Origin of the sequence: Halomonas sp. B23F22_20 (assembly GCF_043496985.1) — a bacterium.
In the GTDB taxonomy this organism is placed as follows: domain Bacteria; phylum Pseudomonadota; class Gammaproteobacteria; order Pseudomonadales; family Halomonadaceae; genus Halomonas.
This window is the reverse complement of sequence record NZ_JBIEKH010000027.1, coordinates 1-43,525: the sequence shown is the minus strand read 5'-3', so window position 1 is coordinate 43,525 and position 43,525 is coordinate 1. Positions and strand designations below refer to the sequence as shown.

The following is a 43,525-nucleotide window of genomic DNA, read 5'->3' as shown; positions in this document are numbered from 1 at the left end:
GGAACACGTGCTTCGCCAGGTCGATACCCACAATGCTAATGTGATTCATGGATGGACCCTCTCTTCGAGATGCCGTGGGTGCCCCATGCACCCGTCAGATGGCGTATACACACTCATCTTGGCACGTAGGGGGACGGGTCCATCCCATTTCCCACGAGACCCTGAGCGGTGGCTAAAACTCGCTGAGTGGGGCGCTTTTTGCCCACAACCTCGCGCAGCAAAGCTGCGCTCCCACGAAAACCTGTCCGATGGCTCCGACTTGCTGAATGGGGGTCTTCGTGGGAGCGCTGCTCCGCGGCGCGATCCGCCGCGCAGCGGCGGCGATAACGGCGCCGCTATGGGATCTCCCCCGGGCGCCTATCGGCGCCATTCGCGCAGAAGATCCGGAACGCCGGACCGTGCGCTCCCACGAAAACCTGTCCGATGGCTCCGACACGCTGAGTGGGGCTCTTCGTGGGAGCGCTGCTCCGCAGCGCGATCCGCCGCGCAGCGGCGGCGATAACGGCACCGCTGCAGGATCTTCCCCGGGCGCCTGGCGGCGCCATTCGCCCAATGAATTGGCCTCCCACGAAGACCTGTACGGTGGCTCCGACTCGCTGAGGGAGCGCTTTTTTCCCACAACCTCGCGCAGCAAAGCTGCGCTCCGCAGGCAGACATCCGTGCTTGTCTCCCCTGCCGGCTGCTTTCACGTCGCAGGGCGTGTGGCCATTGGCCTTGGCTGTCTCGATCAGGCTGTAGATTTCCAAACTGGCCCGACCACCGCTCGGCGTGTGGCTACCAAGGCGGCTTTGCGCTTCGCCAGCCTTTCACCATCGCCCTGCCTACTGATGTGCCAAATGAGTAGCCATTGTCTTACATGCCCATATCTCATTTCTTAAATAAAAAGCGATAAAATCCCCTATTAGAAATCCAGACATCTGACTAGCAAACCACTTAACAAACTACTTTCATAGTCAATATCCTACAGAGAAAGAATCTATTTTCTTAATTTTCTACTTCTAACACACCACTAGCTTTAAGTAGCGTGACACATGAGAAAACGCTGATTGGCAAAGACTCCGAGAGACTTGCTGAGTCTCCGAGACTGACTCTTGCGTCGCGCCTGCTAATCCACAGGGAAGGTAAGGGGGATGTAGAATGGCCGTTCTAAACATCGAACTTGCTGATGGTGAAACTCGTACCATTACCGAATCAGACACAGGTGGAGACGCCGACAATACCATCAATATCAATGGACTAGGAAATTCTGAGCTCATCGTCGATGGCACCTCCGCCACACTCGGCAGCATCCTTGACGTCCAGGCGGGCGCATCACCAACGTTCACCGCTACGAACGGCGGCAGCCTGACAGTTGATCAGGGCCTTTTGAATGTCAGCGCACTGGATAGTTTCTCTTTCGGCATCGAGGGTAACAGCGATATCACGCTGGATGCCTCCAGCATCAGTACTCTGAGCGGCTTGAGTGATTACAACGTCGACTTTTCTGGAGCAGAGAGTGGATCATTCACCTTCAACAAACCGGATGTCGGCCTGCTCGATAGCTACAGCTTCAATGTCACCGGCATGGAAGCCGGCGACGGCCTGAACCTTGGCGGTGGCGACTGGAGCCTGGATGAAGGCGCCCTCGGTACCCAGGACGCCTACCGTGATGGTGCCCTGCATATCACCCAGGGAAGCGCCCTCGCCGGAACGCAGGTCAATGCCAGCATCGAAATGTCGTCTGAACAATACGCGGAGTTCGAACAGGACCCGGAGGCGTTCCTCTCCGGTGGCAGCTTTACCCAGGTCTGCTTCGCGGCCGGCACCATGATCGCGACGCCCGAAGGTGAAAAAGCCGTAGAAACCCTGAAGACGGGCGACATGGTACTCACCGCCAGCGGTGCCCAGGTGCCGGTCAAGTGGATCGGGCTGCAGACCATGTCCCGCATGAAGGCCGGCAACCAGGCGCCGGTGCGCATTAGGGAGGGCGCCCTGGAAGCCGATAACCCCACGCAGGATCTCATCGTGACGCCCAGCCACGGCATGATCATCGATGGCCTGGTCATCAATGCTGGCGCGCTGGTCAACGGCGACACCATCGACTACGTGCCGCACAACGAACTGCCCGACACCGTGACCTACTACCACGTGGAAACCGACAGCCACGAGGTCATCATGGCAAACGGCAGCGCCACCGAAACCTACGTCGACTACATCACCCGCCAGGCATTCGATAATTACGCAGAGTACGTAGCTCTCTACGGCATCGAAACACGTGTCACCGAGATGCCGCGCCCGCGGATCTCATCCCGCCGCCTACTGCCCCTGGCCTTGCGACATCGCCTGGGAATCCAGGACACCTTCAAGACCGCCTGACCCGGCGACAAACAGAAGCTCCGCGACAGATCGGTCAGGCACTGCCTGGCCGATTTTTTTACGTCTATCCCCCGGATTCCAGTGCTGGATCAGGAGCGTCAACGCCATGAACATGATGAATGACACCGTGAAAGACCGGCCCGGCCCCCAGCAAGACACCGTCAATGAAACTCCCGATCCCCTCCAGCAGGCGCAGCAGGCGATGGCTGAAGCCGACCTGGAGCGCGCCGAAACACTGATCGATGAAGCCTTGCGCCAGCCATCCCGGCAGGCAAGGCGGCTATGGGTACGTGTCGCCTTACAGCAAGACCAACTCGAAACCGCTCAGTCTCGCGTCGCAATAGCGCAGGAGGCCGATCCCAGCGATTCTATGCTTCATGTCTTGGAAGCGCAGATACTACGACGGGCGGGACACCCTCGCCAGGCACTCCAGAGTATCAATCAGGCCATCCCGAAATGGCCCAAGAATATTCAGCTCAAGCTGCTTAAATTCAGGTTGCTGCAAGATCTTGGGAGGCTCCCGCCAGCCTTGGCGCTAGTGCGTAGGCTACGTCGCCGCTGGCCGGATCACCCGGGGGTGCTGATGGCGGTGGCCCAGTTCTATCGCGACCACGGCCACTTCAAGGCAAGTCGCCTCGTCCTCGACCAATTACTGACCCATCATCCGGAACATCGCCGTGGACGATTGCTGAACCGTGACCTGACTCACGCTAAGACAGGTGATGACAAGAATGCACCACTCGCCGATCTCATCCATCGGCTAGCCCAGCGCGACGAGCTATCACAGGCAGACACCGGCGAACTGCTGCACGCCGTAAAACTGTGTCCACTGCAAAAAGAGCTGATAAATGCCTGCCAGGACGGCCTATCCCGGCTGGACAACCAACTCGATATGATGAAAGAGCAAGAGAAGTTTTTGCTATTCAGCCAGGCGGAACGCTTCGGCATGGCCGACATCGCTCACAAGGCGCTCGAGGCACTTCTCGAGACAGGGCCGCGCTCGCCCCAGGTAGCACGTCGCCTGTTCCTGAAGGCTATCGCCTCAGGCGTCAGCGATCATGATGCGCTTATCTCGCGGCTGCTATGTCATATTGTCCCAGACAAGCGGGGGCTTCTGGAAGCGGAGTTCATCCTCCACACGCAAGGGCCGAAGGATGCCTGGGCACGGCTCAGGCAGGTACACCGCCAGCGGCGCTCACGAGTCGAAGTTCAGCAGTTGGCTCCCCTGCTGCGAACGACGCATGACCGCGCCCTCTACCTGCGCTATCTGCGCTTCTGCCGCCGACGCTGGCCCAGAGACGCCGAGCTACGCCTGCAACATGCTAATTCATTGGTCGAAGCAGGCTATCCGAAACGCGCGCTCTCCGTGTTGAACGCCCCCGTTCCTGCCAATAAGCGCCTGCAAAAAGCGCGGCTTCGAGCAAGCTGCCTGCTTGAGACCGGTCAGGTCAATGCCGCCAAGGCCGAGATGGAGAGAGTTGCTCACTATGGCGAAGCCCAAGGAGCACTACACTGCCACCTCGGCATACTACTGATGCTTGGCCTTGAGGAAGGCGCTCAGGCGTTCCTCGAACAGGCTCAACGAGGCAATCAAAACCAAACCGTGACATCGGGGCATTTTTCGATTTCGTCACTCGGTATGCAATTGAACGACCTGAGAATGTTTCACCGCGAACAGGCCTCTCTGACATCTCTCGCATCGCAGTCTCCCGGCAAGCACGACGCCTACCTGGTCGCTCACTACGTCTATCCGGCCAGACAGGTGATTCAGCGCAACGTCAGGTATAAAGTGGCCGCCGGTGAGCGTGGCACACGCCACATTCCCCGCCGAGTGGTGCAGTTCTGGAACGATCGACGACCGCCCCATAGCGTAGCGGAGATCATGCAGTCCTGGTCATCCGTGCCCGACATCGACTACCAGCGTTTCAATACTCTAACGGCACGCGATTTCTTGAGACATCACCTGGGCGCTGACTATGAGCGCGCCTTCCGGCTGGCCAATAACATCGCGGAAAGCGTCGATTTCTTTCGCCTCTGCTATCTGCGACACCACGGCGGCATCTATGCCGATGCCGATGACCGTCTCTCCGGTCGATTCGAGGCCCTGATTCCCCCCGATGTGGGGCTGGTGTGCTTTCGCGAGAACTACGGTGCACTCGCCAATAACGTGATCATCGCCGCTCCAGAGCACCCGGCCATCGTGCTGGCATCGGAAATGGCGCTCGAAGCCCTGCTGACACGCGACAATGAAAACACCTGGAGCAAGACGGGGCCCGGACTGCTGACGCGGGCGGTTGCCAGCTACCTGCTTCGCGGCAAGCCCGAACGTCCCGAACAGCGCGTTGCCATCCTGCCGAGTTACCTGCTCCGCCGCCAGGTTCACATTCACATCCCACTACCTCACAAGAAAACCGGCCAATACTGGAACGCGGCCAACACGACGGGGGTTGATCTTCGCCCCTTCTTTTCGGTTCATCACAAATCAGCGTGAAGCCATTTCAAAGCCAATGAGGCATGGTGAAAGCGCCTTTCGTGGGAGCGCTGCTCCGCAGCGCGATCCGCCGCGCAGCGGCGGCGATAACGGCGCCGCTGCAGGATCTTCCCCGGGCACCTATCGGCGCCATTCGCGCAGCAAGCTGCGCTCCCACGAAAACCTGTCCGATGGCTCCGACTCGCTGAGTGGGACTCTTCGTGGGAGCGCTGCTCCGCAGCGCGATCCGCCGCGCAGCGGCGTCAATATCGGCGCCGCTGCAGAATCTTCCCCGGGCGCCTATCGGCGCCATTCGCCCAATGAATTGCGCTCCCACAAAGACCTGCGCGCTGGCTCTGGTCCGAAGAACCCGCTTTTCACCAAAGGCCTCCCTCTCCCACCAACGTCATGACACGTGAAAAACCCGGGGCCATAACGAAAAAAGCCACCGCTGAACGTTATCTCCAGCCGGGAGGTAACGTTCAGCGGTGGCCGTAGACAATGGCACGACTGTGTCGAAGGCGGATGGCCCTCACGTCATACGGGTCATTCCTCCGCGGCGATCGAGCGTTCCACCCGATGCCAGGATGACTTCTGGCCGTGTGCCGCCGCTCGCACATCCTCGCGCTGACGCATGCGCTGCAACACACGGTATTGCAAGCGATTCAGGGCCTCGAACCCCAAGCCAGGGAAGGGGGTGAACGGGTTCGTGCGGCTCATGCCCCAGATTGCCAGCCGCGAGCTTCCCGGTTCGGCCTGGCCGCGCGCATGCACCCCAAAGGTATTGGCAATCAGCAGGGTGTTGGCCGGCACCGCCATCGCCACCGGCGGGGCGCACCCCAGGCTGGCCGCCTGTTCCGGCGGCACCCTGAATGAACCGCGCGAGGTATATCGATTCTCGTGATCTCGCGCCTGCTGGCTCATGGTGAATTCCCACTTCAGACGCGCCCTTCCCGGGCGATGGGAGCCCGGCACATAGATAAAGGGGCCGTTGATCGCCGAAACATCCTCCAGATACAGCCAGAATTTCATGGTTGGCTGGAAGGTATCGACGTGCAGGTTCTTCTGCGGGTCCACTGCGCCGTCCCGCTCGCCATTGAGCACTTTCTCGACGTGGCAGATGGGCATGCGCAAGTGCCCGGCGCAGTAGCGCAGCAGTCTGCGAAAACGCCGCTCCCGAAACAACGCCGCCGTCTGCGGCATCTCTGCCAGAACCTCCGGGGCGAGCAGCATGCGCCGTGTGCGGGCATCCCCCTGGCAGCATTGGCGCACCTCACCGCGTGCGGCCGTCACCTCTTCTACCAGCGCCGCGAAGGCCTCCGGCGGCAGGAAGTTCTCCTTTTTCACATAGCCCAGGCGCTGGTACTGGTCGCGATCCTCACGCGGGACGCCCCAGGCCAGCATGGCCATTCTCGCCCGCATGACACCATAGGCGCAGGCCACCCGTGCCACATGCAGCCCGCAGCGATTCAGGCGCCTGCTGCCGATCACCGGATTGGCGACGAAGGACTTGCTGCCGGTGAACAGCTCGCCGACCCACAAGGGCCAGCGCCACCACGTCTTGTTCATCGCTCGCTATATCCCTTTCCGGCTCCGCCGACATTCTGATCCTTCATATATCTCTCTCCTATCATGCTTGCCCTGTTCGCCCAGTGACTGCCAGAACGCCGCTGCCCGAGCGGGATCTCCCAGTTGGCGTGCCGTCTCCGCCGCGGCATCGGCCATTTGACGTGCATCCTCCGGGTGATTCAACAGCAGGCTCAGGCAGCGATGCCAGTCGGCGGGATCATCATCGGCCAGCAGACCGTTCACGCCATCTTGCACGATAACGGTATAAGGATAGCGACGGCTATAGATCCCCACCCCGCCCATGGCGGCAATATCCAGAAACTTGATCCAGGACTTGCCGCGATTAAACGGCGTATCCCATAGCGGTGCCAGGCCGATATGCAGCCGCTGGCGACGCTGATAGCGGCGAAATGCAGGCCAGGCCAACGGCGCCGGCGTAGTCACCCGCTCGAAGGAGGCCAAGCGCTCCGGGGCATGCTCTCCCAGCATGATCTCCAGGCAAGCATCGCGGCGCGACTCCATCAGTGTTTCCAGCGCCGGCATCATATGCTCGAGATCCTGCCGGTGCGCCCGGGTGCCGTGAAACCCGATCCACCAGGGCTTGGCTACCGTTGGGCCGGCCCCGAAATGCTCGCGCGACGGCAGTGGCGCAATCAGCGGGGGCGGCAGGACCCGCACCTCGGGCGTCCACCCGGAGAGACGACCGGCCAGCGCCTCGCTGCAGGCCACCGCGTCGTCGGCCAGGTCCAGCAGCCGGGGCTGCAGCGCCACCGCCGCCGCCATCCGCTGTCGATAGGCCTCCGGTAGCGCCTCATCCTCGGCCGCCGCCGCCAGATCGTCATCGATCAGATAGACGATGCGCCCGAAGCGCTCCCGGTGGTTCTCCAGCCACGCCAACCAGCCAGCGGGCAGCGTTCGGCACACCACGAGATTTGCCCCGAAGCGTCGCCTCACCCGCAGGCGAGCCGCGGCGTTGCGCCAGCCACGAACCTCTATACGCTCTACCGCCATGCCGGAATCACGCAAAAAAGGCGCGGCCGACTCGAGGAAGTAGATGTCCTCGGTCGGCCGCGCCCCATCGCTCAGCAGCAGCCATCGATCATGCGTCACGGGCTAACCTGACATCCTTTAACCAATACCATTGCGTCGGCACCTTACTCGCCCATCGTTCGACCACAGCGATCTCTCGCAACAGCCATCGTTCAGCCAAGCTGAACTCTCACCATCCCAGGAACCTTGCGCCCACAGAATGCGCTATTGTGCGTCTCGGATCCACTGCCTCAATACGCGCCCATCACCGGACCCATGAAAATCCGGGAGGTCGCAATAGCGAAGCAAGTAACTAAATACCAGGACGCCCAAGCGATACGGCATGACTTGCTCATCGAGACAGCGCAATGCTTGAAAGTCCCGCCCGGCACGCAGCAGCAGCGCGGCATCGAAGCCTACGGGCAGATAGCCCCAGCGATCCCAGTCGATCAAGGCCAGCTCGCCATTTTCGGGATCGACCAGGACATTCTCCCAGTGCAGATCCCCATGCGACAGAACACGAGGAAGCCGCCCCACGATTCCCATCAGCTTGACCAGAAAAGCCAGCTCGCTGGCACCGGCGCGACGCCGCAATGCCACCAACAAGGCATCACGCAATAATCGACCGCAACCGCTTTTGCGTCGGCCTCGTCGACGCCCTAGCCTACCCCGCTGCCGCTCACCCGCCTGCTGCAGCAGCTGCAGCTGTTCCAGGATCGCTGGCGCCCAAAGCCCCCAGTCAGGACCAAGACGACTCAGCGTTTTTCCCTCTTGGAAGGCATGCACATGAATCCATCGCTCATTGACGGCCAAGCAATCAAGCAGGGCCGGCGCCGCAATGTCACATGGCCCCAGAATCAGATCATGCAGATGCTTCAGATCTTCATGCTCGGCACGACCGACGCCAAGGCGCACCATCAGCGTCGGCTGCCCGGTGCGATATAGCAGCGCACCTGTCACCGACTGGCCATTCTGGCCGAACACGGGGCGGAACTCCTCGAATGGCATGATTTCCAGCAATGACGCCAGCTCAGCGTATTCGGGGTGCTCCCGCACCAACGAAGAAGGCAATGCGATCTGCCCCGTTTCAAGGTACAACCAGGGGCTATGCCCCAACGCCAGGCCCTCTCGGGTACGCACGCGCACGATATCGCCTGGCAACAGATCGAGTCGAACGGCAAATCCCACGCGGCCATCAGGCGACAGCCCCGCCGAGCACACATCTGGCCGAACGTCATCACAGGTCAACGTTGCGCGGTCCCGGCCATTGACCGAAAGCACCACCCGTGAAGCGGTGCTCCAGCCCGCGATGAACCCCGCGGAGACGTCATCCACGAATCCCGTTACGCTCACCGCCAGTTCCTGACCCGCACTCTCACAACGCAACTCTCATGGCGTAATACCCTAGTCTCAATCTCAGCGAAAAATCCCCATGGTTAGCGCCAGACCCGCTTCGACCACAGCAGAGACTCATCCGCGCGGCTCCAGATACATCGGCAACCCACCCGCCGGGCGCAGCGTCAGGCGACATTCGATGCTCACCTCATGCCCCGGCACCACGCGGGGAGTGAAACGCTGTGCCAGCGTGGCCAGACACAGAATGCCCTCATACAGCCCGAAGCGCTTGCCCAGGCACACTCGCGGCCCGACGCTGAATGGCAGATAGGCGAACTTGTCGATGCGTGGCGCCCCTGGCAGGAAGCGCTCCGGCCGAAAGTGATCGGGCGCGTCCCACAGCTTGCGATGACGATGCAGCAGCCACGGCAAAGCCAGCATGATCGTGCCGGGCTTCACCTCACGTTCCTGCACCACATCGGCCGCGCGAGCCTGGCGGCTGAGCAGCGGCACGGGGGGATACAGGCGCATGGCTTCCTCGAATACCGCGCGGGTATACGGCAGGTCGTCCACGTCATCGAAGGTCGGCGTGCGGCCACCCAGCACCTGATCCAGTTCCTGCTGCAAGCGCGCCATGGCCTCGCGATCGTGGTCCAGCAGGTACCAGCTCCAGGCCAGCGAATTGGCCGTGGTCTCGTGGCCGGCCATGAACATCACGATCGCCTCGTTGCGCACCGCCTGTCGCGCGAACGGACAGGCCGCGGCCTCTGCGGCCGAGCCTTCCATCTGCTCCATGAAACTCGCCACCAGACTGAAGCGACGTTCGCCGGAAGGCGCCGCCCGGCGCTCGATGATGCGGTCGATGACCTCATGCACCTGCTGCGCCGAATAGCGCGTGCGCGCCTTGCGCCGCGGATTGCCCAGCAGCTCCAGGAACGGCAGGCCCAGGGTGCTGGCGAGATCGAGCTGGGCCACGTGGCGCTGATACTCGGTGAACCCCGCCACCACCTGCTCGGCTTCGGCGTCGGTGGTGTCATCGCCGAAGATACTGCGCCCGATGATGCGCGCGGTGAGATGCGCCATCTCCTTGAGCATGTCCACGGGCTGCTCGGCCGGCAGCCTCGCCCAGTGCTGGGCGGTCTCCTCCGCCGACGTCGTCATCACCTCGCTGAACGACGGCAGCAGGCGGTTGTGCAGCGCCGGGGCGCATTGCTGGCGGCGTTCTTGCCACAGCTCGCCGTCGCTGACAAAAAGCCCATCGCCCAGCAGCGGCGCCAGGGCCTGGCGCATCTGCGGACTCTTGCGGTCGTAGTTGTCGTGCTCCTTGAGGAACACGCGCCGCACGCTATCCGGCGAATTGCACAGCACGTAATCCTGCTTGCCCAGCGAGAAGCGCAGCGAGCGAACGCCATAGTCACGCTCACGCCACACCGACAGCAAGTTGCGGTTGGCCATGCGGATACGCTGCCAGATACCCTGCTCCGGATCGGCCATGGGCACCGCGACCGGTGCCGGTGATGCCATCACGGCGTCGTCAACCACGTTTTACTCCTATCAAGGGCAGCCAATTCCTGGCCGCTAATGCCAATAACACACAGCCGGCCAGCGGCGCCGCCACATCCAGAACCGAATCCATGTTCCAGTGATACACCAGACCGTAGTACCAGGGCACGGCGTTGCCGCCTCCGCCCTTGGCTTCATGCTGGGCAATCTCGCGTCCCAGGAACACCGCCACCGACATGCCAGCCGCTGCCCAGCGCCCGAACACGGGCCACAGCAACAGCTGGATGCCGATACCGATGGCGAAATGCTCCAGATGGGTCGTATTCAGCTCGAACATGGGAAATACCGCCTACGGTGGCGTGATACCGCAAAGGGATAGCCGCTAGCGTAGGGAGAAATCCTCGTGCACTAGCGTCAGGTTGGGGTTGTAGGCCGGATCCTGATCCAGCGCTTCGCCCCAGGTACGGCGCATATATTCGGCTTCGGCATTCGCCCTGGCACGCTTGGTCGGATCATCATCGGCGCCGCGAGAGATCGACTCGTGATGGTAAAGCTCGGCATAGGGCGTCCACAGATTGCGATATCCGGCTTCGCGCACCTTGAGGCAAAAGTCGACGTCGTTGAAGGCCACCGCCAGGTGCTCCTCATTGAGCCCGCCAACCGCATCGAAGACCTCACGACGCACCAGCAAGCAGGCGCCGGTGACGGCCGATAGCCCATGTGCCAGATGCAAGCGGGTGAAATAGCCCGGCGAGTGTCGGCTGAAATACTTGTGGGCATGCCCGGCCACACCGCCGATGCCCAGGATCACGCCGCCGTGCTGAAGCGTGTCGTTGGGGTAATACAGCTTGGCCCCCACGCAGCCGATCTCGTCACGGCTCACCTGACGCACCATCTCGCAGAGCCAGTCGGCATTGATCGGTTCGATATCGTTGTTGACCAGCCCCAGGATCTCGCCCCGGGCATGCCGCGCACCGAAGTTGTTGATAGCCGAGTAGTTGAAGGGGTGATTCCAGTGCAGCACCTGGACCCGCTCATCCCGCTTGGCGACCTCCTCCATGTAGCCCAGCGTGTCGGCGCACTCGCTCTGGTTATCGAGGATCAGCACCTCGAGGTTCGGGTAGTCGGTGCGTTCGAGGATGGCATCGACGCAGGGCTTGAGGATCTCGACCCGATCCCGAGTCGGCACCAGCAGGCTCACCAGCGGCGCCGGCGACGGCAAGGGCCATTGCACGCGGTAGGTGTTCGCGAAATGGCCATGTCGCACTCGCGCCTCAGGCGCATGCGCTTCCAGGTACGACGCCACCGCCTTAAGGCCGGCCTCGCTGGTGTAATCCTTCTCTCCGCTGGCCAGCGCCGTGGAGCCCTCGCCCGCCCGCCAGTGATACAGCACGTGGGGCACGTGCACGATCTGCTGCGGCTCGAGCCGCGCCGTGCAGCGCAAAGCAAGATCATGATCTTGGCTGCCCTCGAAGCCTTCGCGAAAGCCACCCACCTTACGCATCAGAGAAGTGCGGAACACGCCCAGGTGCGAGAGATAGTTCTGGGCCAACAACAGGTCGGGATTCCACTGCGGCTTGAAGTGAGGATCGATTCGCTTGCCATCATCGGCAATCTTGTCCTCGTCGCTGTAGAGCACGCCAGCATCGGGATGACGATGCAAGGCCTCCACGACGTGGAACAGTGCTGCTTGTGACAGGGAATCGTCGTGATCGAGCAAGGCGGTAAACTCGCCCTCCGCCATCTCCAGCGCCGTATTGCTGGCCGCACAGATATGACCGTTACGCTCGCGGAACGCGACGCGAATGCGTGAATCACGCTCGGCATACTCCGCCAGCACTTTGCCAACGTCCGGGTCGGTGGAGGCATCATCCGCGATGCAAAGCTGCCAATGGGGATAGACCTGATCCAGCACCGAATCAAGACACTCGCGAAGCCATTCGATGCGAGGGTTATACACGGGCACCAGGATCGAAATCAGCGGCTGCCGGGGCAGTTTGTCGATGACACGACGCATCCTGTAGGGCCCCAGCTCACGGCGCGTTTTCAGCCAATGGGTATAGCTGTGCCGAACCGTGCGCCGCTCGAAGGTCGCTTCATACTGCTCGAGCGCCAAGTCACGCCAGTGGCAACCGTCTTTCCGAGCATGATGCTTCAGCGCCGTAATGACATCGTCCTTGGCCACATGCCGCCAGCGAAAGTGCATATTCGCCAGCCGCTGCGCGAGCCGGTCCTGGGCAAACCAGGGGGTCAACCAGGCGATACGCAGATGCTGCAGGGTGAAGCGTCCCTCACTGCCCATGGGATCGAAGCGCAGCGCCTTAAGCCGCTTGGGAACGTAAAACATCCGCTTGGTCACTCGGCCACTCTTGAGCGGCAAGTAGATGCTCTCTTCCTCACTGAAGCCATTGCCGGTGTCGAGGTAGACCTTCACCGCCACGCTGGGCTGATCATGATCCATCGCCACTTCAAGCATTTGCCAACCCGGCAACGGCAGCCGGCGGCGAAGCAGAAACTGCGGATCATCACTGGTCGCCTTCCAGTCATAGCCCGTATCGGACGCATTCTCTCGGCGTAGATCACAGTGAGGAGTGAAGTAACGGGACGGCAAACGCACCAAGGGCGTATCGTCCAATCGATCGGCCAACCAGCGCGAGCCTTGAACCAACCACCAGTGCTTCCAAGGCTTCATTGATCACTCGCTTCAGCAGTACGATCCGTCAAGGCCTTGAGGCCGGCCTCTCTGCTCTGCATTTTTTTCTCGATGCGTGCCTTGATATTCTGAATGCCGAGACCCGTTGGCCGTTTCGACAAGGCACGCTCAATGGCAAACAGCGCATCCTCCAGCAGCTCTTGTCGCTCCAGCAGCACCGCGAGCTCGCGCAGGTAATCCGCCTCACCGGCGTTATCCTTGCTCAGCGTCTTGCGCTGATGCTCGGTAAGCCCTGGGGTCGGTTTCACACCGGCGGGCTCACTGAACTCGATACCCAGAATGTCCAATAACTTGCAGAACGCATATTCCTGCCGTCCCTGATCGCGTAGCTCCACGGCACGCAAGCGGATTTCCTGCACCGCCTTGGGGGCATCCGCCTGCAGCGCCGCCAGCGGTGCTCTCAGGTCCAGCCCGCCAGCACCGGCGGTTCGCGCACCCTCGCGGGGCATCTCGGCAGCAGCCTTGAGTTCGGGGAATCTTTCCACGACAGGGGTCATCTGCTTGAGCAGGTGCTGTTCCAGGCGCTCGCGCATTTCCCTGGTGAGGTCGGCAACCGTATAACCATACTCATCTTGAGCGCGATCAGAGTAGCCCTGGAGGCTCCAGTCAACCTGGTGAGCCAGGCTATCCGGGGCCCCTTCCAGCACGGTGTTGAGCAGTCGCTTGAGCTCCAGCGCCGACTTCACGTAACTGCGGTTGGTGATTCCTTCTGAATGTTCCAGCAGAGAGGAAACATCATCGTCTGAAAGACCCAAGGCTTGCAGGAAACGCCCCTGTACCGTCGCCCCTCCCGCACTCGGCGATTGATAGGCCATGAAACAGCAGTTCTCGTCCCTGAACGCCTCGGCCCATTGAATCAAGGGCAAACCAGCCAAGTGCCCCGCCGGGCGTCCCAGAAACTCAGGCAACAAGGCTCCCAGCCGTCGAGTACTATGATGGCGCTTGATACCCTGATTGTGATTGGCCAGAAGATAATCCACCGGATGTCGCAGAAAGCCTATTACCTTGACACGCAGCCCCTGGCAGATTTCTGCCATTGCCTCGTGCTGCCCATAAAAGGCCTCAGCGGACAGCATAAGCGTCGCTTGGTGCCCGCGCGCTTCATTCAGCCAACGCTGGAAGGTGGCACCAGCCTGTTCCTGTTTACCACTTAACAGGGGACCAGCCACCTGGGTATGCCCCCCCGACACCCCATTGATATCCAGGGTATGCTCGGGGTAGTAATAGCCCAACGCCAGCAGCTTATCACGGTGCGAAACACAGAAACGCTGAATGGCCGAAGAACCACACTTTGGCGCCCCAATATGTAACACCACATCAACTGGGGCGCTGGTCTTTGTGGAAGAACGCAGAGTTCGAATCACACTTTTGATCATGTAGATATTCAACCTGAAAGTATACAGCCAGCACCGTGTACTACATTGCTAATTTCCCGGCTCGGCTATACCAGTCAAATTTTTTAACCCCTTTAACAAAAAAACGGGGGGTGCATTCAAAGACGCACGTTTCACGAAGCAGCCAGAGCCTTCAAATAAGGCGAAACATTCACATCATTGCTTTCAAGAAAGTTAACATAATTACCGGCCAGCTCTCTCCGCCGACCATCATATTGAGACCCATCGAAGTCTACAAAGTCTACCACTTGATCCATAGAGTCAAGCTTTAGCAAATCCCCAGCATCTAAAGAAGGAATAGACATGAAATCACACATTTCTTTTGTTCTGGAGTCATGCGTGACACAAATGGCTGGAACTCCCGCTTGCAAAGCGGCCATAGTACCGTGAATACGGGTTCCAATCACCAAATCATATTCTTTCAGATGATCCATCCAATCCGCAGCATCAAAAAAAGCAACCAGATGCTCACTTGCCCAGCCAACAAACTCTTTATCTGAAAGACCAGGCTTTAAAAACTCTCGGTACATATTTACCTGCTTGGAGTTCAGCTTGGAAAGCTCACCGCAGGCCAACTGCACAAAAGGTTTGGGATGCTGAACAACATAACCACCATTGCTCTCTTCCATTTTCCCAATCAAAAAACTTTCTACATCACGAAGATTTTTTTTGTTAGGATTCCCACCCGAGACTGCAATTCTGCTTATCCTTGAGAAGCGTTTTTCGAGCCCCTTCCCCAAACCACTATCTTCATTTATAAAATGAGAAGGACACCCAAGAACTTCTGCTATCCCCTCGTAGCCGTAATGATCAATAACCTTTTTTGTATAAGGCCCTCTCACCCCAACATTAGGAATGTTTTTATGCTTGGATTTTTCCTTCAGAGCCTGCAAAAAATCTTTATGACCAGCGTCAAGCTCTGGGAAGGAATCAAGGCTGGGACTCTGAGCCCCCAACCCAAGTGCAACTAGACTATTTTTTGTTTTTTCAAGCAAGGCGGCCCGGTTTTTCAAATCCTGCTGAGGACCAAGGAAATTTGCACAAGGTATCACAACGGGCTTGTCATGATCAGTATTTTTATTTCGCCACGGCAGTAGGGGTGCCTCCCATCCTATAGCTTTATGAACGGCATATCTAAAAATGCTGTTTCCAGTATTACCGGTAATAGCAAACAAATCACTCGGCGCGTCCCCTGCTCGAGAAAAAATCCGAGTGGGAGCGCCCAATATAAAAGAATTAGACATCCCTTTCACCTTATCTCATAATTCAGGGAAGCTAGCTCTTCGCCAAGCTCGGAAGCAAAGATTTCTTTCAGCTCTTCACTCATTTCATTCTTCCAACGCTGAACTGAGTCAGAAGCTTTTTTAGATGTCATGTGGTGCTGAAAATTCTGGGAATTCTCCTGAACACTTTCGGCATCAAGCTGAACACCTAACCAGCCGGAAAGTCTCGCACAGGTATTTTTAGCATCTGTGATAGCATCTTCATACCTGACCATGATGCGCCTATCTTCACTTTCCCCCACTCTTGCGATGTTCTGCATAAACTTTTTACGCGACCTACACAGCTTCACAGCAAAAGTTTCATCGGTATCATTTTCTTGCCAACCAAAGCCATTAAAGCCTCTCTTCTTGTTGAAGCTTTTTATGGACAAAAACTCATCACGCGGATCCCTTATCAGGAACAGATTCTTCGCATATACAGACTGATTAACCAGCGTGCAGATATCATGCGCCACTTTTTCAGCATAGAAATAAGAAGCACCTTTTTTAGTGCCATTCAAAGACTTGGAAAACCCATTCCATAGTGAAGAAAAAGAGGCTTTCGGCATGCTTGATTTATCAATAATTGAGACATCATGGTATGGTAGAGGCCCCACCCGCTTGATGTTTTTGTGCATCAAGCGATCATGATTCCAAGCGGTATCATTATCAGGCGACATTCCGGTAAGCATTGCCACCCTCGCCAGATAGGTCAAATATCTATTTTCGAAAGGGTAGGTTCGCTCAAACAAAACATCTTCATGGCTGCCCAGCAGCTGCATCATATAAGTTGAGCCAGAACGACCAAAAGAGCGCAAAAGAATAGGAGTTACCATTTAAGCACCGTATTTTCAATTCTTTGTTTCAAGTTCAGCAAGACGTCTTTCAAGAGAAAAAATCTTTTTCTCTTGACTTACAATCATATGTATAGCCATTGAAAGAAGCTTTTCTTGGTCGACAGAATAATCAAATGACGAATCACTGTCAGTTAATTCCGGCTGCCCTTTCTCAAAAAGCAGCTTGTTAACTATCTTCTTATCTTCTTCCAGGCGTTCCTTTTCCGCCTCTACCACACTGCCTCGGGGAAGAACTTTTTCATTAAACTCAGAAGGTTTTAACACATGGCGACGGAACGGAAAGCTACTGACTTCCTTATCAAACCTTCCTGGCAACACCTCATCTTTGTGACTAAAATTAAAGACAGTTCTAAAGTACAGCTCTTCAGCATCAGGTGTCTTATAGGAATGCACTGATGCATTACTCGGAAAAGTAACACCAAGAATCGCATAAAAATCATCAACGGGGCTTTTAACAGCATCAAAGTTTCTCAGGACAAATCGATCCTCAAAGTCTCTTTGCCATTTATTCAACACCACAGAAAATAGCCTGGCTGGTTTAGCCTGCATCCAGTCTTTAAAAGATGGGACGGCAAAGCCTTTCACAGACTTATGCTTCAAGCCCCACTGAAAATAAGCGGAAACACTCCAATCCTCATGCCGCCTAATATAGGCGACAGGATATACATCAAGCGACAGCATTTCAGGCAACCCTTGAAGCAAGGGCGCCATTGCCATGTGCCGATTAATGAATGACTCGTGACTCCATACGATGGAAGACACATGGCCCACCTTCTCCAGGCTGGCACGCAACACTGCGGCTACCTGCTCCAGCCTTTGCTGATCGCTCAGTTGCCAAAACAGCTCTTTTTTCCTGAAGTCCTGCCATTCATAAATCTTAACGGGGGCCAACTCCATGAATCGACCAAGATAAAGAACGCCACGCTTCAACAACTCATCTCTTCTTTCCTGTAGAGACTTCTGAATTGAAGTGGAGCCAGTTTTACCATTCCCGATGTGAACATAAAGCTTTATTTTTTCCATAACACACCCAACATAGGACAAGCTTTGAAAAGCGCTATTTATAAATTAAAAACTGACTTATATTCATCTGCACACCCTGCATAGTTCAGGGGGGCTTGAATACGCTCATGCATCCTTGTCCATTCTTGGTCATGCATATTAGCGGCTTTGATCAGCACTTGTGCCAAACTAAGGGGGTTACGTGCTTCAAAATGCAGGCCATCCACACCATGTGTCACCTTCTCTTTCATGCCACCAATATCAGACACTATGACAGGGCGGCCGTTAACAAAAGCTTCCTGGATAACCATAGGCGAGTTTTCCCACCATATTGAGGGGATTATCACCCAGTCGACATTCCGCATCCGTTCACGCACCTGGAAGGGCTCGTAGGCACCGACCCAGCGCAGTGAGCCTTCCTCTATTAGCGTATCGGCCATTTCCATCACAGAGTTTTTAAAGTCATCTTCCTGATACTCGAAGTTAGCCCCATGAATCTCCACAACAAACTTGGCGCGCTCTTCCTCATCCATGGAAAGCATGGCTTTCAGCAAGATATCGATTCCCTTGAAGGGATTGATTTGGCCAAAGAACGCCAGGCGGTTGCGCGTCGGTTTGCCGGCTTGTCGTCGGGAATTTTTGCCCGAGGGTTCTTCACGAAGATTCGCTTCTGCGATGTCAACTCTGTCTTTCAGACCCGCTTCGTCGTTGTCGTCGTTCTCGCCCTTGACTTTCAGTGCAGCAGGAAGCGTTCGAGGAGGCAGTTTTTCTTCAGGCGACTGACCATTTTCGATAACGCTAATCTTGTCTTCCTGAATCCCCCACTCGACATAACGCTGTTTCAGAAAGTGTGAGGGCGAAACAAAGTGGTCCACATAATCGAAATGTTGGCCAATAAAACTTCGGCGAAGCCAGAATTGCTCTTTAGAAAACTCCGGGAAACAGCGATGGCAGTCCTCAAGCGATGAGCGGAAGCAAAGCTTGTTAGATCCTCGCTTCACCATCTGCCCCTGCTGGTGGCAAATCGCCATATATTCATGCAATGTGAGCACCACACGAATATCAGGGTCTTCTTCCTTGATCACCCGCAGTAGCTCAATACCCAGATGAAAATAGTGGTGTAGATTGACCACTGTGGGTTTCAGCACGCGAATCAACTGGCGAAAATCATTCCACACGGCATAGCTGTTGGCAGCCTTGAGCAGGAAGGAGTTACCTAGGGACTGTTGCCACAGGTATTCATCCTCGCGACGCAGAGTCAGGGCACCAGTCGGGCCATTGCCACTGTCATGGCGGGCGATGAACCAAGCCTGCTCGACACTCTCATCATCACGCAGCGCCTTGAAAACGTTGTAGGCAGCAAGTTCACCGCCCCCCAAGGAGAAGTCGGGGTGGCCGTGTGCCATCACTAGAACGCGCGATGGTCTACCCTGGGATGTTACTGAATCCATGTGATGTTCGCTCCTTAACCGAATCGCTGCATGACCGACTTGATCTGTTCTCCCCAGCGCTGCGTATGGCGCCAGGCATTGAAGCGAACAACCAACGTACGGAACGACGTATCTCCCAGAGAGGAAAACGACTGGCGCTCCAGGTGCACAAGTTCCACACCGGGCGCATAACCTACCTTGTGACCGCCGGCTATTACCTTCAGGCAGAGATCCGAGTCTTCAAAGTCACCGATCAGATAGCCTTCGTCGAGCCCACCCACGCTGTCGAACAACTCTCGAGACATGATCACGCAAGCCCCCGTGACGGCGGGCTTCTCAGCAACCTCTACGTCGTCGGGGACCATGTCGAACTGCGGGTCCAGGCCAGCAAGTGGATGCTTGTTCAGCCATACCTGCCAGGAGCTCGAATAGAAGAACACCATGCCAGCATGCTGCATGCCTCCCTCAGGATTCAGCAAGCGCGCGCCCAGCATGCCGTATTCTGGATGGGCATCCAGAAGCTGACTGAGCTGATTGGCCCACCCCGGTGTCGTCGGAAATGCATCGCTATTAAGCAGCAGCACCTGCCGACCTCGACTGATGCTCACGCCGAGATTGTTGGCACCGGAAAAGCCCCGGTTACGATGCCCCCATATCAGCTTGAAAGGCACATTGTACAATCGGTGGAGGTTTTCCACTTCATTGCTAATTGCCGTAAGAATCCTCGGATCATCAACAACATAGAGGATCTCGGTGCTCTCGAGAAGCGCAGGATCGCGCGAAAAGGCTAACAGCTGATGCTCCAGAAAATCCCACCGGTTGTACAAGGGGATAATCAGGCTAAGTGTCGGGGTTGAGGGAGGAGTCCCCAGTACCTGTACTTCTGGCTCAGTGCCACTGGCATCGAAGTAGGCCCGCCGCTCCGCCAGCAGCTCCTCGATCAGTGCACCTTCCCACCGGTTCAGCCGCTCATCGAATTTCTCAGCCGGTGTGGGTACCGTGAAGGCCCATCGGGCATATCCTTCGGGATCGCTTGAGACCTCTTCCGGCGTGCCGCGAAACGCCTCGAAGGCCTGCGCCGTCTCAGGGTGATAGGCCACTAGCCTGAGCACCGCTCCCGGCATCAGAGGATAAGGCCAAGGCATGACGAAACCCGCATCCACCGTATGCTGGCCAAATTGGGCGCGAAACAACTCGACGATATCCTCGCGCTGATAGCGCAGGGCTTTATCCATCGACTCGACGTTGCCTTCGCTATCGACCAACCAGAGCTCCCAGCCCGGCTGAGCGACCACCCAACCTGCCAACAGGCCGCTGCGCTGGGGCATGATGCCGAAACGATCCAGGTGTGCGGAAACTTTCAGCGGATCTGGCTCTCGCCAGCGCGCTCGCTGCAGAAAGCCTGAGGGAGAATCAGCATCTTGAGAAGCGACTGTTTGCTCTACTGGCCTAGGGCCAGGCTCATGCACTGAACCCGCTTGGGAAGGCAACGGAGGTGCTGCCATGTCCGGAGCCGGAGCCTGTAAATCAAATAGCCTAGGCTCACGATCATCGGCCAATTGCCACCCAAGGCGCAGCTGTTGCAATGAAACCGAAGGTACGGAAATCTTCAGCAAGAAGCCGTGGCAATTCAGCTGCGAGTTGGCATCTCGCATACTCGCTTCTACATCGCTACGTGGTAGATAGGAGCACGTCACCTCTTGCAGTTTGCCGCCGAGCCAAAGTGTCAGTTTCGTCGCGGCAGTATTGGCTTCCCAGCCTTCAATGAGCAAAGCGCTTTGCGATAAACGGACACTATCAATCTTCAGCGCCGCTTGAGGAGAGCCATCGCGCATAACGACGTAGGGCGAGGCCTCAACATCGTGACCCTTGGCGTCTTTAGGCTGGACGCTTGCCTTGGTTGATTTTCCTAGCTTGAACACGCTGACGTCCTTTCCGTTATGTTTGAACAGCACTTCTTAACAAAAAACAAATTAATCAAACATCGGCGCATTCGTGAATGACTCTCCCTGTGCATCCTTGTCAGACACACGCGGCGGCCGCCCACTCATCAGCGGCCAGTCGATAGCAAGCGTCGGGTCGTCCCAGCGAATGCAGTACTCATCGCCAGGATTATAGTAATCGGTACATTTATACTGAAACTCTGCCTCATCACTGGTGACATAGAAAGCATGAGCGAAGCCGGGCGGCACCCATAGCATCTGCTTGTTTTCAGCACTGAGGGTAGCCCCCACCCATTGGCCGAACGTGGCGCTGGATTGGCGAAGGTCCACTGCCACATCGAACACCTCACCGCGTGTCACTCTTACCAGCTTACCTTGAGGCTTTTGCAACTGATAATGCAGCCCACGCAGGATACCCTGCTTCGATTTGCTGTGGTTATCCTGCACGAATTGATAATTGCCGCAGTATTTTTCAAAATCGCTCTGTCGGAATGACTCCATGAAGAAGCCTCGTTCATCACCGAAGACTTTAGGTGTCATCAGAACGACGTCGGGAATGGCAAGTTTCTCGTAGTCCATAAGAATGCTCAGCTGTAAGAATTAGGCAAGAATGATCGGTGCATGGTCAGGAAAAACCACACCAACAGACCGGATCTGTTCCAAGGCCGCTTATTGAGGAATGAGTCATTCCGTGGCCGTAGAGGTCTGCTGCTGTCGGCTTTTTCGCTTGACCAGCCGTTTCAGATATTTGCCGTAGCCTGTCTTGGCCAGACAGGTCGCCTTCTCGAACAGGTGGTCATCACTGATCCAGCCCTGAATCCAGGCGATCTCTTCCAAACAGGCAATCTTGAGCCCCTGGCGATGCTCGATGGTCTGCACGTACTGAGATGCTTCCATCAGGCTATCGTGTGTACCGGTATCCAGCCAGGCGAAGCCCCGCCCAAGGCGCTCCACATGCAAGTCACCACGCTGCAGGTAAGCGTTGTTGATGCTGGTGATTTCCAGCTCGCCACGGTCCGACGGTTTGACTTGCTTGGCAATTTCCACCACGTCGTTATCGTAGAAATACAGGCCGGTCACGGCATAAGGAGATTTCGGTTCGGTGGGTTTCTCCTCGATGGAGAGGGCCTGGCCTTGTTCGTCGAATTCCACCACCCCAAAGCGCTCGGGGTCCTTGACCAGATAGCCGAACACGGTGGCACCATTCGGCTGAGCAGCGGCACGCTTTAGCTGATCCGAGAAGTGCTGCCCATGGAAGATATTGTCCCCTAATACCAGGCAAACCGGATCATTCCCGATGAACTCTTCACCAATGATAAATGCTTGCGCCAGTCCATCGGGAGACGGCTGCTCAGCGTACTCAAAGTGCACACCAAACTGTTCGCCAGAGCCCAACAACTTCTCGTACTGGGGCAAGTCATCAGGCGTAGAAATAATCAGTATTTCCCGAATTCCCGCCAGCATCAGCACCGAGATCGGGTAATAGATCATCGGCTTATCGTAGATGGGCAGAAGCTGCTTGGACACACCGTGCGTAATCGGATGAAGACGAGTGCCGGAGCCACCGGCCAGGATAATACCTTTACGAGCCATGTTCATATCCTTTTGAAGAGGTGGAATCTGCCAGCGAACGTCACCGGCCTGTTGTACTTTCGAAAACCAGGCCTGAGGCGGGCTGAACTCCGGCAGCAGAAAGCAGCGCTTGTACGGCAACCACTAGCTTTCTTCGACGCTTCCATACCCCCTGCGCAAACCGCTTGTTATTAAAGCAACCAACAGCAACAGCGAAATTCAAAAACAAAGCTGCCAACAATCAGAAACTCATTTCCTTCAACAACTCAATATAGCAAAAAACTAACGACTAATATGTTCTTCCAGCGTCAGGGCCAACTGGGTGTGCCACTCAGGCATCTTAACGCCCAACGCTTGTTCCAGCTTTTCAACCGAGAGGCGTGAGTTCAGCGGCCGCGCCGCTGGCGTGGGATATTCGGCGGTGGGGATACCAGCCACCTGAGTCGGATTGATCATCAGGTGCTCCCCCTGTTGCTGGGCCTGATGAAAGATCTCGGATGCAAATCCATGCCAGCTGGTTTCACCGCGCGGGGCGAGATGATAGATACCGCTATCTAATCGTGCCGCCAGCAGCCGCGGAATGGCAACCGTGCTCACCTGGGCGATCAATCGCGCTGGCGTGGGCGCGCCAATTTGATCATCGACGATCTTCAGCGCATCGCGCTCGCGTCCCAAGCGCAGCATGGTCTTCATGAAATTGTGGCCACGAGCCGCATACACCCAACTGGTGCGAAACACCAGATGGGAGCAACCACTGGCTTGAATGGCGCGATCGCCAGCCAGCTTGCTTGCCCCATAGACCGAAAGCGGCATCGTGGGGCTATCCTCTCTCCAGGCCTCATCACCGTCGCCGGGATAAACGTAGTCCGTTGAGTAATGTACCAGGGCGATATGATGCTGGCTGGCATAGCCCGCGAGCTGTTCGGGCAGCGCAGCATTCAGCTGGTAAGCGCCATCACGGCATTCTTCCGCCTTGTCGACTGCCGTCCAGGCGGCGGCATTGACGATGAGATCCGGCCGGGACTGTTCCAGATACCCCGATACCGCTTGGGCATCTCCGAGATCCAACTGGTGGCGATTCGGCGCATCAACTTCACCGAGCAACACCAGGGTTCTACGCAGCTCGAATCCGACCTGCCCCGAACCACCCAGCAGCAAAATCTTCATGTCAGAACTCCCAGGCGTTCTCCCTTGTAGCTGCCATCCAGCACGCGTTGCCACCATTCCTGATTGGCTAGATACCAGTCGACGGTCTTGCCTAGACCAGATTCGAAGGTTTCGACAGGCGTCCAACCCAGCTCCCGTTCAATCTTGCCGGCGTCAATGGCATAGCGAACGTCATGGCCAGGTCGGTCGCTGACGAAGGTTATCAAGCTGGAAGCTGAAAGCTGAAAGCTGGAAGCGTCAGGTCTACGCTCATCTACCAGCTTGCAGATGGCTTCCACCACCTCCAGATTGGTCTTCTCGTTGTGGCCGCCGATGTTATAGGTCTCGCCGACCTGCCCTTCCGTTGCCACCTTGATCAGGGCACGGGCGTGATCTTCCACATACAGCCAGTCACGAACCTGCTGGCCATCGCCGTACACCGGTAGCGGCTTCCCGGCCAGGGCGTTGAGGATCATCAGCGGAATCAGCTTCTCGGGGAAGTGGTACGGGCCATAGTTGTTGGAGCAGTTGGTGATTAGGGCCGGTAGACCGAAAGTACGCTGCCAGGCACGAACCAGATGATCGGAACTGGCCTTGCTTGCCGAATATGGCGAGCTCGGAGCATATGGCGTCGATTCCGTGAACAGGTCGTCGGTGCCTTCCAGGTCCCCGTATACCTCGTCGGTCGAGATGTGGTGGAAGCAAAATTGCTCGGCCTTCGAGGGATCGCTTTCCTTGAGCGCCAACCAATAACCGCGGGCGGCCTCCAGCAGCACCGTGGTGCCCACCACGTTGGTCTGGATGAATTCGGCCGGCCCGTCGATGGAGCGGTCGACATGGCTTTCCGCGGCCAAGTGCATCACCACATCGGGCTGGAAGCGCCCAAAGGCATCGTGCATCGCCTTGGCATCGCAAATATCCGCCTGCACGAAGTGGTATCGAGGGCTGTGCTCAACGTCTGCCAGCGACTCGAGGTTGCCGGCATAGGTCAGCTTGTCGACGTTGACGACAGTGTGCTCGGTAGAGCGGATCAGCTCACGGACGACAGCGGAACCGATGAAGCCGGCGCCGCCAGTGATCAGGAAAGTCTTGGACATGGGCGATAGATTCGAATGGTGAGTAGTGAGTAGCGAATAGGCACGCTACCGCCGACCAAAGCCTCGATGAGCTTCGGCATGGCGATGTTGGGCGCTATCTTAACCTGCATACATGCCGCGTCACCCCCCTCCCCTTGGAAAGGCATAAATCCTGATATGTCAATGGGATATTGAAGAACAACAGTATCGAAGGCGTTCCCATCGACTGGGGGAAGCCCCACCTGTGGCAAGGCGGCAGCAGGCTACACTTGCCAGCATCGTGGGGGGGCGTGCAAAACGGGATGGACAGGGTCCGCCCGGGGTTGGGACCGAGGCTGAGCCCTCTACTGGGCGGCCAGTACCTGCTGGTACAACTGCCAATAAGCCTCGGCCATCTGGGTAGTACTGATCTGCTCGTCCTGCTGCCAGTGCAAGACGCATTCCGCCGCTCGGCGCCATTCCTGTGGCTGTGACGCCCGTATCAGGGTTTCCGCCGCCGCTTCTGCGTTGAGCGGGCTCACTCGCCAGCCTCCCCCGCTGGCCGCAAGGCGCTCCCCGACGGCACCGATATCGAACCCCAGCACCGGCACCCCTACTGACCACAGCTCCGTCAGCGTGTGGCACCAGGTTTCAGGCCACAAGGAAAGCACTGCGCCCAGATGAGGTCTGATGCTTGCCACATGCGCTGCAAAGGTATCGCGCGCATAGGGGCCGTGAACGATCACATTGGAAGGTAACGGCATGGCTTGGGTCCCTGCCAGGGTGCCCAGTACATGCCATTCCACGTGCGAGAGCGCCGGGTGTTCTGCCAGCTCGAGCAGAACGCCACTACCCTTGGACACCGCGATAAAGCCAGGCACCAGCACGCGCAGTGGGGCATTCGGCTCCGGGCATTCAGCCAGCGTAGCCAGCTCGGTGAAATCCCGACCGTGAGGGATGACCGCGAAGGGCCGCGCAGCCAGCGCGGGAAATATCTCAAGCACCAGATCACGTGCGGCCTCTGTGGTGGTCACGAAACCATCGCACAGCGCCAAGGCCCCGGCGAATTGCTGCTGCCACGGATAAATGCCTTCATGCTTAAGGGCCGGCATCAGTTCGGGCGCCCACAGCTCCTGGGCGCATTCACCACGGGAGGCCGTACAGCGTCCGCCACAGAACTGCAGATTCTCATCCAGCAGTTTCACCGAGGGGCAAATCGCATAGTAGTCGTGGAACGAGCACACGACCGGCAACCCTAGCCGCTCAGCCGTCGCAATGAGCCCCAGCCCCTGCCACGCCAGGTGACGAACATGCACCAGGGTCACTCGATACGCCACCAGCCATCGCTCGACCACACGGTCGTACTCTGCCGACACATGCGGCACTGGTTTCACCGACTCTTGCAGCCGGTGCGTGGCAAGGCGCACATAGATGCCGGAGTGGAAGAGGTAGAGCACCATCTCCTGGCCTGTGCACCTCAGCACCAGGCATTCCGCTCGAGCCTCCACCGCCCGCATCAGATCCTGATTGGTCTGCGGGGTGCCGCCACTCTGAATCGAGAGGACATAGAGAATTCGCTCTCCCTCAACGGGCGGGACGTCAGTGGCAGGCGATTCCTTGTCCAGCCCCACCCAGTCGGGCAATCCGTTTGGCAGCGGTGCTTCCGGCCAGGCCAACGTCCGAGATAAAAGCCGTCCCTCCTGCCTGCCCCACCTCAGGTAGTGCTCCATTGCAGGAAGCTCGGCCGCGCTGACATCGGGGTTGGCCGCCAGATACTCCGCGGGGGAAAAACCAGGGCCAGGGGCCCGCCCTTCCTGCAGGCCGTGCTGCAGGAAGTGCTCCCAAGGAGACAGAGGGCCATCTTCGATATCCGGATAGGTAGTGCGGTACCACTCGGCGTCGAACAGGCCGGATGCTTCCAGAGCGTCGGCTAGCTGCCGATGCATCACGCCCCCTCAAGCGGAGGGAAGATACGCCGCCCTTCCTGGCGGCCATGCAGAAGGTAATGCACCAGGGGGTTCGCGCCGGCCTCGGCCACGTCAGGATACTGCTCAAGGTAATAGCTTGAATCGAACTCCGGGCAAGGCTGGCGGCCTTCGAAGCCGCCGTAGCGCAGGTAGTGCTCGTGCGGCGCCTGGGCAAACTGTTCGGCAGCACCAACATCCGGATAGGTAGCCAGGTACCACTCCGCATCGAACAAGTCGCTGTCGTGCAGCAGTTGGCTATGCTGCTTCAGCGTCTGTTCCTGCTCCTCCACGCTGGGCTGCTCGGATGCCGCCTGGCGAGCCGCTGCCTCAGCCAGCTCCTGACGCAGCTCACTCAGTTGCTGCTCCAATGCCGTTTTCTGCGCCTGCTCCTCTTCCAGGGCTTGCGTCACTCGGGCCACTTCGTCGAAGCGCTGGGCAATGGCAACCTCACGCTCCTGCAGGCTCTGCTCCATCTCACGAATGCGAGTTTCCAACTGCTGCTGGGGCACCTGCCCGCTCTGCTCGTTCACGTCACACAACTCCTTGAAGAACCCTGTCTGGACTATTTATCGTCATCCGTAGCCGTTATGGAGAATGCAGCATCCCCATTTCTGCTGCGAACGACTCAAGGCAACACCGCCTCCGGCGCGGCAAACGGCCGTTGCGCCGGCTCGGCGGGCAGATAAAGGCGCTCGGGCCGCTCAGCTCCAGCACGATGCCAGGCCTGGCTGGCCTGACGATAGTCGGCGCGCACGCCGCTGAACTGGGTGACCAGATGCGTGGCCCCCACAGCCGTGAGAGAATCCGGCGCCGACCGCCCGAAGGCCAGCGGCACCCGAGGCAGTACCTCACCCACCGCATGGTCGCCGTAAGCGGTGCGAATGCGGTAATAGTACTCGGTATCCGCCTCCACTCGCACCCGATCCCAGTAGCCCAAGGCGTCGAATACCTCGCGGCGGAACATCAGCGAGGAGACATTGCGATAGGTCCACCCCTCTTCCATCCGCCAATTGCTGAAGATCAGCTCGGGCGTACAGCGCACCCAGTGCGAACAGCAGGCCATCCATTCGGGATGCGCCTCAAGCCCGGCCAGTTGGGCGGCCAGCTTGTCGGGGTGCGACCAGTCATCGCTGTCGTGCACGGTAATATAGTCGCCGCGCGCCTCGGCTAAACCACGATTACGCGCCGCATAAGCGCCCTGATTGGACGGCTGGCGAAGCACCTTGAAGCGCGCATCTTGCCCGGCGAAGGCCTCAGCCACGCGAGCTGTATGATCGGTGGAAGCGTCGTCGACCACGATCACTTCCAGCATCACCCCGCGCTGTTCGGCGAGACTCTGCAGCGCCGTCGACAAGCCCTTTTCGGCGTTATAGGCCGGCACGATGACGGTCAAAAGCGGTGATCGCGCTTCGCGCTGGTGAGAGGTAAGGCGTGAGGCGTGATGGGAGGGCTGGTGAGCGAGCAGCTGTGCTGCGCGATTGGCGCCGGCAAGCGCCCAGTGGTGTTGCCCTTGTCCAATGCCAACCAGATTATCCAGATTCACTCCAACCATCGGGTCAGCCAGCTCGACTTGCGCCAGGCCATGGCGTTGCCATACGTCATTGATCCATGTCAGGCGCTGCCGCTGCCATTCGCCTTGCCGATCGGCGCCTGCCTCGGGGTAAGCCTCTGCTTGCCAACCCAACAGATTCGCCACCGCCAGCGACGTATCCGCCCGCCCAGGCGCGTGGCGCTGTAGCGACGCCAAGCTTCGCCAGGCTTCGGCCAACTGGCCGCTTCTACCGAAAGCTTCCACCGACAGCAATGCCGGCCCCGCATGCTTGGGCAAGCAGCCTTTACCCTCGGGCCGACGTGCCAAGCAAGATGCCGCCGCCTGCCAGTCGCCCTGCCAGGCATGCCAGCGACCCAGCGCAAAGCCGGCGTAGCTGGCTTCAGGCAGCGAACCATCAGTGAGCAATGCGACCAGTGAACTCAGGCACTCATCCACCTTTCCGTGCTGCCCCCAAAGAGCGCTGTCCAACCGCACAGCCTCGAGAGCACACGGCAACCGCCCTTCCTGCTCACCGTGGGAAATGAAGTGCAGCAGGGGGCTGATATCCGCCTTCGCAAGATCAGGATACTGCGCCAGGTACCAGCGCGGGTCGAAGCTCGGCCCGGGCTGCCAGCCCCTCGGTTCTCCTACGCGCAAATAGTGCGCTTCAGGGCTCAGCCCGGAACGCGCCACATCCGCATAGCGTGTCTGGTACCACTGCGTATCGAACCAGGGAGACTGTACCAACAGATGAAGAGGCATTAAGTTTGAAGTTGCCAGCACAGCCCTTTTATCTGAGGCCAGGACGCTTGAATTATTGATCGACATAGCCATCCGGGTTCAGTCGCTGCCACCTCCAGGCATCCTCAACCATTTTCTCAATACCGAATCTGGCCTGCCAGCCTAGCTCCTTGTATGCTTTTGCCGGATCTGCCCAGCATTCGGCGATATCGCCTTCTCGCCTCTCACAAAATTCGAACGGCACCTCACACCCCGATACTTTAGCGAAAGCCTCAACAGTCTGTAGCACGGAGTAGCCTTTACCAGTACCCAGATTCCAGACGTGCACCCCATTCATATCCGGAAGAACACGCAGCGCATCCAAGTGGCCCTGCACAAGATCCACAACGTGGATATAATCTCGGACACCGGTACCATCAGACGTTGGGTAATCGTTACCGAACACCTTTAGCCGGGGAAGCTTACCGACCGCCACCTGGCTGACATAGGGTAGCAAATTGTTCGGTATGCCCTTAGGATCCTCACCAATCAAGCCACTTGGATGAGCACCGACAGGGTTGAAGTAGCGCAACACACCGATTGACCAGCGCTCATCCGAATGGGCAAGGTCTTCCAGTATCTGCTCGACCAAGAGCTTCGAGCGGCCATAGGGATTAGTAGGCTTCCCTGTAGGAAAGGTTTCCCTGATCGGCATCGAACTGGGCTCGCCATACACCGTGGCCGATGAGCTGAACACAAGGTTAAAAACCGAGGCTGACTGCATGACCTGACAAAGCGAAATCGTGCCCGCCACATTGACCTCATGATAGTCCAATGGCCGAGACACACTCTCACCGACAGATTTCAGGCCGGCAAAATGCATCACTAGGTCAATATCAAATTCGTTGAATATTGTTGAGAGTAGGCTGACGTCACGAATATCACCCTGAATAAATACAGGACTAGACCCAGCAATTTTTTCTGCCCGGCGCAGCGCTTCCCGGGAGGAGTTTGTCAGGTTGTCAACTACCACAACCGAGTAGCCGCGCTCCAACAAGGCAACCACAGCATGGGAGCCAACATACCCAGCACCACCGGTCACAAGAACGGTCTGACTCATCACCTCTCCTGTTAAAAATCAAGAGCTGAGACATTGGAATCAATCGCTTCCAAACAAATCTCGCGTATACACTTTTTCTTCAACGTCCAACAACTCAGCTGTAACACGATTGGCCAGAATAACGTCAGCCTGTTCTTTAAAATTTTCAAGTTCCTTGATAACGCGCGAGTGATAAAACTCATCATGATCCATAACTGGCTCATATACAATTACTTCGATGCCCTTGGCCTTGATGCGCTTCATCACCCCCTGCATGGCGCTGGCACGAAAGTTATCGGAGCCAGTTTTCATGATCAGGCGGTACACACCTACCACCTGCGGATTACGACGTAGTACCGCATCGGCCACAAAATCCTTGCGGGTGCGGTTGGCATCCACAACAGCCTTAATCAGGTTGTTGGGTACATCCTCGTAGTTGGCCAGCAGCTGCTTGGTGTCTTTGGGCAGGCAGTAGCCACCATAGCCAAACGACGGGTTGTTGTAGTGATTGCCAATGCGCGGGTCCAGCCCAACCCCATCGATAATCTGCTTCGTGTCCAGGCCATGGGTTTCGGCGTAGGTGTCCAGCTCATTAAAATAGGCGACGCGCATGGCCAGGTAGGTGTTGGAGAACAGCTTGATGGCCTCAGCCTCAGTGCTGTCGACAAACAGCGTCGGTACATCTTTCTTGACCGCACCTTCCTGGAGCAAGGCTGCAAACTGCTCGGCCCGCTTTGACCGCTCACCGACGATAATACGTGAAGGATGGAGGTTGTCGTAGAGCGCCTTTCCCTCGCGTAGAAACTCCGGCGAGAAAATCAAGTTATTGGTACCAAACCGTTCGCTGGCTTCTCGAGTAAACCCCACCGGCACAGTGGACTTGATTACCATCACCGCTTCGGGATTGATCGCCATCACATCCTGAATGACCGACTCCACCGTACTGGTGTTAAAATAGTTGGTTTCCGGCTCGTAGTCAGTGGGTGTGGCAATGATAACGAAATCGGCGTTGGCGTAGGCCTGCTCTTTGTTAAGCGTTGCCCGAAAATTAAGTTCCTTTGCTGAAAGAAACTGATTAATCTCAGAATCTTCAATGGGGCTGGCTTTATTGTCCAGCAACTGGACTTTTTGAGCATCGACATCTAGCGCTACAACCTCATGGCGCGGAGCCAGGAGCATTGCATTGGAGAGGCCGACATAGCCAGTACCAACGACGGCAACTTTCATACATCTCCCTATATATTACAATAAACCATAATTAGATTCTTGGCGACCAACACTAATGACAATTAAATCACCACATGTCAAAGCAAAGTTATCAAGATAAAAAAACACCTAAGATGTCACAGCATATGACTATCGGTCACCTGCTGTCTAACGCAGTAACAAAAACGCTTTAAATATTGCAGCAAGAGCATTTTATGATTTAGCATAGCGCCATGAGAATATCTCAATAAGACTTAGGGTCTAACTGAATCTACAAACCTCAACAGGTAAGCATAAGCTATAGATCCTCTCGGATGGGAAATAATCCAATCAGCCGAATCAAATTCCTCAACCACCCTCCAAATCGATTCAAATATTTCGGGCTTGGCGTCTATTAGAAGCACAAAAGGGAGAAGATCTATATATCTTCGAGTGCTGGACGGATTAGTTTTATTCTCCACATCACCCATAGTTAGTCCTTTACCAGAAACTTTACTAAAGATCTCTTCCACATTAGAGAAGTTTCCACATCTAAATACATTTTTATAAATTGTTTCCGCGACCTCTGGAAGCAGCACCTCCACCTCAGAAAAACCAATAGTATAAATTCTCCAGAAGTATCTAATGGTGATTTGCGCTTTCCAAACTGGTTCTACAGATCCGTTTTTTGCATTGTTTGGATAGGGCTGGTAGTTCCAAACCTTCTTCCCAGATGAGTCTAAATAAAGACTAGATGATATAAACTTATTCAAAGATAAAAATTTTTTATAGATACTTTCATCGCAAGGCTGCATACAATGCGCAAGATAATATGCTTCCGCAACAGAAGTGATATGATTTAATGCTTCCACCTCACCGCTTAGCAGCCTCTGATAATAACCTACTCCACCTAAATTCTCATCCAACTTATAACAGTCATCAAATTCTCTCAGAGCATCTAATGCTACATTTTTAGCAAGGTGAGCAACATCCTTTAACTCAGCCTCTTCTGAAGCCAACGCAAGACGAGAGAACCAAAGAAGGGAAGTGCAAATCCTTCCTGCATGTGTTGTTATATTAGTATATAAATTGTTGTCTAAAACTTTTTTTGAGTACTGTCGATCAGTTCCCCAAGCTTTCAGAACACGACCTCTGATAACATCTTCACGTCCGAGTTGGAAATCTGTACTTCCACATATAGCACCTATGACATTTGTCAATACAAAAAGATATCTTGAGTCACAGGTACTTTCAAAGGCTAGTAATGAAGATTCTATCCAGTACGTCACATCCCATGCATAATATCTCCCAAGAGAACTAAAATTATTCTTGTACTTTTCATTAAATAAAGCAGCTTGGCGCTCAATGTAGCCTAAAAAGAACTCATTTCCAAGCCTTTGGTTTACGGTTAGCATTATTTTATCCTACCTGGCCAGCTAATAAATTATCAAACACATGCAAATTCAACATTGACAATCTATCTTTATCAACAAAGCAAATATCTGAGATAAGTGAAATGCCACCTGTGTCGATTTTATTCATCCTCTGCGATATCTTCCATGGTATATCAACTTCACACTGAGACTCAAGCCAACTAATATCATCAAAAACCCCCAAGTTTATACTGTCATAAACGTTCTGAAACAACTTGGGTTTAATGCCGCCAACTAAATTCGCATCTGCATTCATCACAACTTGAAGTAGTCGACGACCTTTTGCATCTACAACGTTATCCAAGTCACTCATAAACCTTTGGCGATAAAGTTGAATTAGCTGCATCGCTTCCGCGGATAAACTTTCATTTTTCCTTTCCACAGGATTGTCGAATTCATCATAGGCCTTAATACCGATAACAGACTTTATGTCAGCCACGCTGTCACTGACTAACTCCAAAATTCTGATCGAAACCCTCCCAGGGAATTTGTCTTCATAACTTTGAACAACTTTCCTAAAAGGAACAGATTTTGGAGATTTGAATCTTGAGGAATATTTAATTCTTTGCTGAACTAATGACAAATAGTGGTGTGCCGGATCGCGCAAATAGACCACAAACCTGAAAAATTCTAAAGGAATTCCTATATCACGTGACAGTTTGTGCCAGTCAAAATCATTTGCATGCCGAAAAAAAGCCTCCGTAGATAAAACAACTTTGTCACAAGAGCTAGCTTCTATTTCACTTCTTAATTCCTCAACATACGTCCCATAATAAACATCACGCTCCGCTCCGGAGCTTTTAATTCTAGAAACAACCATCCGACCAAGATCGTCATGATTATGGAAAACACCAGCTGTTAGATCGGTATGGTTTTGTTTGAAGCCAATACTGCGGCTAGTAGGATAAAGAATGTTTTCTCGATTCAGCAGCTCGTCTCTTCGGCTGAAAAGGAAGTCTTGAATTGAAGTTGTACCAGTTTTATGTGCACCTATATGTACAATAACTTCCATCGTTTTGCCCGCCAAAAAAACTTCCTTAGCATTAATGAAAATGTCGCCAATCTCAGCTTATCATGAAACCGCTTCAAACTCTCTATTTCTGCAGTAAACTGAATCATAAAGCACTGAAATGACTCCCTCCCGGGCCCACGAAGGCCGCAACATGGAGGGGATGACAACCTATGCCGTTTTCAAGAAAGGGCTCCCCAAAGCTGAAGTGACCCCCTCCAGAGCTGCACAGGCTATAGTGCAGCCATCAGGAGGACAGGATGAACGACGACAACCCCATCAAGCGATGGACCGCGAAGCGCAAGGCTGCCGTGGTTATGGACATGTTCAAGGGCAAGACCACGGTGGCTGAAGTGGCTCGCCAATACGACCTCACTGTCTCCGAGGTCGAGGGCTGGATCGATGAGGCCCAACGCAACATGGAGAATGGGTTCAAAGCCCGCCCCAAGGACATCCGTGAGCAGTACGAGTCCGAGCTTCGGGAGACCAAGGAGGCACTGGGCGAAGCCCACCTGCAGATCTATGCACTAAAAAAATTCAAGCGCCTGCTCGACGAGGACGAGAACTCGTAAGGTCGTTGCAGGCGCAACTGGCCGCGGAAGGCCATGTAGTATCGCTCGTCAAGCTCTGCCGCTGGTTGGGCCTCCCGCGGCGAAGCCTGTATTACCGGCCCAAGCCGCGGCGCCGTGTGGTCAATACCGAGCTGGCTAGCAGGGTGAAGCTGACTCTGGAACGGTTCCCTACCTATGGTTATCGTCGTCTGGCGTGCGTATTGGGAGAGAACCGCAAGCCTATCCAACGCATCCTGCAGTTGAAGGGCTGGCAGGTGCGCAAACGACCCCAAGGCTTCCGGCCACGTGCCAGGAGCTTGCCGTCAGTCGCTTCAAGACCTGATGAGCGATGGGCAACTGATCTGACTCACGTGTGGTGTGGAAAGGATCGACGAGCCAGCTTGGCGGTGATAATCGACTGTTGCACTCGGGAGATCCTCGGCTGGCGATTATCGGACAACGGCAGTAGCAAGACCGCCGAGGCCGCGTTGGAAGAGGCCCTGGTGCATCGATTCGGCGCTTTGGGCCGAATTCATCAGCCCTTGGCACTGCGGTCCGATAACGGCCTGGTCTTCAGCAGTCGCCACTACACGGGCACGGTGAAGGCCTACGGACTGACGCAGGAGTTCACTACACCGTACACGCCGGAACAGAACGGGCTCGTAGAGCGCTTCTTCCGCTCCCTGAAGGAGGAGTGTATCTGGCTGCATCGGTTCGAGTCGCTGGGACAAGCCAGGGCAGTGATCAACCACTGGATCCGGTACTACAACGAAGAACGGCCACATCAGTCTCTGGGCTATGTGGCACCCCGAGCACACCCTGCATTAGCTGCGTAGGGTGTGCAGAAACTAGGGGGTCATTACAAAGCGACGGAAAAAGAACCCAGGAAAACAGCAGAAAACACTGGTTAACTATAGGGGCCCCACGGGGGCATGTGTCAGGTGATTACCGTCATTGTACAGTCTAATTAGAGCTTAGCGCCTGGTCTGAATTTCGAGATCCACTTCAAACTATCGCTGTACACACAGTACAACCGCAAGATCATAACATCACTAGCTATAAACAAAAGTTAAAAAGATATTGTAATTCACCTTGACAGGCCTGATCACAACAAATCTTTTACCCAGCTTTCAATAAAATCTGTATCAGTTATTGTCAAATCCAGGTCTCTAAAATTTTTTTCAACCACTCTATTCACAATTTCTTTTTCAGAGGGAGACATAATAACTTCATAGCGCCTATCAGGTCGGAACTCACCTTTAAAATAGCTCCGATCTTTACCTTTAGAAATCTTATGATTACCACCTATATAATGAAAATTTTCATCAAAGGGCGTGCTAGAAATCATTATCTCTTTCCCAAACAAACTCTTCCCAAACCTTGCTAAATCACTATCGCCCATATCAACGATAACCTCAGGAGAAGCATATATAATATTTTCATTTGCAAAATTACTTTCTACCCATTTAACCCTTGATGCTAGATCTTTGTAATAACTCTCAGCAGCCTCTCTAAAAATATCAGCTGATTGAACACTGCCTCCCTTATGCGAAAAACCTTCAACTCTTTTAGCATAACTTAACGCAGCTGAATACTTGTTCTTCAAAAGGACTAATATTTTATCTGGCATGCCAGAGAAATTCTTATAATAATAAGGCCTTTTATCGCCAGAAACAATAAATTCAGATTGAAAGCGTTCCTTTAAAGCGCTACTAATATCGTCTTGGGGTAACCCTTTCAGGTAAGCCTTAAACGAGGCGGAAAAATGAGGACAGTGATCACCTCCGCACTCCTTACAAAATGCAACATCTTTGTGCTTTTCCGAAAAGACTTTCCAGATCTCTCCAACATGCTGAACTGAAGAAAATCTATGTAAGACACTTCCTACAACCGTACTACCTGAAAAGTTTGGACAAACTATACCAATATACATACTCCCCCCTCAACCTAACAACAGTTTCATTTGCAACGCACCGTTACTAAAGTCTTGCTCGATCTGATTAGTGACATTAGGCGTCTTTTTAGCATATTTGGCCGCCTCTGACCAATGCGTTAGATAGATCTTTTTTGCAACCACTTCACCATGCTTTTGGATAATCCTAGAAAACTGCTGTAAGAATTTTTCCTTGAGATAGTACATGTCCATGCCATAGATTTTATTATCAACAGCGGACTTCTCAGGTGCCAAACGAACCAAAGCATCTTTGACAGACTTGATACGGTAAGACTCAAAAAATCGAATATTGAACTCCAAGTCTTGGTGGCGAAAATAAGACGGATCAAAGCCATTTACATCAAATATGGCCTCCCTCTTATACGTGGCGGTGTTCGTATGCAGATAGTGTTTTTTATAGTCTAAAAGGAGAATTTCTTTGGTCAAGTCTCCCTCAGCAAATCTATTCAGATCAAGCTCTGGCGAGTTCCATCCCAGAAATCCGCAGTAAACACCCCCTATGTGATTCTGGCTGTCTCTCAGTGCTTCTACGCTTTTAGTGATTCGCCCTTCAAGGTAAATATCATCGTCATCAAGGAAGCATATATATTCACCTGTACTCGCCAAAATACCGGTATTTCTTGCGGACGCTCCGTTCGCGTTAACCTGATGTTTCAGGTATCTGATATTCCGCTTTTCGAAGTCACTCTTCAGCGAATTCACAACCTGCTCTGTTTCAGCATCAAACTCGGAGGCTCTCCCGTTATCATCAACGATCAGAACTTCCAGGTCTGAATAGTCTTGCTGTAGCACACTTGTTACGGCAGCACGCAGGTGATCCGGCCGCTTGTATGTTGGAATTACAACAGACACCCTGCCAGCTTTGACTTCTGGTTCATACCCATTTACCGGTAGCAGGAATGAGCACTCATCTTTTTCGGCAAAAATCGCATCCAGGTCATGCTCAATCATTTCCTGGGTCACCGCCAACTGCTCAGGCACTTCCAGAAGCACATCAATAGAAAGGTTGCAGCCTGTAGCCTGTTTTACAATAGTCTCAGTTCTATATTCGCACGTAATCTGACTCAGGTTGTGGAGTGGCACCAATCCATTAGAACCCTCAATGTAAACTGCCAGATTATAGGGCAGAGCTTTTTTCCAGAAACTCTCCAGGTATTTAGCATTCTTAAATGAATTAAGTAGCAGCCCTACAGTAATTTTCTTCTGTGGATACTGGTAGTCCCCAACCCACCACTTCACCCGGTTGGCGTGTTCATACTGAGACCGGGTTTCCCGGATGGTGCTTTTCGCAACATCCGGCATCACAAGATTGGGGAATGCCACAAAACACTGGCTGGGGTATTTCTCGTAAATTACGCCAAGCGGCAGGTTATCAAAGGGCGCTTCCATGTATTCCTGATTTTTGATTACCTCGTCATACACGCTGATGTCAAACGCTATGGCAAACGAGCCTTTTGTATCGTGAATTGTTGGAGTATAAAAGCGCTGATTCAGGGCGTCCTCAAAATCGATTTTGCTCCATCCGTACTGGGATGCGCCGAGCATGAGCACTTTCCAGTCGTCGCCAACATTCCGGGCGAATTCGCTGAACCTTCTGCCGAAGTCGGTACAGAAAAGAACGTCATCTTCCAGAATCAGAATCCGCTTATACCCCTTCGCCTTCGCGTCTTTCAGGATGTTTATGTAGGTATGAAGGTAGCCAACCGCCCCCGGCGATTCGATCAACTTCATATTTCTGTTTTTTTCGTAGCCATTGTGGTCTTTGAAATGCTTCAGATCGCCTATTCTTGTCTTTTTGTAATTTTCAAACCACTGTAGTGGTTTTCCTTTATAGCCATTCACCGCCTCAAAATATTCAAAATTTACACCCATTTTTTTGAGACTTGACGAAACCTTGTAACGCTTCTCTTTCTCGTGATTCAAGCTAACAAGGTAAATATTATCAAAGTAGATATTGAGAGCGACTGTTGCGGGTACGTCATCACTTTGGTGGGTTGGCAGTGTAGCGTTGTAATAGAGGTAGTCCACCTTGCTTTTGTTGGCCAATGCCTTGGCACAGAATTCATATACATCATCACAGAACCTGATAATCGCATCTGCCCGTGAGTGGGATCGGTTCTTGGAACTGACGGCTGCTTCCACATTTCCTGAAGCAAGCCGGAAAACCGATGCAGCTTCCACCCACTTCCCAGCTTCGTTATTGTCCTTATCAACTACGATCTCTTTCCAAGGAGATTCCTTGGTCCACGCATCCCACATGCCCGGAACGTTAAGGCGTTTGAGCAGCTCAACCTTCGGTTGATTTCCGTAGACTCGTTTATCATCAAATCCCAAGCGGGCGTGTTTACTGAACGCAATTTGTGGCTCTTCTACGGCATTTGTAGCAGCGGCGTTGGCCAGACCCGGAGCGTTTTCCAGGCATCGTTCCATCGGCACAATGAGATAATCCTTGGTGCCTACACTCCGAATTGCAGATTGTAACTCTTCAAACTGCTGCTGCGACAAAAAGCAGTTGCCATCCCACGGCAGAACCCAGTCATAGCCGCGCTCTTGACCATATTGCAGAGCGTAGTTTCGCGCCCCATTGTTGTTCATCAGATATGCGTTTTTGAGCTTTCTGCGTGACACATCCCAGCATGATTGCTCCCAGCTTGTCAGCGACTTGTTCAGCCATTTGGAGCCTGTTGGCAGATCTTCATCATAGAAGGGAATACTAAGGTATTCATCTTTTTTGAAAATTACTTCAAAAAAGCTTTTGCCATAACTTCGAATCAAGTCTTTAATCTTCTGCCGCTTATGGTCAGAGACAATCCGATTCAAGAGGAAAACCTTGTCAACACCGGGGTATTCCGGCTCGTTATCCAGAATAAATTTCAGGTTTTCGATGGCTTGTGTGTCCGAGTGCAATCCCGGCAGGTCGTTCCCAATAATTCTGACACAGCAAATTTTTGGGTTATTACGAGTTGCCGGTATCTTGTCTTTCTTAATCGATTTTTTAACCGGCTCACTAATTTCTCTGCGCTTTGACTTAGCAGTCGCAGGATGCTGGTCGAGCTTTTCTTGACATTTCTTTATATTGTAATCAAAAGCGGTTGAACCTAATTCTGACTTTAGCTTTTCATACAAGCTCAATGCTTCTTCGTAGTTCCCCGAAAGAAATTCTTCAAATGCTATTTTAGTTACGCTATTTTCCATCACGCCAGCTCTCTCAATACTCAATTAAAACCTGAACTCCCAGTTCAGAGAAAAATTTTCACAATTGGAAGGTGAAAACTCAAACTTGTAAACACTGTATACTTGCTCACAACCATCTACCTCAGGCTCAACAAGAACAGGATTACTCACTTCTTCCTCTTCGTTCGTCCAGACTTTAATTCGCTTGGAGGCCTCAGCTTTACGATCTTCAGTAAAATCAGCTGTCTCGGCCCGCCCCAACTTCTCGGGCATCATAAAAAACAACGTAACGCTGTCTACACTTACATTTCCCTTAAAGCCCCATACTTCTTTCCCGGTTAGCCTTCCTGCTGCCACGGTATAAACTGTGGAATGTCTGCATTGGATAGCCTTTTCAGGGAGTGCTTCATTAAGTCTTGTTAAGTGTGATGCCGAGAACGATAACCGGAAACATTGCTTTTTACCCTGCACATCTACTGTTTCATAACAAGGGTAGGCAATGTATTCGCCACCATCGGAAAGTCGTATGATTGTTCTTAGCACCGGCTTAAAATAATCCGGAATTGCGCCAACCTTAGCGGTGAAAAATGGCACTGGCTGGTAAGCCATTTGATTATAATGGCGCTCACCGTTTACCAAAGGTATATTTACAATGTCACCATCACACCTGATGGTCGTTACTGAATAACAGCACTCAGCCTTTTTGAAAAAAGTAACCTTTACATCGGGCATTCTTTCTATCCAGGATTCGTACTGTTCGAAAAGAGTTTGGTCATTTAAATAACCTGGGAACTGCTCCCAAACTCTTTGACTATAGAGGTGATGATGCAATAATGAAAGATTTTCTCCCAATATGCGGTGCTTTCCCCGATAGGCATCAGTTGCTTTACCATCATTCCAAATATTAACACTTCCCCGTCTCTTATCGAACCAAAACGTCAGGAACTTGCCTGTAATTTTCTTTGAAAAATAGCAAGCGACCGCTAGTTCCTGTTCATTTAACAGGTTGTGCACCTTTGCGGCGGTCAGAATCTCAAGAAAGGCGCTATCTCCATAGGCTCCAATACTTCTGCCCCACTGAAAGCCATCCCCTCGATCGTTTGCATTGAACAGAACGTAATCTGCCGACGCTTTCAGCCACTTCTTCATTCGCTTTGTGAGAGGTAGCCCAGCCTCATAGAAGCGGTAGGCGATTTCTGCAATCAGCAGGAAGCTGTAGCGGTCATACCGGCCTTTACCGTTGGTTTCGTCTGGAAAACCTTCACCGCCGGAAACTACTTCGTAGTGGTCCAGTTCTTTTTCAAGCAGGTTTTGGCTGTGTCCCAAGTTATCCCAGCCCAGCTGATAGCGCGTATAGGCAATACTGTAAGCTATTCCATAGAAGTTGTTGGGCTTTTTGATTAAGGTGTAGTCAGTTTCCTTGACGAAACTGCGCCAATCCAGCCGTTTTCTGAGCTCGACCAGTTCCTGAAAGCTGAAGCACTCAGTTATCAGACTTGCTTCGTTCAGTATTTGCAATGCTTTCAGATAGAAGTGTATGCCCCAGCTTTCAATGTTCTGGTCATCTACGCTGTGCATGATCTGGCGGAAATGCTGGCAGCGCTGTTTAGTGATCGCGCTGCCCGGGGGGTGTTCGGTTACCCAATAGGCGAGGCCCATGGCGATTTTTCCCGGCAGGAAAGGGTCATTCTCTCTGAACACCTCTACGCCATCGACAATCAACTCTTGCCCGTATTGAACAAGCCGGTGGGCGAAGCTGCCCAAAATTGCCATGAGTTGTTCTGTGTAGGGCTTGTTACTGTTGTCTTCTAGCTGGGGCGGTTCTTCCGCTTCGGCCTGGTAAGGAATGGATACCGAAATGCCCATCTGGGTGCCTTGATGATTTGCCCGTACAGGGGTTATCAGTTGGTAGTCTGTTCCGGGTATACCGGCTTCTAGGGATTTTCCGAAATAATTTAACGCGTTTTCGGTGGTCCCCGCGAGCAGTGCAGCTCGGCCGAGGGAGTTATAGGCACCGGCAGCAAATATTTGCGATATGGCCCGTTTGTTCATACCCCACTCTACGGCTTTCTGGAGATAAGGCTGTGCTTCAGCTTGTGTTCCGTCTTGGTGGTGAGCTACAGCGATGATGGCGGCCAAAAAAGCCCTCGCCTCTTGCTGCTCAGCGGCTTCCAGAGTTATGGCTTTCAGGGCGGGCCAATCACCGTATTCCCATTGTGTTTGCACGGTGGGGGGCAGGCGGGCGTTGTGCCGGTAAACCTGTATGCCACTTGGAATTCCGCTAGGGAGTACTTTACTCTGAGTGTCGTCTTTTTTGGCAGCCATGTTGACGGGTCGCTTACTAGTCCAGCATGAGAGTTTTGATGGTAGCCATCTGTGTCTCGGCCTTAATGAGTTCTTTTTCCAGGCCACTCATTCGTTCATTAAGCTTCTGGCTGTCGCAGGTAATTTTGCGGTTAGTTTCGGCAAGCTCAGTGACTTGCTCCTGGCGTTCTGCAGCTTTGCATTCAGCTTTCTTGAGCTTTTGTTTGAGCTCTTCAAAGTTCCGCATTTGAGACCGGAGGTTTTCCAGCTCCTTTGTTTTCTGTTCGATAATCCCCTGAAGTTCCGCGTTCTTTTTCGTTCTGTTGTTCAGCCAGCCTTTGTGATCTTCCAGTAATTTTGCGGTTTCCTGGTGAGCCTTTTGTCCTTTCTCCTGATGCTCTCGGGCTTTTTTCTGCGCTTCTTCTAAAGCTTGCGATTTTTGCTTTAATTTTTTATTTTCGCTTTCCAGTCTTACTGCTTCCTTTTTAAGGTTTTCCAGATCTGCCTGCAATTTTTCTGCTTGTTGTTTACGTCTCATAAACTGGTGCTTTTTTTCTTCCAGAGAACCGGAAGTGGCTTGATGTGCCACTTGCTCTTCTTTCAGAGCCTGTTTTACTTTTTCCAGTTGCTGGGTGGTTTCGCTCGCCTGCCGGCTTTCTTCAGCTTGTTTTAGACTACGGTTGGTGTTCTTCAGCCCTTCCTCGAGAGTCAGGTTCTCAGCCTGAAGCTTTTTGTTTTGAGCTGACGCTCCGTCCAGCATTTTTTGCAGCTTGGCATTTTCGGTAGTCGCCGCATCAACTTGCTGCTTTATCGCCTGCGTATCGCTTTCTAGCTGTTGATTTTTTTCTTGTAGTGCCACCAGCTCCTGCTGCTGCTTTTCGGTTTTCCGTGTTCGCTGCTGGAGCTGCTCACGGCTTTCCTCCCACGCTGCTGTCGTGGCTTTATGTGCGGCTTGCTCCTGCTCCAGCTGTTGTTCAACCTCTCTCAGGCTAACATCACGCTGCTGGGCAGTTTGCTGCGCCTGAGTGGTCACTTGTTGATGCTCAGCCACAGCTTTCTCTGCCTCGGCCCTAGCCTTCTGGGAGGCATCCAACGCTTCCCTGGCGGCCTTCAGCTCCTGCTGAAGGCGTGTCTCGCGCCCTTCCTGCTGAGCCAGTTGCTCATTGAAAGTCTGCTGCAAAGTCACCATCCGGCGCTTCAAGGGGCTAAGGCGTAGAGTCCAGGTCTGCCAGTCCGGATCCTTGGCATCATGCTCAGTTAGCTCGAACCCATAGTCCTTCAAGGCACCCAGGGTCTGCTCTACAGGCGGGGTATCGGGCTGATGGGGCACTGTCGATGATGTCACGCACAGTTCGGAAACGCGGCTCAGCTGATCGTTTTCCATCAGCGCTTGCAGGATGGCGTGCTCCTCGCCCGGGGCGTGCAGGATGAGGTGAACCGGTACGTCGCCTTTCGCAGGACCATACTCGGCCATCAGCTGCTGGGGAGAGATGGTCGATATCGGGTGGCGGTGTAACAGCTTGAGACCGGGGAAAAGCCGCTTGAGCTCGATCGGCTCGTGCAGTCCGCTGGCCTGCGGCAGGTTATACTCGAGCAACTCGCAGGAGCCCGGTTCAGCGGCCACCGCGGCTTCCACCACCTTGACGTGGGAATGGCCCGAGGCGGCCTGGCGAAGGCGCTCGGCGAGGACGGGATTGGGCTCAACCAGCACGATACGCCGGGCGTCACCCTTGAGCCATTCAGCCAGACGTGATCCTTCACTGGCTCCAATGTGAATGATGCTGTGCATGCTGTCTCCGCGTGCCGACTGAACGCAGGCGGCTATTAAGAGGTAAGTGTAGGGTCCCGGATGATCAGATGAGCCATAGAAGTTATCCTTTGCTGGCCGCCAAGGGGCTTCTTCAACAGTTCATCCGGGAGCAAGGATATGGACATCAAGCTACATAAACAGGCGACCACCACA

31 protein-coding genes are annotated in these 43,525 nt (G+C 54.4%); 4 read left to right on the top strand and 27 right to left on the bottom strand.

All coding sequences use genetic code 11. The features are described 5' to 3' along the window. Nucleotides 1-1,137 precede the first annotated feature (1,137 nt). Both ACGTN6_RS18110 and ACGTN6_RS18105 read left to right on the top strand, forming a co-directional pair. Nucleotides 1,138-2,355: a Hint domain-containing protein gene (locus tag ACGTN6_RS18110; protein WP_394594344.1), complete on the top strand. Its 1,218-nt coding sequence runs from the start codon at nt 1,138-1,140 to the stop codon at nt 2,353-2,355. A gap of 106 nt (nt 2,356-2,461) precedes the next feature. Beyond that, nucleotides 2,462-4,846 (top strand): glycosyltransferase, encoded by a 2,385-nt coding sequence (locus ACGTN6_RS18105; protein ID WP_394594343.1) that lies wholly within the window; start codon nt 2,462-2,464, stop codon nt 4,844-4,846. A 525-nt stretch (nt 4,847-5,371) separates the two neighbouring features. Here the strand turns inward: ACGTN6_RS18105 and ACGTN6_RS18100 are convergent. From ACGTN6_RS18100 to ACGTN6_RS17990, 23 genes are all read right to left on the bottom strand, one after another. Continuing rightward, complete coding sequence (locus ACGTN6_RS18100; protein ID WP_394594342.1) at nt 5,372-6,394, bottom strand: phytanoyl-CoA dioxygenase family protein; 1,023 nt, start codon at nt 6,392-6,394, stop codon at nt 5,372-5,374. Nucleotides 6,395-6,400: 6 nt separating this feature from the next. Continuing rightward, on the bottom strand, nt 6,401-7,504 hold the full coding sequence (locus tag ACGTN6_RS18095; RefSeq protein ID WP_394594341.1) for a glycosyltransferase family protein: 1,104 nt from the start codon (nt 7,502-7,504) through the stop codon (nt 6,401-6,403). Between the two features lie 144 nt (nt 7,505-7,648). Further along, the gene (locus ACGTN6_RS18090; protein WP_394594340.1) at nt 7,649-8,776 is read right to left on the bottom strand and encodes a phosphotransferase; all 1,128 of its coding nucleotides are present in this window, start codon (nt 8,774-8,776) and stop codon (nt 7,649-7,651) included. A 117-nt stretch (nt 8,777-8,893) separates the two neighbouring features. Then, nucleotides 8,894-10,300, bottom strand: coding sequence for a cytochrome P450 (locus ACGTN6_RS18085; protein WP_394594339.1), 1,407 nt, complete (start codon nt 10,298-10,300; stop codon nt 8,894-8,896). After that, entirely contained in the window at nt 10,293-10,598 is a 306-nt protein-coding gene (locus ACGTN6_RS18080) for a hypothetical protein (protein ID WP_394594337.1), read from the bottom strand. The genes ACGTN6_RS18085 and ACGTN6_RS18080 overlap by 8 nt, the downstream gene beginning before the upstream one ends. A gap of 45 nt (nt 10,599-10,643) precedes the next feature. Next, on the bottom strand, nt 10,644-12,722 hold the full coding sequence (locus ACGTN6_RS18075; protein WP_394594335.1) for a glycosyltransferase family 2 protein: 2,079 nt from the start codon (nt 12,720-12,722) through the stop codon (nt 10,644-10,646). 227 nt (nt 12,723-12,949) lie between these two features. Next, nucleotides 12,950-14,350 carry a hypothetical protein gene (locus ACGTN6_RS18070; protein ID WP_394594333.1) on the bottom strand — a complete coding sequence of 467 codons (1,401 nt, stop codon included), beginning with the start codon at nt 14,348-14,350 and terminating at the stop codon, nt 12,950-12,952. A 131-nt stretch (nt 14,351-14,481) separates the two neighbouring features. Then, nucleotides 14,482-15,612, bottom strand: coding sequence for a polysaccharide pyruvyl transferase family protein (locus ACGTN6_RS18065; protein ID WP_394594331.1), 1,131 nt, complete (start codon nt 15,610-15,612; stop codon nt 14,482-14,484). Between the two features lie 5 nt (nt 15,613-15,617). Then, nucleotides 15,618-16,466, bottom strand: a complete 849-nt coding sequence (locus ACGTN6_RS18060) for a sulfotransferase (protein ID WP_394594329.1) — start codon at nt 16,464-16,466, stop codon at nt 15,618-15,620. 15 nt (nt 16,467-16,481) lie between these two features. Continuing rightward, nucleotides 16,482-17,510 (bottom strand): hypothetical protein, encoded by a 1,029-nt coding sequence (locus tag ACGTN6_RS18055; protein WP_394594328.1) that lies wholly within the window; start codon nt 17,508-17,510, stop codon nt 16,482-16,484. Nucleotides 17,511-17,548: 38 nt separating this feature from the next. Beyond that, nucleotides 17,549-18,940 (bottom strand): glycosyltransferase, encoded by a 1,392-nt coding sequence (locus ACGTN6_RS18050; protein WP_394594327.1) that lies wholly within the window; start codon nt 18,938-18,940, stop codon nt 17,549-17,551. A gap of 14 nt (nt 18,941-18,954) precedes the next feature. Next, a complete protein-coding gene (locus tag ACGTN6_RS18045) occupies nt 18,955-20,841 on the bottom strand; it encodes a glycosyltransferase family 2 protein (protein ID WP_394594324.1) in 1,887 nt (628 codons plus the stop codon). 51 nt (nt 20,842-20,892) lie between these two features. Then, nucleotides 20,893-21,441, bottom strand: coding sequence for a dTDP-4-dehydrorhamnose 3,5-epimerase (rfbC, locus tag ACGTN6_RS18040; protein WP_394594322.1), 549 nt, complete (start codon nt 21,439-21,441; stop codon nt 20,893-20,895). A gap of 105 nt (nt 21,442-21,546) precedes the next feature. Continuing rightward, nucleotides 21,547-22,455, bottom strand: coding sequence for a glucose-1-phosphate thymidylyltransferase RfbA (rfbA, locus tag ACGTN6_RS18035; protein WP_394594346.1), 909 nt, complete (start codon nt 22,453-22,455; stop codon nt 21,547-21,549). A gap of 261 nt (nt 22,456-22,716) precedes the next feature. After that, nucleotides 22,717-23,601: a dTDP-4-dehydrorhamnose reductase gene (gene rfbD, locus ACGTN6_RS18030; RefSeq protein WP_394594320.1), complete on the bottom strand. Its 885-nt coding sequence runs from the start codon at nt 23,599-23,601 to the stop codon at nt 22,717-22,719. Beyond that, nucleotides 23,598-24,677, bottom strand: a complete 1,080-nt coding sequence (gene rfbB / locus ACGTN6_RS18025; protein WP_394594317.1) for a dTDP-glucose 4,6-dehydratase — start codon at nt 24,675-24,677, stop codon at nt 23,598-23,600. The genes rfbD and rfbB overlap by 4 nt, the downstream gene beginning before the upstream one ends. 323 nt (nt 24,678-25,000) lie before the next feature. Continuing rightward, a complete protein-coding gene (locus ACGTN6_RS18020) occupies nt 25,001-26,581 on the bottom strand; it encodes a glycosyltransferase (protein WP_394594314.1) in 1,581 nt (526 codons plus the stop codon). Then, on the bottom strand, nt 26,581-27,132 hold the full coding sequence (locus tag ACGTN6_RS18015; RefSeq protein ID WP_394594311.1) for a hypothetical protein: 552 nt from the start codon (nt 27,130-27,132) through the stop codon (nt 26,581-26,583). The genes ACGTN6_RS18020 and ACGTN6_RS18015 overlap by 1 nt, the downstream gene beginning before the upstream one ends. A 95-nt stretch (nt 27,133-27,227) precedes the next feature. Continuing rightward, nucleotides 27,228-28,961 carry a glycosyltransferase family 2 protein gene (locus ACGTN6_RS18010; RefSeq protein ID WP_394594309.1) on the bottom strand — a complete coding sequence of 578 codons (1,734 nt, stop codon included), beginning with the start codon at nt 28,959-28,961 and terminating at the stop codon, nt 27,228-27,230. Further along, nucleotides 28,948-29,973, bottom strand: a complete 1,026-nt coding sequence (gene galE, locus ACGTN6_RS18005) for a UDP-glucose 4-epimerase GalE (RefSeq protein ID WP_394594307.1) — start codon at nt 29,971-29,973, stop codon at nt 28,948-28,950. The genes ACGTN6_RS18010 and galE overlap by 14 nt, the downstream gene beginning before the upstream one ends. 39 nt (nt 29,974-30,012) lie before the next feature. After that, complete coding sequence (locus ACGTN6_RS18000) at nt 30,013-31,179, bottom strand: nucleotide sugar dehydrogenase (protein ID WP_394594304.1); 1,167 nt, start codon at nt 31,177-31,179, stop codon at nt 30,013-30,015. A 233-nt stretch (nt 31,180-31,412) separates the two neighbouring features. After that, nucleotides 31,413-32,552, bottom strand: coding sequence for a hypothetical protein (locus ACGTN6_RS17995; protein ID WP_394594301.1), 1,140 nt, complete (start codon nt 32,550-32,552; stop codon nt 31,413-31,415). Nucleotides 32,553-32,556: 4 nt separating this feature from the next. Beyond that, nucleotides 32,557-33,597 (bottom strand): hypothetical protein, encoded by a 1,041-nt coding sequence (locus ACGTN6_RS17990; RefSeq protein WP_394594299.1) that lies wholly within the window; start codon nt 33,595-33,597, stop codon nt 32,557-32,559. A 242-nt stretch (nt 33,598-33,839) separates the two neighbouring features. Here ACGTN6_RS17990 and ACGTN6_RS17985 point away from each other — a divergent pair, with 242 nt between their 5' ends. Both ACGTN6_RS17985 and ACGTN6_RS17980 read left to right on the top strand, forming a co-directional pair. Then, on the top strand, nt 33,840-34,151 hold the full coding sequence (locus tag ACGTN6_RS17985; protein ID WP_394594297.1) for a transposase: 312 nt from the start codon (nt 33,840-33,842) through the stop codon (nt 34,149-34,151). Between the two features lie 5 nt (nt 34,152-34,156). Next, on the top strand, nt 34,157-34,966 hold the full coding sequence (locus ACGTN6_RS17980; protein ID WP_394594294.1) for an IS3 family transposase: 810 nt from the start codon (nt 34,157-34,159) through the stop codon (nt 34,964-34,966). A 269-nt stretch (nt 34,967-35,235) separates the two neighbouring features. Here the strand turns inward: ACGTN6_RS17980 and ACGTN6_RS17975 are convergent, their stop codons facing one another. From ACGTN6_RS17975 to ACGTN6_RS17960, 4 genes are read right to left on the bottom strand one after another with little or no spacing between them, the layout of a single operon-like run. Further along, on the bottom strand, nt 35,236-36,063 hold the full coding sequence (locus ACGTN6_RS17975) for a hypothetical protein (RefSeq protein WP_394594291.1): 828 nt from the start codon (nt 36,061-36,063) through the stop codon (nt 35,236-35,238). A 9-nt stretch (nt 36,064-36,072) separates the two neighbouring features. Continuing rightward, on the bottom strand, nt 36,073-39,279 hold the full coding sequence (locus ACGTN6_RS17970; RefSeq protein WP_394594345.1) for a glycosyltransferase: 3,207 nt from the start codon (nt 39,277-39,279) through the stop codon (nt 36,073-36,075). A 24-nt stretch (nt 39,280-39,303) separates the two neighbouring features. Then, complete coding sequence (locus tag ACGTN6_RS17965; protein WP_394594289.1) at nt 39,304-41,583, bottom strand: tetratricopeptide repeat protein; 2,280 nt, start codon at nt 41,581-41,583, stop codon at nt 39,304-39,306. 16 nt (nt 41,584-41,599) lie between these two features. Then, on the bottom strand, nt 41,600-43,351 hold the full coding sequence (locus tag ACGTN6_RS17960) for a coiled-coil domain-containing protein (RefSeq protein ID WP_394594287.1): 1,752 nt from the start codon (nt 43,349-43,351) through the stop codon (nt 41,600-41,602). Nucleotides 43,352-43,525: the final 174 nt, after the last annotated feature.

Bases quoted from the DNA above. Each gene is read 5' to 3' on its own strand.
- ACGTN6_RS18055 (WP_394594328.1), bottom strand. From the start codon at position 17,510: ATGGAAAAAATAAAGCTTTATGTTCACATCGGGAATGGTAAAACTGGC.
- rfbD (WP_394594320.1), bottom strand. From the start codon at position 23,601: ATGAAGATTTTGCTGCTGGGTGGTTCGGGGCAGGTCGGATTCGAGCTG.
- ACGTN6_RS17960 (WP_394594287.1), bottom strand. From the start codon at position 43,351: ATGCACAGCATCATTCACATTGGAGCCAGTGAAGGATCACGTCTGGCT.
- ACGTN6_RS18070 (WP_394594333.1), bottom strand. From the start codon at position 14,350: ATGATCAAAAGTGTGATTCGAACTCTGCGTTCTTCCACAAAGACCAGC.
- ACGTN6_RS18000 (WP_394594304.1), bottom strand. From the start codon at position 31,179: ATGAAAGTTGCCGTCGTTGGTACTGGCTATGTCGGCCTCTCCAATGCA.
- ACGTN6_RS17995 (WP_394594301.1), bottom strand. From the start codon at position 32,552: ATGCTAACCGTAAACCAAAGGCTTGGAAATGAGTTCTTTTTAGGCTAC.
- ACGTN6_RS18050 (WP_394594327.1), bottom strand. From the start codon at position 18,940: ATGGATTCAGTAACATCCCAGGGTAGACCATCGCGCGTTCTAGTGATG.
- ACGTN6_RS18065 (WP_394594331.1), bottom strand. From the start codon at position 15,612: ATGTCTAATTCTTTTATATTGGGCGCTCCCACTCGGATTTTTTCTCGA.
- ACGTN6_RS18075 (WP_394594335.1), bottom strand. From the start codon at position 12,722: ATGGATCATGATCAGCCCAGCGTGGCGGTGAAGGTCTACCTCGACACC.
- ACGTN6_RS18105 (WP_394594343.1), top strand. From the start codon at position 2,462: ATGAACATGATGAATGACACCGTGAAAGACCGGCCCGGCCCCCAGCAA.
- ACGTN6_RS18020 (WP_394594314.1), bottom strand. From the start codon at position 26,581: ATGCATCGGCAGCTAGCCGACGCTCTGGAAGCATCCGGCCTGTTCGAC.
- ACGTN6_RS18060 (WP_394594329.1), bottom strand. From the start codon at position 16,466: ATGGTAACTCCTATTCTTTTGCGCTCTTTTGGTCGTTCTGGCTCAACT.
- rfbA (WP_394594346.1), bottom strand. From the start codon at position 22,455: ATGGCTCGTAAAGGTATTATCCTGGCCGGTGGCTCCGGCACTCGTCTT.
- ACGTN6_RS17985 (WP_394594297.1), top strand. From the start codon at position 33,840: ATGAACGACGACAACCCCATCAAGCGATGGACCGCGAAGCGCAAGGCT.
- ACGTN6_RS17970 (WP_394594345.1), bottom strand. From the start codon at position 39,279: ATGGAAAATAGCGTAACTAAAATAGCATTTGAAGAATTTCTTTCGGGG.
- rfbC (WP_394594322.1), bottom strand. From the start codon at position 21,441: ATGGACTACGAGAAACTTGCCATTCCCGACGTCGTTCTGATGACACCT.
- galE (WP_394594307.1), bottom strand. From the start codon at position 29,973: ATGAGTCAGACCGTTCTTGTGACCGGTGGTGCTGGGTATGTTGGCTCC.
- ACGTN6_RS18110 (WP_394594344.1), top strand. From the start codon at position 1,138: ATGGCCGTTCTAAACATCGAACTTGCTGATGGTGAAACTCGTACCATT.
- ACGTN6_RS17965 (WP_394594289.1), bottom strand. From the start codon at position 41,583: ATGGCTGCCAAAAAAGACGACACTCAGAGTAAAGTACTCCCTAGCGGA.
- rfbB (WP_394594317.1), bottom strand. From the start codon at position 24,677: ATGTCCAAGACTTTCCTGATCACTGGCGGCGCCGGCTTCATCGGTTCC.
- ACGTN6_RS18080 (WP_394594337.1), bottom strand. From the start codon at position 10,598: ATGTTCGAGCTGAATACGACCCATCTGGAGCATTTCGCCATCGGTATC.
- ACGTN6_RS17975 (WP_394594291.1), bottom strand. From the start codon at position 36,063: ATGTATATTGGTATAGTTTGTCCAAACTTTTCAGGTAGTACGGTTGTA.
- ACGTN6_RS18010 (WP_394594309.1), bottom strand. From the start codon at position 28,961: ATGTCGATCAATAATTCAAGCGTCCTGGCCTCAGATAAAAGGGCTGTG.
- ACGTN6_RS18100 (WP_394594342.1), bottom strand. From the start codon at position 6,394: ATGAACAAGACGTGGTGGCGCTGGCCCTTGTGGGTCGGCGAGCTGTTC.